This window comes from Holdemania filiformis (genome assembly GCF_003459085.1).
Taxonomy (GTDB): domain Bacteria; phylum Bacillota_I; class Bacilli_A; order Erysipelotrichales; family Erysipelotrichaceae; genus Holdemania; species Holdemania filiformis.
In genome coordinates this window covers 55,042-112,712 of the sequence record NZ_QRUP01000004.1, presented here as the reverse complement: position 1 = coordinate 112,712, position 57,671 = coordinate 55,042, and the positions used below count along the sequence as shown (strand labels likewise).

Genomic DNA, 57,671 nt, shown 5'->3' with positions numbered 1-57,671 from the left:
CGCAGGATGAAAGCTGAGAACAACGTTAGGATCCGCACGTTTCTGTTTTATGGATGCCTTGGTTCTGGGCAGTGCTTTGATCAAGGAGCGGAAGAATAACAGATAAAAGCCCCGCAGCTTTCATTTCTGAAAGTACGGGGCTTTTGATTTCCTTGATCACCGGTTTTCTTTTCAGAAAATACCGGCTGAACTTAAATTTCTGCTTATTTGTTCGCTGCCGCGTTAGCGCCTGCGATCCGGCCGAAGACCATGATATCCGCAATCGCATCGGAGCCTAAACGGTTGGTGCCGTGGATGCCGCCGGTCACTTCGCCAGCCGCATACAGATTTTCGATGACGTTGCCCTCAACGTTGACTACCTGAGCTTCCGGATTAATCTTGATGCCGCCCATCGTGTGGTGGATTGCCGGGATCGACTTCATGATATAGTAAGGACCTTCGCCGAAAGCGATCAGATCGCCGCGCTTGTTGAATTCCTCATCCTTGCCCTTTTCGCAGTATTCGTTATACTTCGCAACTGTGGCTTTCAGATTTTCCGCGTCGATGCCGAAATGCGCCGCCGCTTCTTCAATCGTGTCAGCTTTCACCAACATGCCGCGTTCAATCAGATCATCATATTCGTTCTGATGCTGCTCGCGGACGCCGGAAGCGACCATCGAAGCTTCATCCCAGAACAGATACGAGAAGCCGTCGGTGGTTTCCGTGACCGCTTTGGAGATGACGTCACGGCGTTCCAGTTCCTCAACGAACCGCTTGCCTTCCAGGTTGACTAAGATCGCACGGCCGTCCAGACGGACATCGCCGACATACAATAAGCGCCCGGTTTCCGCATCGCAGGTCGGATAGGTCTGGATCCATTCCATGTCGACCAGCTTCGCGCCGATCGCTTCCGCCATCGTGATGCCGTCGCCCGTCGATCCGACGCTGTTGGTGGACAGGATTTTTTCATCCATCATCGGGTTGTACTGCTTGCGCATTTCCAGATTGGAGCCAAAGCCGCCGGTAGCGATGATCACGCCGTTGTGAGCGGTGTAGGTCAGAGTCTGGCCGTCATGCTGCGCTTCGACGCCGATCACTTTGCCTGCTTCGTCCTGGATCAGTTTGGTTGCCGGCGTATCGGTCTGGATTTCGATGCCCAGCTCGTCGCATTTGGCCTTTAACTTCTGAATCGGTTCTACGCCGCTGGCGTTCAGCGGAACCAGACTGCGCTTGACAGAATGACCGCCGAAGAATAACATATTATCCTCGAACTGAACATGCACGTCGTCGCGCAGCCATTCCGCAGCGCTCAGAGCATTTTCAGCCAGAACCCGGACGACTTCCGGATCCGCGATATTGTCGCCGCCCTTCATGATGTCTTCATAGAACAGATCGACGGAATCCTCGATCCCTTCCTTTTCCTGCAGCCAGTTGCCCGGAGCGGCCATTTCCGCACCGGAGATCAGCGTGTTGCCGCCGACCATCGGCATTTTTTCCAGCACGAGAACGCTCGCACCGTTTTCCTTCGCGGTGATCGCCGCCGCCATGCCGGCTCCGCCGGCGCCCAAGACGATTACGTCTGCTTCGGTATTGACGTCCGCGGTTTTCGGTTCGTCGCTGGTCTTCGGCTGTTCCGCAGGCTTCTGCGAACAGGCGGTCAGGCTCAGTGCCATAACGCCCGCTAACGCCAAAAGAGTTACTTTCTTCATTTCTTTTTCCTCCCTTTGACAACATCACTTATTTGTGATTACATTAGCATTATAGCCCGGCAGGACTTGTTTGTATTTGCACAAATTTTCGGAAATTTGTACTTTATCAACCTGAGGTGATCCCCATGAAATTTAAAACCCGAATGATCGTCACGTTCAGCGCGCTGATCACCGCCGCCTTCGCGGTGCTGATGAGCCTTGTGTACCTGACCGTTTCCCACGCCAATCAGCAGCTGGTCTCCTCCACCAGCGTCCAGCTGTTCGATGCCAAAGCCCGCGAAGCCGGCGACTGGCTGGCCCAGCGTGTCAGCGAACTGGAAATCATCGCGCTCAGCCCGGCGGTGCAGTCGATGGACTTTGACAACATCCGGCCGTTTGTCGAAACGCTCAACGCCGACGTCGGACAGCGCTATGGCAATCAATGGGGCACCTTCGCCATCGGCATGCGCGATGGGATCGGCTGGGTAGCCCAGGATAAGACGATCGACGTATCCGGCCGCGATTATTTTGAACGCGCGATGACCGGCAATGAACCGTTTATTCTGAGCGAACCGGTCACCTCCAAGACCGACAACGCCCCGATCGCCCTGATCTGTTATCCGCTGCGTAAAGACGGCGTGCCGTATGGTTTTATCAACGGTGCGATCGCGCTCAACCGGCTGACGGAGCTGGCGCAGGGGATTGATTTCTATGACGGGGTATCGTGGATTATGGACAGCGAGGGACGCAACTACACCGTGCTGCCGGAAGCGCTGAGCAGCGCGAAGCTGGCGCAGTTCGCCGAGCATCTGAAAATGGATCCGCCGGTATCCACCCGTTATGTCTCGGACGGCAGTTCGTTTTTCTACTTCACGCCGATTCCGATGACGGAGGATTGGTTTTTGTGCACGCAGGTGCCGCGTTCCGTCTTAATGCAGAACACCTATTCTTTATTAGGCACGCTGGCGATGGTGTGGATCGTCTTGTTAGGTGTGACGATCTTCGCGGCGATCCTGCTTTCCCGCACGATCAGCCGGCCGCTGGCTCAGCTGTGCGCCACCATGGACCAGGCCAGAACCGGCGATCTGAGCATCCGGGCAGAAGAACGGGGCGGCGATGAAATCGCGACGCTGGCCCGCTCCTTCAACAAGCTGACGGCCCAGATCCAGCGGCTGATGAACCAGCTGATCGATCAGGAAAAAGCAAAACGGCGGGCCGAGCTGCGGATCTTGCAAGCTCAGATCAACCCGCACTTTCTCTACAACACGCTTGATATGCTGCACTGGATGGCTTACGATCACAACGACGAAGACATGCTTCAGCTGATCAGCACGTTATCCAGCTTTTACCGGATTTCCCTGAGCCGCGGCGACGAGTTCATCCCTCTGCCGCGCGAGCTGGATCACGTCCGGTATTATCTGGAAATACAGAAAATGCGGTTTGCGGATCAGTTTGATTTTACGATTGAAGCTTCGCCTGAAACGCAATCGTTGTTAATGTTGAAGCTGCTGCTGCAGCCGCTGGCGGAAAACGCGGTTGCGCATGGCATCAAGCCGTGCCCGCATCCGTGTACGCTGTCGATTCAGGCGCGCCGCCGCGGCGCGGACGTGGAAATTAAGGTCAGCGACAACGGTGTGGGAATGGACTGCGAAACGCTCGGCCAGCTGCGCCGGGCGTTCGACACGGGAAAAAGCAGTCTGGGCTTCGGCCTGGTCAACGTCCACCAGCGGATTCGTTTAACCTATGGCAAGGACTACGGACTGACGCTGAACAGCGCGAGCGGACAGGGCACGGTGGTTACGGTGCGGATTCCGGCAATTGAGGAGGATCATGATGTGGAAAATATTGATTTGCGACGATGAAGCGATGACCCGGCGGGGCCTGACCAAGATGATCGGCCACTGCCGAAAGGATATGGAAGTGGTGGGCGCCGCGGCCCAGGGAGAGGAAGCGTGTGCGATGATCGAACAGCTGCGGCCGTCGATCGTTTTCATGGATATCAACATGCCGTTAGTCAGCGGACTGGAAGTCATTGAGCGCTATCACGAGGATCCGCGGCTTCGGTTTGTGATCATCTCCGGTTACAGCGACTTTGAATACGCGCAGAAAGCGTGCCGCTACCATGTCGTCGATTACTTGCTGAAGCCGGTCACCGAGGAACAGCTCAGCGCCGTGCTGGATCGCTGCGCGGCGATGCTCCAGCAGGAGATCACAACCTCCCGGATCGTGGTCCCGCAGCATCAGGATCGCCGGATGATCACGCAGGTGCTGCAGGAAATCGATCGCCGGGCGACGGACAGCGAGTTTTCGCTCAATCAGCTCTCCGAACAATTTCACGTTTCTGCATCCTACCTGTCGCGGATCATCAAAGAAGAAGTCAACTGTACGTTCAGCGAACTGATCAACGAAAAACGACTGACGAAGGCGCGGACGATGCTGCTGAGCCCGGAGCCGTATCTGATGTGGGAAATCGCCGAACAGTGTGGCTTCACGTCGCAGCATTATTTCTGCCGGGTATTCAAAAACCGCTTTGGTCTCAGTCCCCAGCAATGCCGCCAGATGATGAAGGAAGAAAAACAAACATCGGAGGATTCCCGTCATGAATGAGCTTGAAAAAGCTCGTGTTTTCTCCACGAATCACAAAGCACAGTGACTTCAGGATCAACGCTGCGGATGTTTCTGTTGTCTTGTCATTTTTGATCCCCGGGAAATTACAGTATGGATTGATGATCCGGCAGGGACAGCCGTTTGTCCTTATTGCGGCATGGATTCCGTTATCGGCGAAGCCTCCGGTTATCCGATTACCCATAAGTTTTTACAAAGAATGCGGAAATATTATTTCTGAGATCCAGGCTTAATTCTTACGATTCGCAAAATGATAAAGGGAACGAACATTCAAGATCCTTCATCCGATCGTTGACGTCCGTTCCCTTTTTTCATTACTTCCTTGTTTCTTATTTCAATATTTTTTGTGAAATCTGACTCCGAAAACTTCATTTAAATTTATTCCTGAAATTTGATCCGCCGGACAGCCGCTCAGTCATTTTGATGCAGCGCCTGGGGGTTCAGCGTGACGTGAAAATCCTCGGCCAGCGCGATGAAATCCGGCGTTGTGATCGTCTGCTGCTTATGCGGAGTAACGGAAAGCACCTTGATCAAAATCTCGGCGGACTTCTCGATCGTGTGCATCAGGCCAAACGTTTCATCAAAATCGGTTCCTGAACAGAACAAGCCGTGGTGCGCCCAGACAACGGCGTTCACCTGCTCCATCTGCACGCTCGTGGCCTCGGCGATCGCCCGGCCGCCGGGCACCATCCACTTCACCACGCCTAACCCCTCTGGAAACACAACCGGACATTCCGTCGCCATTTCCCACAGCTCGCGCGTAAAAACCGCGGGATCCAAAGGCAGGATAAACGTCAGAGCGATCAGGTTGGCCGGATGGGCGTGATAGATCACACGGTGTTTCCCCTGCGTGACGCGTTTTTTCACCTCATGATTCATAAGATGCGTCGGCAGCTCGCTAGTCGGTCTTCCGCCTTCGGTCAACCCCCAGACAATCCGATACTGCGTGCCGTCGGCACTGATCTCAATGATCGCCAGATTGGCGGCCGGATTCAGCTCGACGTTGCGCATATATTTGCCGCTTCCCGTCACGGCGAAGAACTCGCCGGCCAACCCCGGCACCTTCGCTGTGATCGGCTGCCAGGGCTGATCAAAGCTCAGCTGACCGCGAATCGCCTCAAGCTCGGTCTGCGGAATGCGGTACGACAGATTGCCGCCGTTGCGCTCGTGCCAGCCTTGCCGGAAACCGTCGCCGCACATCCGAATCATACCCTGCATCCAGGGTGTTTCTAAACATTTCATACTTGCTCCTCTTCCTCTCGTTTTGCCAGTACACGGCATTCATAGTCCTGTACTTCCTTCAGCCATTCCGACTCGCCCGGAACGCCCTGACGTTGACAGAATACATCCCAGACTGCTCCCAGCGGCGCCATTTTCAGCTGTTCCTGCAGCGCCATCAGCTCAGTGAAACGGCGCTGTCTTTGCAGTTCGGCCAGCGTTGCCTGCGGTGTTAACAGGGCGTTGAGCAGCGCTTTCTGAACGCTGCGCACGCCGATCACCCAGGCCGCGATGCGGTTGATGCTGGCATCAAAATAATCGGTCGCAATGCGGATCCGGCGAACGTCGCTGCGGATGATTTCCTGAGCGATCTGCCGCGTTTCATCGTCATACAGCACGACGTGATCGCTGTCCCAGCGCACCGGCCGGCTGATATGCAGCGCCAGCTCGTCGCTGAACAACAACATCGATGAAATTTTATCGCTGATCGTTTCCGTAGGATGGTAATGTCCGGAATCCAACAGGCAAAGCAGCTGGTTCCGCGCGGCGTAGTTCATGTAAAATTCGTGCGAGCCGACGGTGTAGCTTTCGATCCCGATGCCGAACACCTTCGATTCCACGGCGACCTTCACCTTCGAACGGTCATAATCCAGCGTCAGGATCTGATCGAGCGAAGCTTTTAAGCGGGCGCGTGGAGACGTCCGGTCCGCCGGAATATCCTTTAATCCGTCGGGAATCCAGATGTTGACCAGACTTGTGTCTTCAAGCTGATCCGCGAAGGCTTCAGCGATTTTGATGCAGGCCTGACAATGGCGGATCCAGAACTGCCGGATCGCTTCATCTTCGCTGGAAAGGGTCGCAGCCTCCGCCAGCGGATGTCCGAACAGCGTCGGATTGAAGTCCAGCCCCAGTCCGTTTTCCTTCGCGAAATCGATCCACGGCTGAAAATGCTCCGGCTTGAGCTGATCGCGGTCCACTTTTTGACCAGGCTCAAACACGGCATAGCTGGCATGCAGATTCAGCCGGTGCTGTCCGGGGATCAAGCGCAGCGCCGTTTCAATATCCTGCTTCAGCTGCGTAAAATTCCGCGCGCGGCCGGGATAATTGCCGGTCGCCTGAATGCCGCCGGAAACCGCTCCGGCACCGTCGAAGCCGATCACATCGTCGCCTTGCCAACAATGAATCGAGATGGGAATTCCGGCAAGCGTGTTCAGCGCCGCTTCCACATCGACTCCCAGAAGCGCGTAATCCGCAGCCGCCAGCTGAAATCTTTCTGATGAAGCCATCATATTCTTTCCTCCTTATGAAAAGTATTGGGATCAGAAATCAGGACGTTCCGTCATGCTCTGATCCTCTCTTTTCCCGCTATTTCAAATAAAACACTGGGATTAAGTCCACGCTGACCGGACTGTTGTCGGGGTTCGTTTCCATCAGTTCTGCCATTGAATCCCACCATTTCCGGCAGATTTCCGTCTGGGCCGAAGCCGCCCAGCGTTCCTCGTCCTCAATCTGCAGCACTGCGAACAACGTCAATGTTTCCGGATCGAGAAAAATCGAATAGTCATGCCCGCCGTAGTCATGGATCATCTGCTTCATCTGCGGCCACAGCTCATCATGCCGCCGTTTGTACTCTGCTTCCTTGCCAGGGTATAATTTCATTTTAAACGCTTTGCGAATCATCGTGCCATCCCCTTTCCGCGCATCTTTGCACGCCTTATTTTCCAGTTTCAGTATAGCAGAAATCGGGCGGGAAAAACGAAAAGCTTCGCTGTTTTCCAGGAAAAACAACGAAGCGGTAAAAAGACAGGTTGACGGAACAGGATTTTGTTAGCCCCCAGTTCAGATTTCTTTCCCCAGCTGCACGCCGGCCTGAATGATCTGATCGATGTAGCGTTTTCTGACCTCCGCGAAGTTTACGCTGCCCCAGCTCCAGCCAGTGTTGGTTTCAGGCAGCGGATGACCATCCGACGCCAACAACATCGCCGCGGCCGGGATGCCGTAAACCGCGCAGACCTGAAGCAGGGCGGCAGCTTCCATGTCGACCCCGGCACAGCCCCGCGCGCGCCAGGCGGCTTCCTTGTTCATCGTCTGACGATACACCGCATCGGTGGTCACGGTATCCAAAGCTTTGACCGGCAGCGCTTTCGCCATCGCCTGACGCAGAAAAGCGCACAGCGCCGGATCTGTCCCCGCCCATTCGCAGTTTTCCACATAGTGTCTGGACGTACCTTCCTCGCTGTAAATCCGCGTCGGAATCAGAACGTCCCCCACCTGTGCCCGGGGATCGAAAACACCGCACAAGCCGGCGACGATCACCTTCTTTACGCCGAGTGCCAGCACAGTTTCCAGCGTATCGACCGCCGCCGGCGCGCCATAGCCGCCTTTCGTAAAGCAAACATGCGGAGCATCCCGCAATCTCAGACACGGCGGATTATCCAGAAAACAGGGCAGATGTTCGCTGATCACCTCACAGGGGTAATCCTGACGCAGCTGATCGAGCGCCCGCCCCATTTCAAACAGCACGCACACCTCCGGCAGAACCGGCGGCACTGAGGTGCCATGGCTGCTTTTCACATGCCGCTGGGCCGTGATCACCGCTTCACTGCGGTCTTCCGGATCAAACCAATGCATCCGGATCCTCTGTTTCATGTCCGGCCAGAATGACCGGAATCATCATTTCCTCCACGCCTAAACCCGCGTGCTGCCCCTTAAACGGCGGCTTCCCGTTTTCCCACAGCCCCAGGCAGCTGGAACCGATCGCGACCGCGAACACATCGCCGAGGAATTCCCGCGTCCGCGGATGGATTGGACCCGGACCGAACAGGCCTTCGTCCAGCCAGGTTTGCGAAGGTTTCAACAGGAACCGGCCAGCATATTTCCGTTCAAACTTTTCCGTGAACTCCGCCAGCCGGCCATCCTTCACAAAAAACGCCGTGCCGCGCGGTTCCACCGTCGGGCCGAAACGCAGGCAGTCCAACAGCTCAGGCTCCTCTTTCAGGTTGATGTTGTCGACGTCGACCTGTCCATGATCGGCGATGATGATCAAACCGGTCCTTGGATCCAGCTGGCTGGCCAGCCTGCGGCAGCATTCGTCGATCTGCTTCAGTTCTTCCGCACACGCTGGATCCGAGGGGCCTTTCACATGCATCAGGGAATCGAAGTGGTCCCAATAGGCGTAGATGAACTGCGCGTCCTGAGCCTGGCTGTGCGCGGCAATCTGACCGCACAATTCATCGAAGCTGTGCGCCCCGCCTTCACGGAAAGCCGGATACAGCTCCAGCGCCGTTTTCCCCATCCGGGTCAGCTCATCCTTCTGATTCAAAAACGGGATATGCGTATACGAGTAATCAGGATAGCTTCGCTCTCCGTAATAGCTGCGGTTCATGAACAGAATCAAGGAGTCGTCCAGTTCCTTAAAATATTGATGCCAGCCGATCCAGCCGTTTTCCGCCGGGGATTTCCCGCTGAGCACGCTGGTCGTCGCAGCCGAGGTGGTCGAAGGATACACCGTCGTCACTTCCTTGAGCTGATGCGTCCGCAGAAAGCTGTCCTTTTCCAGTTTGGTTTCCAACAGCCGGGAACCCATCCCGTCGATCAACAGCACAACGATCTGATTCCATTGTTGTTCGGCCAGCCAGGCGCTCACCTGCGGATCCGCCGGGTGATGAACACTTAATCCAAGCTCCTTCCGCCAGGCATTGATGACGCCTAAGATTCCTCCGCGGTAATCGGGTTTGATCAGTTCCATTTCCTTAAGCCTCCTTTTCTTCGATGTCGTCCGCCGGCTTGCGTTCAACGAGTCATCTGACGCTGAACCCAAGAAAAACCCAGCTTCTCTGTCCTTCATTTTACCCAATCCGCAGCCAAAGGACAAAGGTTTTACGCTTAAAATTACCGCTTCCCGGTAAATTTTACTTTCCGATTCCATCCCCGCGAGGTAAAATAAACCGGTGAGGGATTGAATTATGGAATTATTAAATGAGATTTTTAGTCAGTTCAACGCGGTATTATGGGGACCGCCGTTGATTCTTCTGCTTTTAGGCACGCATCTGTGGATGACGATCCGCACCCGCGGCGTGCAGCGCTGGGTTTTCAAAGGGATTAAATTGTCGGTCACGCCGGATAAAACCGAAGGGGATATCAGTCCGTTCGCGGCCCTGACAACGGCGCTGGCGTCGACGATCGGCACCGGCAACATCATCGGCGTAGCGACCGCGATTGTTTCCGGCGGTCCGGGCGCAGTGCTGTGGACATGGCTGACCGGATTGTTCGGCATCGCCACCAAATACGCGGAAAGTCTGATCGCCGTCAAATACCGCCGCAAAACGGAAGATGGCACCTACCTGGGCGGCGCGATGGTCGTCCTGGAAAAAATCGGCCATCCCAAGCTCGGCGTGGCGTTCGCGTTGTTGACGGGATTGGCGGCGTTCGGCATCGGCTGCAGCGTACAGTCCAACGCAATTGCCGACGCGCTGGTTACCAATTTTAATTTCAACGCTTCGCTGGTCGGTCTGATCCTGGCGGCGGTGACGTTCCTCGTCATCTTCGGCGGCGTTAAATCCATCGCCAACGTGTGTGAAAAGCTCGTTCCGTTCATGTCGTTATTTTATACGCTGGGCTGCTTCTATATTCTGTATTATAACCGGGCGTATCTGCTTCCGGCGATTGAGCTGATCGTGCAGGCGGCGTTCACACCCCGGGCGATGGCCGGTGGGTTTATCGGCAGCACGATCATAACAGCCTGCCGGTATGGCTGCGCACGGGGCTTGTTCTCGAATGAATCCGGGATGGGCTCGGCGCCGATTGTCGCCGCTGCCGCGCAGTCGCGCAATCCGGTTCGGCAGGCGCTGATTTCCTCGACCGGCACGTTCTGGGATACCGTTGTCGTCTGTCTGATCACCGGCCTGGTGCTCGTTTCCAGCATCATCGCCAACCCGGCGATCTCTACGATCGGCCTGGAGGGCGGTGAACTGACGACCCTGTGCTTTGCGCAGATTCCCGTTATCGGCACGCCGCTGTTGATCTTCGGCATTCTGACGTTCGCCTACTCGACGATTCTGGGCTGGAGTTATTATGGCGAGCGGTGTATGGAATATCTGTTCGGCAAGAGGATCCTGAAGCCGTACCGTGTTTTATGGATCGTTGTGCTGTATCTGGGCTGTACGATGAAGCTCGATCTGGTCTGGACGATTGCGGACACGCTGAACGGACTGATGGCGATTCCGAATCTGATCGCCGTGCTGCTTCTGACCCGCGTGATCGTCAAGGATACACGGTATTATCTGGATGAAGGACACCTGGATGAAACCGATCCGGAAATGGAATGATCAGAATAAACTACAACAATCTCCTATCGATGAGCGAAACGTTGATAATCCTGCAAGGGATTTTAGCGTTTCGCTTTTCTATTTATGCAAATCAGCTTCTAAACAACGATTAAAAAAAGTTCTTCTTCCACTTTATCCGCAGGAAAAAGAACTTTAAACTTTGAAAGGCCGGCAGCGATTCGATCGGACTGACAGTTTTATTATTCCTCACTTTTCAACCGGGCCTGGACGACGAAACGGTGCGTCGGTTCAACGGCCGAGCTGCATGTGATCAGCGTCAGCTGTCCCGTCCCGTCGCTCAGCAGCACTGAATCGTCCTGCGGCGTTACGGTCAGCGTTTGATAGACTTCATAGACAAGCGGACGGCCGCCGTGCTCGAGAATGACTTCATCGCCGATCGCGATCGAAGGCAGATCGTGAAAGAACCCGCCTACGACATTGCGGTGACCGGCGATCACGCAGTTGCCCGCACTTCCCGGATCTCCGGTGTTCTCCATGTGCCCCAGGCTGAATTTCAGCGTATCTGCCGCGGTCCCTTCACATACCGCTTCTTCTAAATTCAGCGACGGGATCCGCAGCAGCGCCGGCCCCTCCGCAAAGGAAAAACTATCCTCGGTGAATTCTGCCGCCTGGGCTTCTTCCATCCGCTGCGTTATAACAGCGCGAGTCTGGGCAATCAGCGCTTTCCGTTGGTTCAGTTCCAGAATCCGGTTGCCCAGCGTCAGGGAAACGAGGAGAATCCCCGTTCCCATCAGAATCAGTCCAAAGATTTTCCGTTTCATGAATGGCGGCGCTTTTTCAAGGTCAGCGCCAATCCCGCAGCGATCAGAACGAAACCGCCAGCCAGCGCCAGCACAAACTCCCGATCCCCGGTGTACGGCAGAACTGCAGCCGGAGTGGAGGGTGTTGAATTTTCAGGTTCCGATGGATCCGGAGCTGGCGGTGCCGGGTGTTTCTGGTTGACGACCGCGTGCATTTCCTGTCCGCTTCTCTGTTCCTTCAGCGCGCTGGAAACCCCATCGGCATCCACCGTGACTTCATACAATTCTTCGGTTTTATCATACCTCTGCGGGGCGCTCAATTCCGCGATTACATACGTCTGGTCTAAATCCAGATCCTTGAAATGAACTTGGCCCTGATCATCGCTGGCAGCCTGAGAAAGCTGAGTCGTTTCATCCATTACGCCGGCATCGTTTTTATAAATCGCAAAGAGCGCGCCGGAGACCGGCTTGCCATACTGATCTTGTTTCAGAAAAGCAACCTCCCCGCGCAGCCGCGCGTCGCTGACCTTCATCGTCTGGATTGTGCCGGCTTTCGCGGTCATCGTGACCGGATATTCCGCGGTATCAAGCACAAAGCCCTGCGGCGCACTCAGTTCCTTTACCGTGTATTCGTTTTCGCCCGCCTTTGTTTTCAAGGCGGTGAACATTACTTTTCCCGCATTATCCGTAATGGCCTTCTGCATTAAGTACTGTTCACCCGCGGTATTCTTCGCATACAGTCCATACTCGGCTCCTACAACCGGCGTATCGTCGTCAATCGCGGTTTTTGTCAATTCCAGACTGGCGCGGCCGGGAATCCGTGTCGCGGAGCCCGCCGAATACTTGGATTGGAATTGAATCGCGTCGTTGTTCGCCAGACCGCTGCTTTGATTTCCCATACTTGCCTGGTTGGACAACGCAAACTCCCCTTTGGAAGCAATGTTGACAAAGGCTGAGTAACACAGGACATAGGAACCGTTGAGATCCAATGTTGACGGCAGCGTAAACACTGCCTGATTGCCATTGACCTGAACGGCGGTTCCTTCAATCGTATTCGTTTCCTTGAAATCGCCGTTGGTTTGAATTTCAGTTTGCTTTAAAACAACGCTTTCCGGATCCAGAAGTAATTCTTCACTCATCGTATCGGTAATGACGAGACCATCCGGACAAACCGCACTGAGATCTGCCCCGGCCTGGTTAATTTTGATCGTGTAGTCTACGGTGTACTGATCGCTGTGGACGACACTTGATTTATCAAACGCTGTATTCGCGATCTCAAGCTTGGCTGTATGACTGACCGGCTGACCTTCCTGCTTTTCCAAAACGGCAGTATTGGTCAGCGCTAATAAGGCGTTAGCGTCGCTGGACGTATTGGATTGATCGAACCGGAAGCCTTCCGGCAGATTTTTCGCGTTCACGTCCAACTTTGTTCTGAAAGTCAGCGTGACCTGTTCATGAAGCGTGCCCAGCTCGATCTGAAGTTCGTTCTTCTCGATTACTGGTGTCATCGGAACGTCTTTGTTTTGTGAAGCATACCGGACAGTCAGACTGTTTTCCACATACCGCAAATACTCCGGCAGCGCATCCTTGACCCGAACATCCGTCAGCTCGGTGCCGTTTTGATTAACGACGATCTTCCAGCGGATTTCATGCGTCTGATAGTCATAGCCTTCAGCGCTCTTTTGAAGCACCGTGCTGGAAAACTGCGGCTGCGCAAAAGCGGTCAGCATCGGAATCGCATCCGAGCCGAAGGCCACCTTGTTATGGAATTTCATCTTCGCGTTATCCGCGTAGAACAGCGGATCGGTCGCTTCTGTTTCATACTGGAACACAATCATTTCGTTAAAGGTATTCGTTTCGCCGGCGGCATTGGCGATCAGGACTTCATAATCCTGCGTCGCCGCGGTTGTCTTATCGGCCAGCGGCTGGATCGTGATCGTATATCCGGTTTTCGGTGTGATCACTTCGGGGTTGCCAATATATTTCTGATTGGTTGTGGTCAGCGTATCTGTGATCGTGCCGTTTTTGACGTCCAGAAGATTCTTATTCAGCGTCACCGTCCAGGTAATCCGGCGTGTTGCGGCATTGTAGCTCGCGGATTTCTCAACGACGCTGGTCGGCAGTTTGTGGTTTTTTTCAATGACCGGTGTACCGTAAGGGCGGACAGGTTCCGGGCCTGCGCCATCGGGATCCCAGTTGATCTCCAGCCATGCCTTGTTTTTCAGATTCGTATTGACATTCTGCGCCGTCAGATCGAGATCGAAGTGCGTGAGATAGGTGATCACGTATTCAGCTTCCTGCGGATGATCGATCGTCAGCAGCTTCTGATCACCGCCGCTTCGCCCGTCAAAGGTTGGATTCAGCGTAACCCCGGAAGGAACTGAAGTCCCGTTGACCATCACATTGGCATCCGCCGGGTTAAAGCTCAAGCGATCTTCCAGTTCGTCATAAATTGTGATCGATTCCAACGGCAGCGACTGGGTGTGAACGACGAGCTTCCACGTCATGGTCTTGTTGACAAGATCGTAGTTTTCACCGGTTTTCATCAGCCAGCTTTCACCCTTGAGCAGCACCTCGCCCTGCGCCTCGGACAGTTTTGTGGAACCGTCCGGCTGCCAGAGCTGAGCTGTGTTGGTTACTTTCATCCCTTGAGAAGGGTCCGCCAGCTGCCCATCATCTCCGACAAACACCGCGGAAGAGGGCATCGTCCTGTATGTGATGAATCCTTCCTGACTTAACGGCTGATCCAGCGTGACCCGCAGCGTCTGCCCGTCAACCTGAACCGCAGGATGGGTTTCCCGGTCTCCAACCTTCAGCGTCAGCGAGTTTTCAACATAAGTTTGTTTGTCCGTCAGTTCATCGCAAAACAGAAACCCTGTCGTATACTGCAGAGCGTTCTGATCCTCGTCAAACGGCGCGATCTGCTTGCTTAACGAAACCGTCCAGGCAATCGTTCCGGTCTTCTCATAAACGCCGCTTTTCCCGGTGACCGCGGGATCCTTGATGGCATTGTCCGTGATTTTCAAACGCACTGTGTGATCTGCTACCAGGCCAATTGCCGCTTCCTGGCGGCCGTCAATTTCGTCCATAGCCAACCTGGCCCCAAACTCAAACTTCATTTCATAAATCGGCAGTTCGCCCAGCTCTTGTTCAAACGTCAGTTTGATCTGATCCTTTCGCGCTCCGGCAGTAATCCGCGCTATCGTTTGTCCGCCGATCTTGATTTCCTGATTCAGAGCCGGATGGTTATTTTCAAGATACTCCGGGATTGCGATGTCCCACTCGCTGCCCGGAAGATTCATAGATTCGTCCAAGGGTTTCAGTGTATAGCGTAAAACCAGCTCATCCGCCGCAGCGACGCTGTCCCCGTTGTTTAACGCTGAATCTCCGCGCAGGAGTTCAACATTTTCAATGAATTCCGCTCCGTCCCCCGCGGTTTCTGCGGATACAGACGCCGGAATCATTTCCAGCGGCAGCGCGCAAAGTCCAATGCAGCATAAGATTTGCAGTAACTTCCTCATTCTTTTTCTCCTCAATCGTTATTGAGCAATCGCTCAATAAAAAGTTTATCACAGAGACTTGAACAGTTAACTTTAAAATATAGTTTTTAATCGCATTTTTCAGTAAAATCATCTATACTAAAGCCATGAGAAAACAAACGATCGACGCAGGCCAGATATTAGAAATTACAATCGCCCAGACCGCCCGGGAAGGACTGGAAAATTTGTCCACACGCAGAATCGCGAAGGAATGCGGAATCAGCGAGGGCAGTATCTTTCATTACTTTCATAGTAAGCCGGAGCTGTTAGCGGCATGTTTTTATCATGTCGACAGACAGGTGGATGCGCAGCTGAAACAAGTGGACATTAAATTATTTTCATTGCGGCGGAACATCCGTGAGCTTTGGTTTTTATATTTCGGTTATTTCGCGTCCCATGGTGATCACGCTAAATTCTACTCTCAATTTCGTCATTCCTCATTCTATACCCGCGACGTCATGCGTGGTCAGACGGAGTCCTTTGCGTTTTTTAATCACTTCGTTGAACTGAACAAAAGTGCGATTTTAATCCGATCCGAGGTTTTCTGGGAGTTTGTCATCGATACCACGCTGAATTTAGCCGTCAATGTCGCCGACGGCAAATTTCCGGACAGTCCGAAAGACCGCGAGCGCTATTTCACCTTGATTGCCAAAGGCATGGGCGGTGTGCTGTCGCCGGGAAAATCATGGGCTGAAAAATAAATTCCGCATTTCTTTTCACACAAAAGATTCCCCATTGGTATAAGAAAAAACCGGTTTGCCTTCGTTCCGCCGTCTTCGCGGAGCTTGGATAAACCGGTTTTATTTCAGTTTTAAAGTCCCCTCTCGCTTACGCTTTCTTTAAGAACGCAACATAAGCGCGGTAAGCTTCATAGACGTCCGCTTTGGAAACGATTTCCCAAGGCGCATGCATGTTCTGCACGGCGATGCCGGCGTCGATGACTTCCATATTGTAATTAGCCAGAATGTAGGCGATGGTTCCGCCGCCGCCCTGATCGACGCGGCCCAGTTCAGCGGTCTGGAACATGACGTCTTCCTCATCCATGATCCGGCGCAGCTCGGCAATGAATTCCGGATTGGCGTCATTGCATCCGCTCTTGCCGCGGGATCCGGTATATTTGTTAAAGACGATTCCCTTGCCTAAAAACGCCGTATTCTTCATTTCATTGACCGACGGATAATTCGGATCGTAGCCGGCGCTGACGTCGCTGCTTAACATCTTACTGTTCTGCAGGGCGCGGCGAACTTTCAGCTCGCTGTAATCACCCATTGCATTCAGGATTTCCGCGACCGTGTTCTCAAAGAAATGCGAGTGCATGCCGCTGGCGCCATTGCTTCCGACTTCTTCTTTGTCAACTAACAGGCAGACGCTGGTGCGCTGCGGATTTTCCATGGCGAAGGTCGCCAGAGCCGAAGTATAGGCGCAGACGCGGTCGTCATGGCCATAGCCTAAAACCAAACTGCGGTCCAGACCGTAATCGCGCGCCTTCCCTGCCGGCACCACTTCGATTTCCGCGGACAGGAAATCATCTTCCTCAATGTTGTATTTTTCTTTTAACAGCGCCAGAATCGCTTTCTTGACCGGCTCTTTTTCTTCTTCGCCGCCCTCGGCCGGAATGCTTCCGACCAGCACATTCAAGTCTTCGCCTTCCACGACCTTCGCGCCGGTCTTCTGCATCTGATCGGCGGAAAGATGGACTAACAGATCGCTGATGCCGACAACCGGATCGTTTTCGTCCTCGCCGATGTTCAATTCAATCCGCGTGCCGTCCTTCTTGAAGACGACGCCGTGCAGCGCCATCGGATGAGCGACCCACTGATATTTTTTAATTCCACCGTAGTAATGCGTATCCAGCAGCGTCAGTCCCTGATCCTCATAGATCGGATGCTGCTTCAGATCGAGGCGCGGGGAATCAATGTGCGCCCCGACGATGTTCATGCCCGCTTCCAGCGGTTCGCTACCGATCACGAATAACGCGATATCCTTATCCTTATTGACGGCATACAATTTGTCGCCAGCCTGGATTTTGGCGTCGGCCGCCAGGACTTCATTCAGATCCCGGTAGCCATTTTCTTCAGCCAGCCGGACTGTTTCCCGCACGCATTCGCGTTCCGTTTTGCATACGGAAATAAAATGCTTATACGCTTCGTTGAAGGCAAACAAGGCTTCCCGCTGTTCGCCCTGCGTCTTATTCCATACAGTTTTCATAATACTTAAAACCCTCCTGTGTATTATTATAAACAAACTGCCGCAGGACACAAGCAGAAAACCTGGTTTTCTTACATTGACATTTGTCAATATTGCTGATAGGATATCGTTAGTAGAGATGAACTCAGAAAAATCACCGTTTTCTCCTTCGGAAAACTCGAAGATTCACCTCCGTTTTCATAGCTTCAAAGTTATAAAACAGCACATCAGGGAAAGGAACAGGGAAACTCAGTATGCAGCGGTTACATTTATATCAGCTTGGTCCGCGGGCTTACGCATTGTCGCGGAAAAAAGAAATTCTCAAACGAAAATTTCAAGACCAAATTCATCAGATTCACTTTGCCCAAACGCGCAGCGAAGCCTTACTGCCCATTGTTGTTAACCGGCATAATTCGCTGATCCGGCGAAAGCTGGGCGACGTCGATCAGCGGCTGCAGGAAAACAAGGCGGTCAATCTGTCCCTGGCCGCTCCCAAACTCACGCATTTACTGATCCGGCCGGGTGAAACCTTTTCGTTCTGGCATTGCGTTGGCGAATGCACAGCGGAAAAGGGATATCGGGAAGGTCTGACGATTTCCGGCAATCACCCTTCCTCCGGCATCGGCGGCGGTATGTGCCAGATGACCAATCTGATCCACTGGATGGTGCTGCACAGCTCCTTAACGATCACCGAGCATCACCACCACGGCCGGTTTGATCTGTTTCCTGATTTCGGCCGTCAGGTGCCGTTTGGAACGGGGACTTCTATCGTTTATAACTATCTGGATTACCGGGTGGAAAACCGCACGTCCGATACGTTTCAGCTTGTGATTGAAACGAATGAGCGTTATCTGTGCGGCGAGCTGCGCTGCGATCATCCGCAGCCGCTGAAATATCATATCTACGAACAGGACAGCGGCTTCACCTGGGAAAAGGACGGTGCTTACCGGCATAACATCGTGCGGCGCAAAGCGATCAACAAAGCCAGCGGGGAAGTGGCGTTTGATCAGGAACTGATTGTCAACCACGCCAGGGTGATGTACGATCCCAAACTGATTGATTCTGCTTTATTCCGCGAGTCCGGGTTTTGGAATCAAAAGCAATAAGTAAGTTAAAAGAACGAGTTTTCGAGAAATTCATTTTCTGTGGAATTTTTCTTTTTCCGCTTTCAAAAGTGAAACTTAACTTTTCAGTTGACCGTGATAAAAAACTTATAAGAAGTTTTGAAATAACTCAAGAATGGCCTATACTAAGGGTGTAGGGACGCTTGAGAAAGCGATACCCATCGTTCGCTTTCTCTTCATTGAAGGGAAGCGGTGGATAGATAAGTGCCGGTTATCCTTGCGACGGAATGCGGCACTTTTTTTGAGTTCTATAATTTTTAAGATGTAGTCCAGGCTGGTTGTCAGAAGCTGGGCAACCGCCAGAATGTCCCTTATCGTTAAAGAAGACAAAAGTTCCATGAAGAAATTCATAGAAAGCCCCTCCTTTCCAGAGCTGAGAAAACAAGCTCGAAAAACAAGTGAATCAAAAGAATGATCCATCCCGGACGGGCAGCCGCTTTGTCAAAGACCCTACTTCTTTAATATTGCGCAAAATTCAAAAAAGCCTCCTGAGAAAATGGAAAAAGTAAAATTACTTTGGAGTTTTAGTAAAACTCTGCAGAATCAGGCTCTGATTCCCGGATAATTTAAAACTGGGTATTCATTGGTAAAGTCGGTACTTTTTTGAGCCTCGGCAGACAATAAACTTAGGAAATTAGAAATTCTTAACTTGAATAATGCGCAGGTTGAATAAAAAAGAAAACCTCAGATTTTCCGGTTCTCCAGAATCTCCGAGGTCTTTTCTTTTTATTCGCTGAAGATCAGCGCTCTCATTCGTAATAACTTTCAGATCAATTAAGTTTATAGTTAAGTTTGTTTACAGATCCTCGCTCCGGCGCAGCGCTTCAGCCTTGAAGAACTGCATCTTCGCTTCCAGATCTTCCCGTAGGCAGCGCAGATCCTGACGGACCAGCTGCTTATGCTTCACCGTCTGCACGCCGTTGATCCAGACTGAATCCACATTGCCCGCATGAGCGCTGTAAACCAGAGCGGAGAATGGATCGTAGATCGGGAACATGTTGGCGGACTGCGTTTCCACCAGCACAAGATCCGCTTTTTTCCCCGGCGTTAACGAACCGATCTGATCGTCCAGATTTAATACCCGGGCTCCGTCGATCGTCGCCAGCGGCAGAATTTCCTTCGCCGGAAACAACGCTCGGTCATGATTCGCCGTCTTGTGCGCCTTGCCAATTAACGGCAGCTGCGCGAACAAATCCAGCGTGTTGCCGCTGGAAGCGCCGTCTGTTCCCAACCCAACCGGGATGTGATGGGCAACCATCTTCTTCAAGGGCGCAATCCCTTTGCCCGCTTTCATATTCGAACCGATGCAGTGCGCGATCCGACAGCCATATTTCGCCATCAGCGCCAGATCCTGATCGTTGACGTGAATGCAGTGCGCCGCAACCAGATGCGGGCTTAACAAACCGATCGACTCCAGATATTCGATCGGCGTCTGATTCCGCTCTTTGCGGAAGGTTTCCATCTCATAATCCATTTCCGCCGTATGCAGCGAAAGCAGCACGTCGCAGCGCTCCGCGATCGCCTGAGCTTGCTTTAAGACTTCAGCGCTGTTGGTATTGGTCGCATGCGGGCCGATCGCCGGCGTGATCAGCGGATGCCGGCCTTTCCATTCCTGAATAAACCGCTCACCGAGCGCCAGTCCGCCATACGAGGCGTCGCTGTCGCAGTTGGCAAAGTCGACGATCGTCTCCGCCAGCACCGCGCGCATGTTCATCTCGACCATCGCTTCCGCCAGCGCGTCCTCAAAATAATACATGTCGAACACCGTCGTCACGCCGCCCAGCATCATTTCCGCCGCCGCGTAGCGGGCCGAAGCCTGCGCCAGCTCGCGCGTCATCGCTGCGTTTTCCAACGGAAACAGAAACCGCCGCAGCCGATCCGGGCAATCATCGCCCAGAGAACGGAACGGGATCATCCCCAGATGACAATGCGTATTCACCATCCCGGGCAGAAGCAGGCCCCCCTGCCCGTCGATCACTTCATCCACATGCACGCTGAAATCATTCAGCGCCAAAATGGTATCGTCTTCCCAGACCAGACAGCCGTTTTCAAAAACACGATTGGTCTCATCTGTCGTGACCAGCGTCACATTCTCGATCCGGACTCTCATGCGTGTTCCTCTTTGATCAGCGGAATGAATTCCAGCGTTTTGCCGATCAACAATCCTTTATCCGTCAGCTTGACCTCCGGCGATACCGGCAAGGACAGCGTCGCAAACGACATCACTGCATTGTGATGAACATACCCCAGCTGATCCTCCATTGCCGCGCGCACCGCCTCGATCTGCCCGGCCAGTTCCGCCAGCGGCTGATCGGAAACAATGCCCCCGACCTGCAATGAAGCGCAGGCCGTGATCTTCTCATCGACACAGACACAGTAGCCGCCCTGGATCGCAAGCAGATGATTGGCCGCCGCAACCATGTCCGGAACATTGGAGCCCATGACAATCAGATTGTGATGATCATGCGCCCAGGAGGATGCAACCGCGCCGTTTTTCTGAATTCCCCCGGTCGTAAACGCCAGCGCGATCTGTCCGCCCTTGCCATAGCGCTCGATGCAGGCCATCAGCGCCAGCCCGCGGTTCTGCCACTGAACAACGCCGTTTTCCACCGGCAGCTCCGCAGTCGTCAGCCGCGTAAATGTTGCCCGCGGATTAATTTCGATGACCTGCGCAGTCACCGACTTCGCCGACGGGGAAACCCGGACGAGTAAATCGTCTTCCGTCAAGGGCCTATGATGCAGTGAATGGTAAAATTCCGGCGGGAAGGAAACCGGCTTTTCCGCAATCGCGTAGCCGCTTTGCGGTTCGCTGACCAGAACGCCGTTTTTATAGACCTGATGCACGGTCCAGTCTTCCAGACTGTCCAGCAGCACGAAATCCGCGATTTTCCCCGGAGCGATCACGCCGCGGTCGTCCAGATGCATCCGCCGGGCAGAGGTGAAGGTGCTGCAGTAAATGGCCTTTTCCATCGGCAGGCCACAGCGGACGGCGGAAAGCAAAACTTGGTTAAGATGGCCGTGCAGGAAATGATCCGGCATCACATCGTCGGTCACCAGACTGAAATATTCGTAGAATTGATGCTCCATCAATGTCCGGATCGTGTCTTCATGGATCGATTTGCCCTGCATTTCCAAGTACATGCCGTTGGTGATTTTCTCAACGATGCTTTCCGGAGTTTGCTGAGTATGATCGGCATTGACGCCGGATGCGATGAACTTCGCCAGATCCGCCCCGCTGATCTTCGGGCAATGCCCCTCTAACGGCAGCAGCGGCCGTTTCTTTTTGCACAGCGCAACGATCTGACGGATCAATGTGTCTTCCTCACTGACCAGCTCCTTGAAGTTCATGACTTCGCCCAGGCAGCGGATCTGCGGATTGTCCAGCAGCTTGTCCACTTCTTCTAAGCCGATCACGCCGCCGGTTGTTTCGCAATCCGGATTAGTCGACGGAACGGAAGAGGGAATTCCATAGAAAATATCCATGACCGGCTCGCTGGCCATGAACGCTTCGATGCCCGCCAGCCCGAACACGTTGGCGATCTCATGCGGATCGGCGACCACCGTCGTGACGCCGAAGGACAGCGCCTGCCGGGAAAATTCGGTCGGAATGGTCATCGAGCTTTCGACATGCATGTGGATGTCGATCAAGCCGGGAATCATCCAGCGCCCCCGGGCGTCGATTTCCTGATCCACGGGACGGCATTGTTCCTCTTCAGTTTCCTGCAGCTGCGCGAACTGTCCGTCGCGGATCAGCACGCTTTTTTCCTCAAATGTCTGCGTATAGCTGTTGAACACACGGGCGTTGCGGATTCTCATTGTACTCATGCGGTTTTCTCCTTTCACCTCTGATTTGAAACAGGGCAGGACCCGTGTTGGACCCTGCCTTGTCGTTGCTTCCTGAGCCTTCAGGAAGATTTCCAGATGTTAGTTGTTGATCGTGCGGTTCCACTGATCCGTCCACTGCGCCATCAGCGGGTTGACAAACGAATAGTCGATTGACTTCGCGCGTTCCGCTACGTCGCCGTAAGTCATGTTTGCGGACTGTTCCGGCGTCAGTTCCACGTTCTTATTAACCGGGCCTTCATTCAGCGTAACCGCGGTGACGGACTGCAGCTCCTGAGAAATCCGCCAGTTGATATACATGTAAGCCAGGTCTTTGTTTTTGGAGTTTTTGTTGATATCAATCGTATTGAAGTTGGCATAGGTGTATTCCGCCGGAACGACGAATTCCACATCCGGAGCCGCATTCTTGATGACCGGCACACCGAAGTCGCCGACGACCGCAACCGCGATTTCCCCGGCCGCAAACATATTTGCCAAATCGCTTGACTTGGAATAGGTTCTGACGATATTGGATTTCAGCTCGTTCAGCGCTTCAAACGCCGCTGCCCCGTCGTCCGTCGTGATATCGACGCCCTTGTAGTCGGAAGCCAGGTAAACCATCGCCGGGCCAAAGGTCGTCGACAGCTCTGGAATCGACAGCTTGCCTGCCAGTTCCGGCTTCCACAAATCCGCCCAGCTGGTAATTTCAAAGCCGACAGCTTCCTTATCATAAATGATGCCGATGCTGTTGAGCGTATAAGCTGGACCGTATCCCTGAGCGACCGTTGATTTCGCGCCTTCGATGATGTTGTCCAGATTCGGAATCTGGGTGGTGTCGATCTTTTCAAACAGGTCGGCAACATAGCCGTTGGCCGCCGCAGCCTGCGACAGCTCGATGACATCGACCGTGGAATCCGGGTTGGTGGACAACTTGGTATAACGGTTGGCCGTCGTATCGGTTTCCAGGATGACCTTACAGTTGCACAGTTCCTCAAACGGACCGTACACATCCTCAACGAGCACGTCTTCGCTTAACCCCCAGGTTGAAACGGTCAGCGTGCGCTGGCCTTCGGTCTGGCCTTCACCTTCCGGCTTGCTGGAACAGCCGCTCACAGCCGCAATCATGGCCAGAGCGCAGAGCGAAATCATCAGCTTTCTCATTTTCTTTCCTCCTTAAAATGTCAGCTTGTTCTTGTATGGAATCCTGAGCGGGAACCGATCACTTTCCCTTGGAGTTTCAGTGAAAAGACCGGTTTCTTCTCAGAAGCAGAGTGGTTTTTTAAACTGCGGCAAATTCCCTGCGAATCGGTTTAACCGGAATTAAACCAATACGATCTTCGCGGCCGGCAGCTGGATTGTGATCGTGTCGCCGGCTTTGTAAAGCGCGCCGGAGCCGTCGTTAACGACTAAGCGCCCGATCGGCGTGCTCAGCTCATATTGATAGCTCTTGCCTAAATAGGTACGGACTTCGATTTTAGCCGTGACAGTGTTGCCAGCGGCCTCCCCATTCGTGACGATTTGGATATCGTCCGGACGGATCGTGCCCAGGCATTCGTCCTTTCCGCAATCCATCTCGGCGGTGAAGAGGGAGCCGTCGTTAGCCCGATAGGTATTTTCTTGAGTCTTGCGCAGCTGGATGAAATTCTCAAAGCCGATGAACCGCGCGACAAACTCCGTTTTCGGCCGGGAGTAAATTTCCTCCGGCGTGCCGAACTGTTCGATCACGCCGCCGTTCATGACCGCGACTTTATCCGAGATCGAGAAGCATTCTTCCTGATCGTGAGTGACAAATACCGTCGTAATGCCCAGCTTCTTCTGCAGCCGCTTGATCTCGACGCGCATGTTCAGACGCAGCTTCGCGTCCAGGTTGGACAGCGGTTCGTCCAGCAGCAGTAAGCGCGGTTCAATGACCAGCGCCCGGGCCAGCGCGACGCGCTGACGCTGCCCGCCGGAGAGCTGCTTCGGAAAGCGCTGAGCGTACTCCGTCAGATCGCAGACCTCCAGGATCTCCTTGATCTTGCGGTCCATTTCCGCCTTTTCCATCTTTCTCAGCTTTAAGCCGAACGCAACGTTTTCATAGACGCTTAAATGTGGAAACAGCGCGTAGCTCTGGAAAACCAGACCGAAGTTGCGCTTGTGCACCGGCACTTTCGTCATTTCTTCCGTATCGACAAACAACTGACCGCTGCTGGGAATGATGAATCCGGCAATGACCCGCAGTGTCGTCGTCTTGCCGCAGCCGGAAGGTCCTAACAAGGACACCAGCTCGCCTTCGCCGATCTCTAAATTCAGGCCCTTGAGGATCTGGGTTTTGCCGTCATAGCTGACGTTGATATCGTTTAAGGTTACCTTTGACATGCTTTTCCTCCTACTTCGTCAGGGCCCCGATGCCCAGTGTCTTTTCGACCACAAACATGATCGCGATCGTCGCCGCCATCAGCAGCACGCTGACCGCCGAAACCGTCGGATCGTAGAAATATTCGATGTAATTCATCAGCGCCGTCGGCAGCGTCCGCACGCCCGGTCCGCTTAAGAACATGGAAACCGGAATGTTGTTGAAGGAATTGATGAACGCCAGCATAAACGCCGCGACAATCCCTGAAGAAATATTCGGCAGCACAACCTTGAAGAACGCCTGCGCCTTGCCGCAGCCCAGCGTCCAGGCCATTTCCTCAATCGAGAAATCAAATTGTTCCAGCGCGGAACCGACAACCCGGATGACGTAGGGCAGCACGACCAGGAAGTGACCGATCAGTAAGCCCTGCATGACCGGCAGCTTCAGCTTCAGAACGATGAACTGATATAACGAATAACCGACGACGATGCCCGGAATGATCGTCGGGGATAAGAAGAAGCTTTTCAGCAGTTTTTTGCCTTTGACGCTGTTGCGGCTGAGCGCATAAGCGGCCGGGACTCCGACCAGCAGCGCGATCAGCGTCGCCACGATCGCCAGCATGAAGCTGAGCTGGAAGCCGCTGAGGAAGGATTTCGTCGCGAAGACGTTGGCAAACCATTTGAAGGTAAAGCCGGAGATCGGGAAACTGATCGTCGGCGCCGTGTTGAACGCCGTCACCGCAATGATCGCCAGCGGCAGAAACAGAAAGCCGAACACCAGACAGGCATAGAAGGTCAGAAATTTATTTTTACGCATCAGTTTTCACCCCGCTTATCCAGCCGGCCGGCAATGGCATTGAGTCCCTTCATAACGATCAGCGTCGTCACGATCATGACTAACGCTACCACGCTCGCGCCGGTCCAGTCGTTGAGCGTCATCGCCCGCTGATAGATCAGCGTCGACAGCAGCATGTTTTTCGGACCGCCTAATAACTGCGGCGTCGTGTACGCCGTCATCGCGCCGGTAAACACCAGCACCGCCCCGGTGATGATACCCGGAATCGACATCGGCAGAATGACCTTGAAGAATGAAAGCAGCCGGCTGGCGCCCAGACTTTCCGCCGCTTCCATCATGTCGTTGTCAATGTTTTCCATGACGCCGACCAGCGTGATGATCATTAGCGGCAGAAACAGATAGATCGTACCGACGAGAACGGAGAATTCCGTATACAGCATCGACAGCGGCTGATCAACCAGATGCAGCGTGGAAAGAATCTGATTCACGATGCCGTTCTTGCCGAGAATGTTGATCCAGGCAAAGGCCCGGATAACCGAGTTTGTCAGCATCGGAAACAATGCGACGGACATCAGAATACCGCGCCATTTCTTTGAGACCCGGGAAATAAAATACGCCGTCGGAATCCCCAGAATCATGCAGACCAGCGTGCAGACTAACGCGATCCGCAGCGTCCGGACAAAGATTTTGATGTAATAAGGATCCTGGAAAAAGGCGATGTAGCGGCTTAACGTCACCGCTCCGCCTTCAAACACGGTCGGTAACAGAACCGCCAGAAGCGGAAGGATCAGCACGACCACAAGCAGGATCGTGATCGGCGCGATCAGCAGGATTGTTGACTGTTTTTTCATGAGTTCCCCTTCCTGATTTCAAATAAAAAACTTCTACCGGCACGATAGAAGTCACAGACAGAGTTGTCCCTTGAATTCTATCGTAGTCCAATATATAGCCATTGGGTAGAAACTCTTCACGCTGTTCCCTGTGAAGATATACGATAAGACTCAATGATTATAGCATAGAAATGTTTTTTGCAAAGTTGAAAATTTGCTTTCATTTGTTTTTTTTCGTTCTTTCCTTAAGAAAACGCCTTCATTGAGCGGGATTACCGTTTTTTCCCTCTTTAATAGTGTGGAATTTTCCAGGCTTCTCCATTCTCAATTTTAATTTCTTTACTTACTTATGTAAGGCAGGCATGGACCTGCCTTGTCGGCTTACGGATCGATCACCGTCGGAGTCCGCCCGATACCGACGACTTCCGCCGCGATGCGTTTCCAGGTCTGGCAGCCGGCAATGCCGTCCGCGCCTAAACCGTTATCGCGTTGATACTGAATCAGCGCCGTCCGGGTCGCGTTGCCGAATTTACCGTCCAGCCAACGCGTCGAATACCCCAGCGCGTTCAGCGCGTCCTGCAGCACCAGCGTGTAGCAGCCGACCGAGCCTTCGCGCAGCGTCGGGAATCCCGATGTGCCGCCGCAGGCGCCGCGGGCATACCGGCGGTCGAAGTGAACCCAGGTCGGCGTCATCGACAGCGGTTCGACATACCCCCAGACGCCGAGGTTATTCGCGGTCCGCCAGATCTGATTGCGCTGACTCTGCGACAGCCGCTGGCCGACGTCAAAGGAAACGCCGACATAGTGCTGCGACTGCAGGCCGTGGCCTCCCTCCCAGATTCGTTTAAACGCGTAACCGACCGGAATCGCCGCGCCGTAGGTGCGGCGGGGGGCGTTCCAGGCTTCCATCGCCGTGGTCGTCGTCCAGAAAACCGTGGACCGGCTGGAACCGCGGAACTCCCGGACTAGCAACGTCCGTCCGTAGGAATACGGCATCGGATCGTTTTCTGCCCGCCATTCTGTATAAATCTGATTGGTGTCCGGATCATAAACCATAATTTTTGCCATTGATCTCACCTCCTCATTCATGTCTATGCGGGAAAAGAAAAACGGCGTGGATAAACGCCGGTCTTCATGAAAGTTTAGGAGTATGAACAGCGCATCCGGGAGCGTCAGCCAACTCATTTATCTAAAAAGGAGAAATCGGCGTCAAACAAGGAAAGCAGCTCTTTCAGCGCGGATTCAGATAGCAGAGCTTCGCTCGTCAGCTGCACGGTGATCACACGGTTTTCCCGCTGCAGGAAAAAATAGGCGTCCTGTGTGCCAGGAATCTGCGCCTGCCGGATCTGTCGGATTGCCGCCTGCGGATCCTTGAGGATCTGGCCTTCGTCAAACGTCAGCGATGCAAGCCAAGTTTCGTCAATTTCTTCCGGCAGCCGCAGACAACCTGTTTTACAAGGCATCTGTGCATTTCGCTGTCCTTTCAGATAGCCGCGCAGATCCTGCTTCATCAAATTCATGAGCTGCGAAGGCCGTGCCGATTCGATCAGCGACACGCTTGCCGACAAAGGATTGCCGGTATCCTCACAGCGCAGCTGCACTGAGTAATTGAGTTCTCCCAGAGCATCGCGATGCGCATCCTGACCGCTGGCTGTGAAATGATCGCAGCCGAAAGGTTTCAGCGATAACAAGACCGGCGATACTCTTTCCTGGTGTTTGAAATATAGATAAGCGCCCAGGGCAACGACAAGTACACTCAGCAGACACCGGTTCCGCCATTTCCGGCGTTCCCGGCTGCGTTCCCATCCCTTTTTGAAATAATTCCTCAGCAATGTCATCGGATTTTCGTTTTTTAACATCGTCATTCATCCCCCGTGCAGAAACAATCTCAAGCTACTTTGATTATAACTGATTTCCCCTCCGAATACCGTTTTTTTATCTTGCTTATGCTATCAAAATCATACTGTTTTTGGCCTACCCGCTCATTTTGTAATTCAGCAGCGGCTCTCAACCTTATCCTTTTCGCAACCCTTCATTTAACTGGTAATTTTTTCCATCTTTTCCCCAGGCTCTCACCACAGACTCGCTTGTTATAATAGACTTGCCTTCCTTTCAAAACATCCCTCTTTTCTGTCACCGTGAGGCGTAAAAGTAGAAAATGAAGTTCCTTACCGGAATCGCTACAATGAAATCAGAAGGAGTACAGTTCATGAGTGAAATTATAAAACAAGAATATATTCATCTGCATTGCCCGGCCGCCACCAAGGCAGAAGTTCTGCAGACGGCGAGCCGCTGGGCCGCGGAAGCGGAGATCATCGCGGATGCAGCTTTGTTTCTCAAAGGCTTATGGGATCGGGAGGCGGAGTTTTCCACCGGGGTAGGCGACGGGATCGCAATTCCCCACTGCCGGCTGGAATCGATCCGCCAGCCGTCTGTTTTCTTTGCCCATCTTGAACAGCCAATCCGCTGGAGTTCAGAGGAGGAAGTCGATCTCATTTTGGTATTGGCCGTTCCGCAGTCCAATGCGGAAAACACGCATATCCGTTTATTATCCCAGCTTGCCCGCAAGCTGGTCGACGAAGTCTTTGTCAGTCAGCTCCGCGAGCTGGATCAACCCGCGGCGGTCTATGCTCTGTTCAACGATATTCAGCTGTGACGCAAGGAGGTGAGCTCCATGCTGAACGAAAAAATGTTTCAGCTGATCCAGCTGCTGAAGCGGGGACATTCCCCGCTGACCAGCGGCATGCTTGCCCAGCAGCTTAAGTTATCCGCCCGCACTTGCAAGCGTTACATTGCCGAGTTAATTCCGCTTTTGGAACAACACGGGGCCCGCATTTTATCCGATAAGACAGGTTACCGGCTGGAAATCATCGACGCCGTTTGTTTTGAAGCTTTTTTACAGGAAAAAACAAAGGTTTTTGAGTTCTCCGAAAACAATGGCGAGCTGCAATTCGAAATCTTGAAAAGTCTGCTTGTGAATCCGACAATTTCGCAGTCGGAAATGATCGATCAACTGTTCATTTCCCGTTCTACTTTGAATAAGCTGATGGTTGAAGTCAAAAAGACATTGAAAGAAAACGGGATTCTTTTAGCGAACCGGCCCTATTATGGATATTACATTGTCGGGGAAGAAGTTGATATCCGCAATTTCATGGTGAGAACTTTATTTGTGACCGCTTCCTTTCTCTCTGCCGAACCGGAATTGCTAGACCGCATGCCGTTTGTGCTCAGCCGTTCGGTCAGTCAAATCTGTCAGATTCTGAAAGCGGAAGGCATTCCGCCGGAAGAAGATCTTGTGCATTACTGTTTGAAATATCTGATGGTTAGTCTGTGTCGGATTCAGGGTGGAGCCCAATTGCGGCTTTCACTGCCCAGCTTAAGTGAAACGCTGCAGCCTGCTGTTCAACGGGCGGCGTCCGCGATCCTGGATCTCTTTTGCGGTCCGCTGACGATCAATGACGAAGAGCGATTGTATTTCGCGTCAATCATTGGTAACCGTACCCCGCTGCCGCCGGATGAAGCGCTGGCCTCCGCAGATTGGCTGCGGGAGCTGGTCGATGACATGCTCAACAACATTTTGAATCTCTGTAAGGTCGACTTCCGCAGTGATGCAAAACTGAGAAAAGCACTGATGACACACTTATATGCCTCTTTTTCGCGTTACTATCTGAAAGCCACGCTGCCCAATCCCCTGATGACGTTGATTAAATCACAATATGTCGAAGCTTACAATTATTCGTTGATCGGATGTGAAATGTTAAAGGAAAAACATCATCTGGCAATCAACGATGATGATATCGGCTACATCGCGCTGCATTTTGCGGCCGCCTTGGAAAAAGACAGAACCGCAATGTTATGCCGAACGGTGATCGTTTGCGGCAGTGGAATCGGAACTTCAGAGCTGATCCGGCTGCGCCTGAGCCGGAAGATTCCTCAGCTGATCATTCAGGACGTCCTCGCTTCCTACGAATTGCCTGACTTTTCCGCGATCGACGTCGATTTTATTATCACCACAGTCCCGCTGCCGGCAGGAAATAATCCGCTGCCGTCAATTTTAATCAGTCCGATGGTAACCAGCGAGGATATTCATAAGATTGAATTCATGATCCACAATTATTCATCGCTGCAGTATCTGCGTTCTTTGTTCCGGCGGGAGCTTTTCTTCCCGGCGGTGGACGGAAAGACCAAAGCGGAGGCGTTAGATTCTCTGACGGCTTCAATGGTAGAAACGGGCTTGATCAGCGAAGCGTTTGCGACAGCGATCAAAGAGCGGGAAGCGATGTCTTCGACAGAAATCACAGAAATGGTTGCGATCCCGCATTGTTTCCTTTCCGTTCCCATCGACACGATGCTGGCAATCGGAATTCTGAAAGAACCGATAATGTGGGGAAGATCCCGCGTACAATTATTATTTATCGGAATTATCAATCCCGCCGTCAAAAAAAATAAATGTGTATTTCCTATGATTTACCGATTGATTCAAGATCCGGAGAAAGTCCAGCGGTTAATCCGGCAGACAGAGGCCGACGCCTTCTTGCGCATCTTATTTGAAAGTATTGAAACAGAATAATCTAACCTCACGTCCTGGAAAGCGCTCAAGGAATCATACGTTTTTCCAGAACGTGTTTTTTTCCTTTATCCGCCGTTATACTCCTTTTATTTGAATCGAAACTGACGAAGTCCTGTTTTATTTTTTAACACCGATACCCGTTGATGACAGCTCGGTTGGAAATTCAAAGGCATGGGAAAAGTGCTTCCTTTCAATCCCATTCCTTTACATAATCCATTTTCTGATAAAAAAAGACTGTTGGCTGGATCCCGCTCGTCAGGCGTTTTCCCGGCTCAACCGTCTTTTCCCGTGCTTGATTCAATATTTCTGAAACCGTTCCTTCTTAATCAATGGATTGTGGTCTGGCTGGCAGGATCAGAATTCGCCATGAAGCGAGCGTTTCCTGAATTTCAATGAGCTTTTGCGTTATCAGCACAAACTAATTCCGAACTCAAGACTTAAAGCTTCTCAGTATATTGATGCGTCTGGAAGTAAGGTTTTTCATTCTGCGCGATCGGCAGCGTCAAATCGACACCTTTGGCCTGAGCCAGACACCAGCTCAGCACCTGAATTGCACAGGGAAATTCCAGCGCCGGGAAGCAGGATTGCGGTGTAAACGCCAGATCGGATTCGTCAATCGGATTCGCACCGATCAAAAAGCCGTTGCCGAACTCGCATTTCGCAAACCGGGCCAGTCCTCGGGCGCGGTCGTTTTCCCGGCCGCCGTCGTTCATGACCAGTACGCACAGTTGCGGATGAAAGCCCAGCGTCGGACCGTGCATGCCTTCCTCCAGCTCATAGCCAATTGACATGACCTTGCCGATTTCAATCAATTTTAGAGCCCCTTCCAGCGCCGCACCCCACAGACCGTCGATTCCGTACACCGCGAACATTGCCGAATTCAGCAGCTGCGTTTCATTTCGTTTATACCAGGTCATCGCCTGAGTCTCAATCTGCGGCCAGTTTGTCAGCGCGGCTTCTATCTGCGCAATCAGTTTCTGTTCTTCCTCCGCGGTGATCGTATGACGACGCAGACCGATTTCCATCGCGATCAACAGCTGGACCACCATTCCGGAAACATAGCCGACCGTGCGCATCTTGTATTCCTCATCGGCGCACATCATATCGACGTGCACGCCGCATTCCTGCGACATATACTGGTTCGGGTTCTGCGTGACAGCGACGTTTGGCAGCCCTTGCCGCTGCGCGGACTGCAGCGCCTTGCGCGTTGTGACGGAGGTTCCGGATTGGGAAGGAAAGATTGTCAGAGCGTTGGGATTGCGGACAGTCCGGTCATAAAGATATTCATTGGGAGTCATCACGGATACCTTGAGCTTTGTGATCCGTTCAATCCAGCCCTTCACACTCATAACAGAATTATAAGAACTGCCGGAACCGACATAGACCAGCTCGTTCAGATCATCCAGCCGGTCGGCCAGATATTCAGCGAGCGGCCGCAGGTTTTCTTTGCGGGTCGCGATTAACAGACGGCCTTTTTCAGGCACACGTTCGATCCATTGAATTAACGGTAGCATATTTTGCCTCCTAACGTCTGACCGACGTTGCCATCCGGCGATAGGTATGCCGGCGGCCGCGGATCGCCATGGAATAATGGAAAATGTTGAGCGGATCCGGAACTTGTTCGTTATAACCGGAATCGCCTAAGTCATGAATGTCCGCGCCGGCCATTTTGGCATACAGTGCGATCTGTTCCACCGTCTGCGGGAAAGCGCCTTCTTGGGAAGTATGCACGCCCAGCGAAGCCAATGCGCCCTGTTCGTGAATCAGGTCAACATAGTGTTTGCATTTTGCCAGATCCCAGCCCGGCAGTGAACCCGGCGCGGGAATCCCAACAATATTGACCCCAGCCTGAATGAAGGACACAATCTCCTCCTCCGTGATCAACTCTTTAAACCCAGCTTTCTGATTCAGGATGCCGGGGCCGTGCGGACGGTTGAACTGCAGGATCAGATCATCTCCCAATTCCTGACGTACCGCGGTAAACAGTTCGGTAAAGGATTCCAGACGAGCCCAGCCGGAGACGCAGATATGCTTGACACCTAAGCGCCGGGCGGCGATCATCCGCGTGGCTGTGGCGACGATTCCTTTTCCATAGACCTGTTCTGTCCGTTCAACGTCTTCCGGATTGCACGCAAACATCAGGATTGATAACGGGCGGCCCACGATCTCGCTGATTTCCTGGAATGTATACCCCTGACCAAGCGGAATCTGAACGCTCTGTTCCGTTTCCTCGTCCCGTGCCGGATCTTTACTTGCCCAGCCGGGGATGTAGGGATTGAACGGATCGTAGGTGTCGATATTCACAATATCGGCGCCAAAAGCAGCGACCAGTTCGGCATTGGTGACATGATCGACCAGATTAGCCCCGCGGATCCGGGCTGCAGCGCGGATAATCCGTCCTTCAGACATCCGGATCGCGCTTAATAATTCAGTCGGGCTCATCGCCGTTAACTCGCTTGGCGTTGCGGATAAAAATCGTTTTTGTGTCATATTAAGCCTCCTTCTGTTTCATTGCTTTTTGAGCCAGACGCATCCTCCGCAGCAGAACCAGCACCGCAACGGTCAGTGCGCCGATCAAGATTGAAAGCATATATAAGAACGGCTTTTCCATTAACGGTACCCCGAGGATGCCGCCCGGCACGGTTTTCGGCATGTGAACGCCAAACAGATAAGCGGACGCCGCGGCCAGACCGCCGCCCAGGCAGTTGATCGGAATCATGAACAGCAAGTCGGACAACAACAACGGCAGGCCGCCTTCCGCAACGCACAGCAGGCCCAGGATTAACGCCGGCGTGCCGCTGGCCTGTAAATCCTCATCAAACAAATGTTTGCGAACGACAAACTTATCCAGCAACGTTGCCAGACCGAAACCGATTGCCGGAACGACAGAACCGATCGACAGCGGTCCTTTGGAGAAGCCGGCATCTGCCAGCTGCAGCGTAATCGCCATGAACCCTTTGGAAACCGGGCCGCCGATATCAAAGGAATTCCCCGCGGCCAGGATAAAACTGACAGCCACACCGCCTAGATTTCCAATCACACCGATCAGCGATACAATGCTTTGCGTGATCCAGTTGCCAAGCGGATTGATCACAAAGTAACAGGCTAAGAAAACCGCCAGGGTGCCGATCAGCGGATAGACGACCATGTTCATCACCGGCAGATAGGTACGGCTGACCTTAATGCGTTTTTTCAAAGCGTTCATGAGATAGCCGCCCAGGAAACCCGTGATCACCGCGCCGAAGAAGCCGGCGCCGGACAGGACGGAAAGCAGACCACCGAAGAAGCCGACGATCAGGCCGGTGCGGTTGGCAATGGAATAGGAAATATAGGCTGCCAGCACCGGATACATCAAATCACGGCATTGCGGACCAGCGACTTGCTGCATCCAGGCAAGACAGCGTGTCAGAGCGTCGACACTGACCAGTGCTTCCGCCGATTTAATATCCAGTCCTAACATCGAAGCCGCAACCTGGGCTACGCCCATGACGATTCCCGGCGCGACGATCACTGGGATCATATAACCAATTCCGGTCATCAGATGTTTCTGGAATGTAGTAAAGCCTTGTTTCATTGTGGTGCTGCTCATCGATCATCCCTCCTTTTCAAAAAAACGTTCGATCACTTCATGAGCGTGGTGGAGTATTTCGTGCATACTGGAATGAACCGTTTTTGCTTCGTAGCCTTCAAAGCGTTCCTCACCGCTGATCGCGATGTCGTTCGCCAGAATAATCAGACTGGCTTCGTTGAGATCTTCCCGCGTCAGCTCGTTTTCAATCCCGGCAAACCCCTGCGTTTCGACTTTGGCTTCGTAGCCCATCCGCTTTGCTTCGCCTTCCAGCTTGTCTGCGACGATGTAGGTGTGGGCAATCCCTGCGGGACAAGCACACAGCCCGACAATTTTCTTTTTCATTGCGGTTCCCCCTTTCTTTACTTTCATTGTAAACAGGAACCACTGGGACTTCATCGCTTATCCGCGCCGCTTTCAGGACAGGATATGGACGCATATTTTTTCCCATGAGCGGGTCAGATTTAAGCTCGAGATTCACTTTCCTACTATAAGAAAAACGACCGGTGCCTTCCAGTCGTTTTGTAACCTTGTTTCTATTTTATATGGGACAGCCGACTCCCATTACCCGCACTCATGAAACGCACAGACATGATGGAAGTTCCGCTGGGCTAAGTCCTGCTTGCGGATATAGAAATACAGACTGCCGGCGTCCAGCCAATATTGTTCATAATCGGAGCTGAGCAGAAAGCCTGTCTGGAATAAGTTAATCCAATCCTGAGGCTGTGTTTCTTCCTCATCGGGACTCAGTGACTTATGCATAAAAACAGCTGAGCTCAACACCTCATTCTGAATGATATCCCCGTAGCCCAGAAATTTGAAAACGCGATCATCATAATCGGAGCGAGGCGGATACCCAGCCAGCGCCGCGTCCTCCTCATAACGTTCGTCCCATTCCTCGTATTTCTTTTCCACATCATAAAACTGTCTGTATTCTTGATTGCCCGGGTGATCGATCAGCGTGTGATAAGTCATGTTGAATTCCGGAATCCGTTCTTCCCCTGTTAATTCTTCCGGCAGCGGGCGCGGCTTAAGCAGCGTTAAATCGCCGTCATAGTAAAATACGTTACGGTCCCATTGTTCGTTTTCTTCATATTCTACTAAATCGAAAAAGAAATAGAGAATTCCGCTCGTTGGCAAAAGATGATCCAAATCATACGGAATCAGGTCCTCTAACAGAATCTGTGCGATGAATGACAGCGGGTGAGGTGTGGAAGATTCCCATCCGCGAGCATTCTCAAAATACGGCCAGACAAAATCCGGCGGCAAATCCGGGATTCCGCCGATCTTGGAATGCAGCTGCGCACAGGGGTGAGCGGCGCGGCCGGTAGCGGCGATGATCGCGTTTTTCTCCAGACTTTTCAGATGTTGAATCCAGGCTTGTTTTTCCATTGACTTTCCATCCTTTCTTTATTTCATTTCTCCGCCGCTTGTGCGGGAAAAAGAAAGTCCTATGTTTTTAATATTCTTGAATAAACGATAGATCTGCGGTGAATAAGCTAAGCAAGGCCTCGATTTCTTCTTCTGTTAATTGCATTTGTTGACTTAACTGCACAGCCATAACGCGTTCATTTTGTCTGATAAAGAAAAAGGATCTTTCTAAACCAGGAAACTGGAAAGCGTTCAATTCCGCAGCCGAGCCATTCTGCATCTGTTCCAGATTCTCCGGTGAATTTGTTATGGAATCCAATGTGGCTGTATCCACCGAATCAGGCAAGCGCAAACATCCCTGATCACAGGCACTTTGACTTTCTTTATCCCATTCCGCTGCCGTTTTGAATTCTGTTAACATCTGATTTTGGAGCCATTTTTCATCTTCGGCGACCCATAAAACAGCGTCTGCAACCAGACTTGTTTTTTCAGCTTCTTGACATGACATTCCAATCCGATAGGTCTGCCTTCCTTTGGGATCTTGATCAGCCTCTTTCCTGGATACGATGTAATTCTTACATCCAAAGACTTCCATCGAGAGCAGCTGCGGCGTGATTCTTTCCTGTTTTTGATTGTACAGGAAAAGGAAAAGAGCGGTCATCGCGAGCAGAATATACTTTCCGTTGTTACGAAGCAAACCTTCTTTCAATATGCGTTTAATTTCATCCATGTCGTCTTTAAACATAAATTATCCCTTTCAACCGGCCTCTATGCTTTCATTGTAATCTTTTTTATGGCTTTTGCCTATCAACTTCATTTATTTGTAAAAATTAAAAAACACGGAACTTCCTAGGAAATCCCGTGTCGTAAAACTTATCTTTTCAATCCCGCCTGAAACTGGAAGCAGGAAACCTGACGGCCGTTGATGATCGAAGGCTGCGGTTTGGCTTTGGCACATTCCTCGGTCGCATACGGACAGCGGGTGCGGAAAGCACAGCCTGACGGCGGATCCAGCGGACTCGGCAGCTCGCCCTGCAGGACGATCCGCTTCTTGGACTTGCCAATTTCCGGATCTGGAATTGGAACAGCCGATAACAGCGCTTTGGTGTAAGGATGCATCGGGTTGTGATACAGATCGCTGCTTTCGCCGATCTCCACCATATTGCCCAGATACATGACGCCGATCCGATCAGAAATATGTTTGACCATGCTCAGATCGTGAGCTACGAACAAATAGGAAATACCCAATTCCTTCTGGATGTTCTTCAACAGGTTAATAATCTGTGCCTGAATGGAAACGTCCAGCGCGGAAATCGGTTCGTCACAGATAATGAAATCCGGATTCAATGCCAGCGTTCTGGCAATCGAAATTCGCTGCCGCTGACCGCCGGAGAATTCATGCGGATAACGGCGGATATGATCTGGTTTCAATCCAACGATTTTCAACAATTCCACGACCCGGTCTTCGCGTTCTTTTGAACTGTTGTAAATGTTGTGGATATCCATCGGTTCCCGGATGATTTCGCCAACTGTCATCCGCGGATTCAGCGATGCGTAAGGATCCTGGAAAATCATCTGAACTGATTTCCGGAATTCTTTTAATTCTTTGCCTTTCAGTTTGGTGATGTCCTGACCTTTGTATTCGATCGTTCCGGCTGTCGGCTCGTATAATTTAACGATGGTGCGTCCGAGTGTGGATTTTCCACAGCCGGATTCGCCGACTAATCCGAAGGTTTCACCTTTATGAATTTCAAAGCTGACGCCATCGACCGCTTTTACGATCTGCTTTTTCGCAAACATGCCCTTGGTGACGTCGAAATGAGTCTTCAGGTCGGTAACTTTTAAAATGACTTCGCTGTTCATTTTTTACCCTCCCTTTTCTTCAACTCGTTAAGCCAGCAGGCACATTCATGTGTTTTGGAAAAAGCGGTAGCGGAAGGCATCTGTTCCTTACAGATCCGCATGGCCTTTTCACAGCGGTCGACAAAGGGGCAGCCCTTCGGCGGATTTAATAAATCCGGCGGTGAGCCCGGGATCGGCTGAAGGTCTTTGTCATCATCCTCCGGGTTGTTGATACAGTTCAGCAGCCCCTGAGTATAGGGATGCTTCGGTTCATAGAAAATTTCTTTGTCCGTGCCGATTTCAACAATCTTGCCGCCATACATAATCGCAATCCGGTTGCACAGACTGGCCACGACGCCCAGATCGTGGGTAATCATGATAACGGAGGAACCGAGCTTCTCCTTCATATCCTGGATCAGTTCCAGCACCTGCGCCTGGATCGTTACGTCCAATGCGGTTGTCGGTTCGTCCGCAATGATCAGCTTCGGATTGCAGGCCAGCGCCATTGCGATGATAATTCGCTGCCGCATGCCGCCGGAAAACTCGTAAGGATATTGGTTCATCCGCTTTTCCGGAGACGGAATGCCGACCTGGCGCATCAGATCGATCGCCTTTTGTTCGCATTCTTTCTTCGACATCTTCGTATGATTCTGCAGCGGTTCGATCAGCTGCGTCCCGATTTTCAGAACCGGATTCAAAAACGTCATCGGATCCTGGAAAATCATCGCCATGTCGTTGCCGCGGATATGCTGCATCGTCTTTTCATATTCCGTATGATTCTTAAACGCGGATTCATGGATTTTCTTGCCGTCAAACAAAATATCCTCCGCGGTGATCTTACCGTTATCCGCAAGTAAGCCCATGACGGAATACATCGTCTGGCTCTTGCCGGAACCGGATTCGCCGACGATACCGAGCACCTCCTGCGGATAAACGCAGAACGAGACGTCGCGGACCGCGTGAACGGTGCCCTGATCGGTGGAGAAATCCACAGTCAGATGATCAACTTTTAACAGTTCATTCATGGTGTTCTCCTCCTTATCTCTTCTTCGGATCCAGCGCTTCGCCGAAGCCGTCGCCGATGAAGTTCAGCGACAGCATCGTCAGACAGATCGCGGCGACCGGCCAGATAATCTGGACCGGATAGCTCTGAACCAATCCGCGGGCTTCCGAAGCCAAAGTGCCCCAGCTGGCCTGCGGCGCGCTGATGCCGATACCGATAAAGCTCAGAAACGATTCGGTAAAGATCGCGTTCGGCACCATCAGCGTGGCGGAAACAATGATTGGTCCCATACAGTTGATGATCAGATGTTTAAACAGAATCCGCTTCTTACTGGCGCCGATAACAAACGCCGCCATGGAAAATTCCTGCTGCTTCAGCGTCTGGATCTGCGAGCGAACCTGCCGGGCCATACCGACCCAGGAGGAAATGGAAATGCCCAGCAAAACCGAAAACATATTCGAACCGAAAATCATCATGATCAGGATGACATACAGCATTGACGGAATCGCATAGATGCAGTCGACAATCCGCATCATAATCATATCGACCTTGCCGCCGACAAAACCGCTGATCCCGCCGTAAATAACGCCGATAATCAGATTCAAAAACGCGGCGACAAAACCAATCGTGAGGGAAATCCGTGCGCCGTACATGACGCGCACCATGATATCACGGCCCAGCTTGTCCGTGCCCATCAGATGCACCATGTTCGGCAGAGCGTTGCGGTTGGCCAGATCCTGGCCGTCGTAAGTGAAGGGGGAAACCATCGGAATGATGATCGCCGCCAGCGTGATTAAGATCAAAAAGATCAATCCGAACAGAGCCAGCTTATTCTTTTTAAAACGCCGCCAGGCATCCTGAAGATAGGTTTTGCTTTCAACGGCGATAAACTCGTTGTTTTTCTCGCTGCTGTCCAGCGGCTCAAACATGCTGTCATCCAGCATCAGTTCTTTTTCTTCCATCGCTAGCTCCCTTCTAGCTGTCCAGCTTGATCCGCGGATCAACGACAGCGTTTAAAATATCGGTGATGATGTTGGCGATGATGATGAAGGCCCCGAAGAAAATCGTCAGCCCCATAATCATCGTATAGTCACGGTTGGAAATACTCGTAACATATTCCGCGCCGATACCCGGAACCGAGAACAGACTTTCAATGACGAATGAACCTGTCATCAGCGTGGCGATCAGCGGTCCGGCGTAGGTAATCACTGGAATCATCGCATTTTTCAGACCGTGCTTGATGATGACCTTCAGCTGTGAAGATCCCTTGGAGCGGGCTAAGACCATATAATCCTGACGCATAACTTCCATCATGCTGGAACGGGTCAGACGCGCGATCATCGCGATCGGTGAGAGCGCCAGGGAAACTGCCGGCAGCACATAATGCTTCCAGCTCGATAATCCCACAATCGGGAACATGTGCAGCCAGACGCCAAACACAATCATTAAGAGGAGCGCCAGCAAAAAGCCTGGAATACTGACACCGGCCGTCGCGATGGCAATGACCAGGTTATCAACCCACTTATGTTTGGTAAACGCTGCGACGGTACCCAGCGTGATTCCCACGACCATCGCAATGACAAACGAAACAAAGCCCAGCTTCGCCGTTACCGGCATGCCAATCGCGATGATCTCGTTAACACTGCGGCCTTTACGGAAGGTCGAAACGCCGAAATCTCCCTGAACCGCGCTTTTCATATAAATCACATATTGTTCCAGCACCGGTTTGTCCAGGTTGTACTTCGCCATCAGTTTTTCCTGAACAGAAGCCGGAATTTTTGTGTTTTCACCGGCAAATGGCGAACCTGGTATAATCTTCATCAAAAAAAAGGTCACGGTCGCCAGAATAAATAACGTTAGAATTCCAACGCCGATTCGTTTTAATACATACTTAAACATAAAAAAGCCCCCTTTCCTGCAAAAACTGTCGATTCAAGCATGACCGGACAGATTGAATCCAAAGTTTTTGTAATAGTTTTATTCTATCTTCTTTTAAGTCACTTGTCAATTTGTTTCATATTGTTTTCTGAAACATTTTCCATTCTTTTCTTTCCTTTGTTTTCTTCCCCCACAGGGGAAGAGGTCTGGACAGCCAGACCTCTGAAGAGTCATTACTTTTCGATCGTGCAGTAGCCGTAGAATGGCGTCGCCCCGACATGTGTCGTATTTTTAACATAGGTTTTCTTTAACATTGGATCGCCATAGTTAAACAGCGGAATGAGGTAAACCTGATCCTGAACCAGATAATGTTCAATGTTATGGAGCGCTTCCATGTATTCTGTATAATCGACAATATAGGTCGCGGCATCCATCATCTTGTCATATTCCGGATCATCGACCGCCGGCGTCTGCTGCTGGGTTGTTGTCCACAACGTTAAGAACTGAGATGGATCATCGCTGGATGTGTAACCGTAACGGGCAATTTCAAAGTCGCCGTTGAAGATCTGATTGTAATAAACGCCGGATTCGACAACTTCCAGTTCGCAGTCGACGCCGATCGCTTTCCACATTCCCTGCAGCACTGCCGCCACGTCCGCGTGCAGCGTCGTCTGAGAATACTTATACGTGATCTTTAACGGATTCGATTCATCGTAGCCTGCTTCTTTTAACAGGTTCTTCGCTTCTTCCGGATCATATTCCAGGAACTTCTCTTTTTCATCGCTTTCCGTCCGGAAATCCTTTTCTGCGCCTTTCAAGCCATTCGGCACATATCCGTTTAACGGTACATAATAAGAAGGATCGCCAACCGCGGTAACCATCGCTTCTTTATCGATCGCCAAGGCCAGCGCACGGCGAACGCGCACATCCTGCATCCACTCCGGACCTGTCGGCCCGCTGTTGATGACTAAGAAATAGTTGGACGGACTTTCAACCTTCCACAATTCTTCTTTGTTTTCATAAGTCAGCGGCAAAGAGGAATTCACACGCAGCGCAATGTCGATATCGTTATTTTTAAACGCCAGCGCCTGAGCATCCATATCCGTCATAACCTGGAAGGTAATCTTATCCAGTGTGATTTCGTCAGCGCGGTAATAGTTTTCATTCTTGGTGACGATAATCTTATCGTTTTCATTGCATTCTTCTAAAATATAAGGACCGACGCTCGGATAGCCTGGAGCGAACGACCAGGTGGAATCATGCTGCGGCGCGAAATCAGCGCGGACTGGCATGAAAGCGTAGGAATTCATCAAGGCTTTAAAGAAAGCACAGGGTTTGGTCAGCTGGAATACAAGCGTCGTGTCATCAACCGCCTGAACCCCCGGAATCTGCAGACTTTCCGCGTCCTGGGTATCGTCGCTTTCATAAGCGGCGGCGCCGTCCAGATACGTGACCAGATTGTAAATCGACCATGCGTTTTCAGCGCCATAGGTCAGCGCACGGACAATTCCATAACGGAAATGCTCCGCCGTTAACGGAACACCGTCGCTCCACTGGATTCCCTCTTTTAATTTAACGGTATAAGTCAGGCCGTCGTCGCTGATTTCACAGCTTTCCGCCAGATCCGGAATCAGATTGTTATCCTCATCCTTAGTAAACAAAGTGCCGTAAGTATGCTGCATAACATACCCGTTGATGATTTCGGAATTTAACGCCGGATCCAAGGTCGTAAACTGTGCCCCGACCGCGACGGTCAGTTCATTTGTTTTTACCGGATCCTGTGTCGACGTCTGGCCGGAACCAGCCGTTCCTTCTTCTTTTGTACTGCAGCCCGCAAATAGAAGCATACAGGAACAAACTAAGGCTATCCACTTTTTCATATAGAATCCCCCATTCTCTTTCTGGATTGTTCTTAATTTTACACCCATGAGAATAATTGTCAACACTTTCATGAAATATTATTTTATTTTTCATGAAAATATTTTCATGAGCTTCTGTATGATTTGAATATTCCTTCTATTTAATCCTCTAATTTAACACTGAGTTTTAGCACTGCCTTCCCTGCCGGAAAACTTTGCAAACCCATTGCCGATCTGAATTTGGCAGGGTCATCCGCAAGTCAGGTTTTAATTGCAACTAGACTTTGAGCCTTTGTAAAAAAGAAGAAGGATGGTGTTATCCATCCTTGCTTCGTTTCGGATTACTCAGCCGCAGCCTCGACAGTAACGCTGCCGAAGAACGGGTTCAGTCCCCACATCTGGACACCCTTGACATTGGTTTTTAACAAACATGGCGTATTGTAATTGAACAGCGGAATAACATAGACCATTTCCTGAACCAGATACCGTTCAGCCGCGTGCAGCGCGTTCATGTATTCTGTGTGATCAACCAGATATCCCGCTTCATCGACCATCTTATCATAAGCTGGATCGTCCACCGCGGCAACAACCTGCTGGCCGGTTGTCCATAAGCTCAGATACTGTGACGGATCATCGCCCGCACTGTAGCCATAGCGGCAGATTTCGAAGTCGCCGTTATCGATCTGATCATAGAAGACGCCGGATTCAACCACGGTCAGTTCGCAGTCAATGCCTACATTTTGCCACATCTGCTGCAGAATCTGCGCAACATCGGCATGCAGCTGGGTCTGCGAATATTTGTAAGTCAGCTTCAGCGGATTGCTTTCATCATATCCTGCTTTGGCCAACAGGGCTTTCGCTTCTTCCGGATCATATTCCAAATATTTTTCCTTTGCGTCTTCCTCCAAACGGAAGTCGCCTTCTGCTCCGGCTAAGCCTTCCGGGATGTAGCCGTTAAGAACCTTGTAATATTCGGAACTGCCTACCGCGGTGACCAGCGCATCCTTATCAATAGCCAGAGCTAACGCGCGGCGGACATCGACATTCTGCATTGTTTCCGGACCTGTGGAACCGGAATTGATGGCCAGGAAGTAGTTGGAAACATCCGGTTTATTCCAGATTTCACCCGGATTGGAATAAGTTTCAGCTAATGTCGGAGTGATCGACAGCGCAATATCAATTTCGTTGTTCTTAAACGCCAGAGCCTGGGCATCTGTATCGCTCATGACCAAGAATGTAATCTGCGGCATCGTAACGGAATCCGCGTCATAATATTTATCATTTTTCACAACGATTGCTTTTTCATTTTCATTGCATTCTTTCAATACATAAGCGCCCACTGACGGATAGCCCGGTTTCAGCGCCCACAAGGAATCATGCTGCGTAGCGAAATCAGCGCGCAGCGGCTTCCAGACGTTGTTGGTCAGCATCTGCGGGAACCAGGCGCAAGGTTTCTTCAAATTCAGAACCAGAGTCTGATCATCCGGTGTTTCAATTCCCTCAATCGTGTCGTTTTCCGGATCAAATGTGTCGTCAGCCAGAATTTCTTCCGCGCCTTTCAAATAAGAGCTTGGGTAGTAAACAGCCCATGAATTTTCCGCGCCGTAAGTCAAATTTCGCAGAATCGCATATTCAAAATCTTTAGACGACAGCGGCTGATCATCGCTCCAGATAACACCTTCTTTTAATTTAAAGGTGTAGGTCAGGCCGTCGTCAGAAACGGTGTAGCTTTCGCACAGATCGTTGACAATGTTGTTTTCCTCATCCTGACGGAACAGACCGGCTGTGGTATGCCGCAAAACATAGTTGTTGACGGTTTCTGTGCTTAACCCTGGATCTAAGGTTGTAATCTGTCCGCCGATCGCGACTTTCAGATTTTCCGGATCCGTTCCGGTTGTCGTTGCAGCTGAACCGCCTCCATTGCCGCTGGAGCATGCGCTGACCAGCATGAGCATTGCCGCGCAGAGAATCATTCCTAGCTTCTTCATTTTCTTTCCCTTCCTTTACTTGTTTGACCGCGGAGATGAAACTCCGCAGGCGTAGGGTATGCCGATAACAGCCGCAATAGACTAAGTCCGCAGTAATAAAAAAATCGTTTCTAACATTCTAGAAACGATTGATCGCGGTACCATTCTAGTTGCTGACAGTTAATGCCAACCCCCTCAATCCTTAACGCGGAAACACGTGAATTCCTATTTTGTTCAGAATTCCATCTCCCAGATGCGCTTCATCATGCCTTGGCCGCGAACCTTACACCCTCGTTCGCTCGCTTTCGACCGCTTTCATGATTACTCTTCTGTTCATCGATTTTGATTAATCCCAGTTTACAGCGCAGAGTGGGGGTTGTCAAGCAAAAAATAAAACTTTTTCATAAATTGTAAATTTTTCATTTTCGAGATATGAAAGCAAATAAAAAAAACATCGGATCCTTACAGACCAGTCTCGAAGTCGGATGTGCTTTGCGATAGTAAATCCGGCTGGATTCTGTTTCTAAGTTGCTTTTCAAAAATTTTTGAGGTCTTAAAACTGTTCGCGTTCCCAGTGAGCTTTCAGTTGGAAAGAAAGCCGGATAGCCGCAAACAAAAAAACAGGAAGAGCCAGCCGGCATCATGAATATCTTTTGGAAGTTGACAATGCCTGATCGCCCCTTCTTCCGGGTCGGCATGGTTTATCAGGAATGACCGCAATCCTTTTCAGTCTCCTTTGTATTGACAAAGTGATCACCGCCAACCGGCGACTCATGAATTAACGAAATCGGAACAAAGATGACTGCGCCGACGCCGCGGTGATGATCTATCAATTGGTCAGCTTTACGATAAGGTTAAAATCCTTTTCGTTAACCTGTGAAATCGGATATGCTTGCTATACGCCAACCTGAAATGCTGCGAAACTTGTTTCCGATCCATCCCCTTGCATCACTGAAATCCGCTGACCGCTTGATTCTCTTGTCCGCCCGCGTGATTATTTCGGAACGTCTTGTCGAAGCTGGAATACACTGATACTGAACAAGGGAGGATTAGCCTATGGAACAACTTAACATCAAGGTACACCAGCGAAAGGAAAGAGTACAGCCGCGAATTTTGTTTGACGACGACGGCTGGGACACGCCTGAAGACCAGATCCAGGCAGAGAATGAAGTCGTATATCATTGCTGCGAAGATGACTGCGACGACGGCTGCCGCTGCGACAATGGCAACTGCGGCGGAAATCAAGGCTGTGGTTGCGGAGGAAATAACTGCGGATGCGGATGTGATACAGGCTGTACCGGCGGTGAAACTGGCGGCGAAACCGGCGGCAGCGGATGTGACTGCGATTGCGATTGCAGCTGTGATTGTGATTGCAATTGTGACTGTGATTTAGATTGTGATTGCGATAATGACTGCGACTGCGAGTGTGACTGTGACTGCAATGAAGACAACTGCCCGGATGATTGCGATCCTGCCTGCCGTCCGCGAACCGTTATTTTTCAAAAACACAAAGAGTGTATTGAACGGACACAGCCGACCGGATGCAATGATGAAACTGGTTCCTATCGGAAATGTTCCGTAACGATTAAGATTATTAAACGCTATTAAAAGCGAGCTGGGCTCGCTTTTAATTTGTTTTGACTGCAACGAAGCTCTGTCTTACCAAAACTTTACCGCTGCGATTATTCGTCCGCCCCGCCTTCCAGATTTTTAATCGCCAGCGCAGATTTACCCGTCAGCTGCGCAAACCAGTCAAGATACGGCCGCCATAGCGGAGTATCGAAAGTCTGCGGGTCTTGCGGGTCCGCAAATTTAATCCGGTACTGATCTTTCAAACGACAATCAATGAGGGCGGCTCGCAGGATTTTAAACGAAAATTCATTTATTCCCGCTTTTTCACCCTGGAGCGTATAAAGCAATTCTCCAGGTTCTTTCAGAGGATCCGTATACCATCGATGTCCGGCTTCCAGGATTTGATCGTCTTCATCCAGCTTATCAAAAACAGGTTCATCGTTAATCAGGCCTTCATATTGGCTTGCCCACATCATCGGCAAAATCAGACTGTCGCCCTGTCTTTGCAGCGGAATTTCGTAATTCCCGCCCGCCGCGTATTTTTCCCGCACCGGCAGCGCCCCCTGATTAAAAATCGCTTTTGCCTCTACGTTGATCAGCGCTGTATCCGGTTTGCATGCCCAGTTAATAACGGCGGCGCATTCGTTAACATAATGATATTGAATACCGGCTTCAATTCCTTCTCCCGCAAAATACGTGTGATCCGTTTTTGGGCTGACCAATGTCAGCATTTCCTGATAGCTTCTCTGTTCTTCACCCTGACTGACCGCGAACATGACCGCGCCGTTAAATTCCAGCTGTTCTTCCGTTGTTTGCTGAAATTGCCGAGAGATCGTGCCAATTTCCAGACATAATTCGTTATTGTCAGGATCGTTGTCCAGTTCGTAATCAACCCTGGCGCGCAGAATGCCCGTCTGTGAATTCAGTTCAAATGGAATTCTAACTGTTTGTTCCGGCAATGCCGGCAGTGTTTGTTCAAGAATAACCTCATCCTGCAGCCAGACAGTGACCGTCTGTTGCTTTTGCGGATTGCAGCCCTCGCACACCGCGCGAAGCGATGCGTATTCTGTTTCGCCAGGATGGGCCGCGGGCGCTAACAGCTGACCGGCAGCCGCATCGCCTTCGTTGAGTTGGTAATAGCCGGAGATGGACGTTCCTTCATTGCCTGCACGGTCGAGGGTCTCAACGACAATCTGGCATTTTCCCGCCATCGTCAGTTCAATTGCCTGCGGACTGTCATGATCAAACCAGGCGGATGTTTTAATGAAGGACTGGCCTTCGTCATAGGTAACTCGATAACGCCAGCGCTTTATCCCGCTTAAATCGTCCTGCGGCGTAATCCATACAGTGATGGCCCTTTCGTCAGTTTCCCCTTCCGAGGGATCAAAGACTGCCCATGGCGGCTGCTTATCAATATTGCCGACCGGGATGTCAACCGTCGAGATATTTCCCGCATGGTCTTGTGACAAAACGGAATAATTTCCATTCTCACTGACCGTAAACTGCGCGGCAGCGCCTTCCACCTGTTTTTGCGGAGTCGTTACATTCTTAACCCCGCTCAATTCATCCTCAGCCCGGACCTGAACTAAAACCTCTGTATTCGTCCAGTCTTCCGGCGTACATGTCCAGCTGATGAGCGGGCCATGCCGATCAGCGCGCCACTCCAATGTCGCCAGAGCAGCGCAGTTTTGCGCGTGATCGCAGGCCGTCAGCGTCAACGTCTGCCGGCCTTCCTTATCGTTGATCAGGGGCGCCGACCAGACTCCATCCTGTTCATTCAAGGTCATTTCACCTTGCGGTGCATCCGCTGTTACAGAATCAACGCCGCTGTTAAATACAGCCGGCTGATCTTTAACTTGGCCTGTATGGACGCTCAGCCGAGCCTCTCCATTAACCCAATTCGTAAATACCTGCCCGTCCTCGGCCAGAATTTTTCCCGACTCGTCTTCAATCCAGCTGCGTTCGCTCTGCGGCGGCAGACGATCAATTTTGTACAGATCAGAAAGCGTTATGCCGCGGTTGCCTGCCTGGTCTTCTGTTTCCACTTTGATCCTGTTCAAGCCGTTCTGATCCAACGTCAGCACGGTTGACTGCGCCGGCAGCCACTCGCTGTAGCGGCCATAATGCAGACCGCCGTCGAGGGATAAAGCCCAGCGCCAGCGTTTTACACCGGAGTGTTCGTCAAATGCGGTAACTTTGACCGAAGCCGGCTGATTCAGCCAGTTTTCCCCGCCTTGCGGATCAAAAGAAGCAGTCGGCGGCGTATTGTCAATGAAAAAGATCTCCGAGGTCACAGCCGCCGTATTCCCCGCTTCATCTTGCAGCCGCGCTTCGATCTGCCACAGTCCGGACTGGTCCAGCGAATAAATAAACGGAGATCCGTCGGATTGCCCCAAATCATCGCGCTGACCCGTTACGGTGTTCAGCAGCGTATATCCGGTCTCCGTGATCCAATGCTCTTGCGGATCGTACAGATTTTTATAGGTGACGACAGTGACATCGTATGAATTCAAGCGCGAATTGGAGCTATGTCCTTCATACTTATAACAAGGCGTACTGCGGCTGCCTGTTGTATGCTGACACCAGCCGGCATCCTCGCTCGACCAGATCTGATTCGGCAGATTTCTCTGTTGAGACCAGTAAATTGGATTCGCTGTGTACTGCACACCCCAGCCAGGACTGGTCTCAATCCAGGGCCAGGCTTTTCCTTTCGACCCATAAGAATAATAGCGGTATCGGAAACCGCCGCCTTGTTCCTCCGTGTACCAGCCGCTGATTTGATTGGAATAGCTGTCCAGACCTTTAATCACCTCTGGATTCGCATACGCCGGGATCGATCCGCCGCGGCCGTAATCATAGAAATCAGATTGATTCTGAATTTCCGCTTCCTGCTGAACAAACAGCGAAGTCGACGGCGTGAACACGCCGGCACTTTCCTTTTTCCATACGCCCTGCGTACCGTCAGGATCGTAGGTTCCCCCATCCAGACAAACCGTAACCTGCCGGATATCCGTATCCTCAATTTTTTCCGGTGTCCAGCGCACATGCTCCTTCACTGCGTAATCCGGGATTTGAAAATAGCTTAATTCATAGTGACACTGGGGGCCGCTTTCCTCAAAAACCACATAAAGATTGCTTACTTCACGATCATCCAGTTGTAAAGTAATCCGCTTCTCTTTTGTACTCAGCACCTTTTCCCCGGCCGTCAGCTCCGCCCGGCCGTCTACCCAGTTCATTTCAGCGTTGATCCAAACCGACTTCTCAAGCACTTCCCCTGCCCCGTTCCAGCCCTGAGCCTCAAGCTGTAAGTTCCTGATTTTTATCGGTTTGCCAAAATGTGCAGAGATAAAATTAGGATCGTCCGGATTTTCATTTCCGCTGACGGTAAGTGTTTTTAAACCCGCCAGCACTTCCCAGCTTGTACGCTTCGGATAAGAAAAAGTCCCCAACGCGTTAAACTGCGCCGTGATCTGCTGGGAATTGATCATCATCTGCTGATCAGCAGTGAATTCGCTATCCCAAAAATCCTGATGACCGACCCATTCCTTGACTGAATAAAACAACATTACCGTACAATCCGCCCGGATCGCGGTCATGCTCAAAATCAGGTTGAATAGAATCAACAAAATTAAACTTCTCCGCGTTTTCAATAGATCACCCGCTTCGTTGTTTTCGAAGCCTTCAGTTCGGTTTTCAAGCCGATCAACGCAATTTCAATCTGCAGCTTTCCCGTCACCTTATAGGTACACCGCTGATCCTGAAGCTGTCTTTCTGTTTCTACCGTCACTTCCGGAGCTCGTTGTTTCCAGGCTTCAATTTCCTGTCTGGCTGGCTCCGTCAGCCCATCGTGAACTTCGATGATTTCCACCAGCGAGCTTGTCAGTTCATTGATCGTTTTATAACCGACCGCGAAGGCCAGCATCTGCGGGATCAGCAGCACACAGAAGGTAAACACAAATAAGCCGCCGAAAATTTCTACACCCTTACCCATTCTTCTCCTCCTTTTTTCAGAAAAAACGGATTGAAGCAATCATATTCAAAATTACAAAGCCAAGCCATAGAAACAAAACGTAGGGAATCATATTTTGTTTTTCAATCCGGCGCTGCAGCTCGATCCGGCGGGCGCCCTGAATCTTTTCATTCGCAATTTTAGAAAACGCTGTTAAGATCAGCTCACGGTTTTCCGAAGTGATCGACAAGCTGAACAACGTCCGCATAATCCTCCCGATATCGTCGATTTGCGAAAAACGCTGAGCAAACTTCAAATAAGGCCGCAGATCTGAGCCCTGCGTATGAATTTCATGCGCTAAAACCCGCAGGTCTTCCTGAAAAATTGCCGGTGCTTGCCGGATCGACTTCTCAATCGCATTGGGAACCGGATTGTTTTGAATCAAAATCGCAAGATGATTCAGATAGTAGGGAAATTCTTTTTTAGCCTGACTCAGCAGCTGGATATAAATCATCTTCAAACGAAGCCGATCGCCAAGATAAACTGCGGCAGACGTCAAGACCGCGCTGACCAGCGAAAACATATCCAGCGTTCCTTTCTTTATCGCCAGAATAACCAGGCCGGCGGTGAAGGCGTAGAGAATTCGTTTAAGCATGCGCTCTCGCGGTGATCCCTTCCCCGTTTTTTCACAGTAAAACGCGTAATCTGATTCCATCCAGCGGTCTAACAGCGCCGCCGTTTCTGAAACAAACGGGCCCGCCTGATAGCACCACATTCCCCATAAGCTCAATGCACTCAGCTGCATCAGCGCTAACATCAATCCCATAAATTCACCTCTATTCCAGCTTGTCGTTGCGGCTGCACCAGGATTCATACAGGAACAGCGTCGCCGCGTTCAGCAAATAAAACAGAAAGATACAGAAGCGGAATGTCTCCGTCGTCAGATTAACATACATGGAAGAATGGAACATTTTTTTCATTACGAGCGCTGCCAGCAGGTTTAAAATCATCATAAAGTAAAATACCGAACGGCCGGCAGCCTTCTTCTGCCGGTAATCGTTGATCAGCAGTTCACTCTTCTCCGTATTGTCAAACAGATAATCCACAAGCTGTTCGTTGCGTCCGCCTTCGATTTTTTTACCTTTCAATAACAAATGAAGATTACGGACCTGCGAATATTCGTATTTCTTTTCTAAATCATCCAGTGCCTGAGCAAAATCGGAATTGGCTTCAATCTGCCCCACGCAAAGCTCAAGATCTTTCTTCAGCGGAGCCTCCACCAGCGCCGCGCAGTCTTTCAAAATCCGCAGACTGTTTTTATCTTCCCGAATGTAAAGAATCGCCGTCGATACATACGTCAGCATTTCCTTTTCTTCTTTCTCCTGAGCCAAGCGTTTCAGATTCATATAGAAAAAGGAGGGCAGAAAGAAGACCGCCAGGGAGGCGATGACGGCTGAATAAAACCAATGCTCGGTCGTTGCATAACACAATAAACCGCAGAGTGTTCCCAAAATCGCCGCCTGGCTTGCATACTGACCGGCAGGATAATGTCCGCCCAGAATTTCAATTCTGCGAATCAATCCAAAATATGAGATTTCTTTCAGTTTCCGCATGGCTCGGGTTTCTAGAAACCGTTGTCCGTCACTTCGATCCAGTTTGAACACGACGGCGCTGTAACAAAAGCCCAGCACCAGAAACAAGATTTTCATTCCGCGCATGATTTCTTCTCCTTGGTTTCCGTCATGCCTAACCGGCGCTGCAGCTCTGGCGAACAGCGGTTCAGCCGTCCGGTGCGGGCCCGATACAGAACATGCTGCGTACATTGACGGCTTTTCGGATCGTAGAGATATTCGATAATTTCATCGACACTGCGGACAATACCCTGTTTCCCGGTTTCTTTTTTCAGATGTACTACCAGATCGACCAGAGAGTAAACGCGCATCTCAAGCGAGCTCATCGACTCCGCGTCGTTTTTCATCATCTGCTTAATCCGGGTCGTGACGGTATCGGCACCGCGGGTATGCATGGTCGTCAGCACGGTATGTCCGGTCGACATCGCATCCAGCAAATCATCAACTTCTTTTCCGCGGGCTTCCTGAAGCAGAATCCAGTTCACGTTCTGACGCAGCGCCATCGCGATGATCGCCGAATAATCAAATCCCGGACGCACCCGGAACGCACTGCACGAAGCTTCAGGATGAATTTCCTTAATATTGAATTCCAACGAATCTTCGATCGTCACGATTCTCTGATCGACAGGAATATAGGTCGCCAGAAATTTTAAGAATTCCGTTTTACCGCTTCCGGTTTCACCGACAAAGATCATATTGCAGCGGTATCGAATGCAGCGAATCAGAAACTGCAGCGCCGGGCGTGTGATGAATCCGCTTTCCACTAAATAATCCTCGCTTAACATACTGGCGCGGGAAACCTTACGCAGCGCCAACGTCACGCCGCTGACGGAAAGCTCCTCATGAATCGCACTGACGCGTAAATCAAGATCGGCATCATGGATATCCCCTTCCAGACAAGGACTGCCGGGGTTGAATTCCTTTTCCATCTTGTTGGCAACCTGGTTGGCGATGCGATTGATTTCCGTTTCCTGAATCGACCGGTCCGTCAGGCGATAATGTCCATGATGATTGGAAGTCACCCAGATTTCATTGTGATTCAGACAGTTGATATCGCGGATATCTTCCTGGACCAGCAAATCGCTGAGGACGCCGAAATCAATTTTGTCAAATATCCGCGTTTCACTCATCTTCCAGCGCCTCTTTAACCAGACTGACGTCGATTGTTTTCTGATAAAGCAGCTCGCGCATTTTCGCGATATCATAGAAATCTTCAGCCTGACTTTCCGGATTCAGCGAACCATAAGTTACCATCGGCAGCACCGTGCCGAAGAATTTTGCCCGCTGAACCAGATCCGCATCTTCATAGGCAAGCGCGACGACGATGACGCTGGTCGCCTTATCCGACTGTGCGTCGATGTTCTTTCCCGTGCTGTCGCGGACCGCGATCACCCGTGCCTGCGACACCAGCTGCCCGTACAACACCCGTTTTTCAGATTCATCGGCTTGGGTCGCATAGCCCTGAAAATACAAATCAATCTGATGACCCGGCAAAATGGAATTGGCATAGGACGTCTTGATATCGGCATCAATCGTCACCGCCGCTTCATTTTCCAGCAACGGAAAAGCAGAAACATCGTGAAGCTCCTCCTTGGGAATCAATAGCGCTTCATAAAACAGAGATCCTTCCGCAATGGCATTGTAGGTGTCGACCGCCTGCCCCAGAAGCAACTCCGGATCTTTTTCAACCCCTTCCAGCACAACCGGCCGCGGAACTTCGATCATTTGAATATCTTCCCGCTGAATCACCGTACCGGATTTTAAATAGCGTGCCGCAACGGGAATCAGCACGGGATCGATGGCTGCCTGCACCGTCGTTTCATACACCTTATAACCGCACAAGCCTACAACCAACGTCAGTATCAGCGTTAGAAGCAGCCGATACCGCTGAATAAAAGAACTGGAAAGCTTCAATTTCTTCATTCTGCCCCCTCGTTTCTTTCGATAATGACGACATTATCATACTGCGAATCCATTTCTGCGGTCATCGCCGCTTTTCCAGACTCACGCACGGACACGGCGATCGCCGCCGGATCCTCATGGATATCGACAAACCGCACTTCCAGCTGTGACAACGTGCTGTGATTCTCCGCGATTTTCTCATTCCACAGCCGCATCACTCTGTTTTTATTGACCGTCAGATGATGATTGACAATCAGATCTCCGCGGTTCAGCGATTCGTCCATAACCGATAACTGCGTCGTCCGCACGCTTTCAAATAACGAATCCTCCATGATCAACTTGCGGTCGAAATCCAGAAATAATAACAGACATACGCAGGCCAGAAAAATCAGCCCATAAATCTTGACGGATTGGCTCATTGTTATTCCTCCTTCTTTTTAGTGAAAAGAAAGGAAAGCACCGCGCTTTCCTTCTGTGGGTTACGATATCGACGGTGTGTAATGCTGTCCTAAATCCAGCAAGTTCCCAACGGTCTTACTGATCCCGCTGGTCAGCTGCGCCGCAAATCCAGTATCAGCCATTGTGATGTAAGCTATCAACAGGCCGACCAGAATTACCGCGATGATTAATCCTCCGTATTCTTGAAATATCTCTTTCATAAACACTCTCCTTTCGCTTACACTACTAATATTGCGGTAATTTTAAAAAAGCCTTGCGAAAAATCAAAATATTTTTACTTTTTTCCGTTTTTTTTATAAAATTTATGAAAATTTCTGTTTTTTTTTCATAAAATGACCCTTTTTTCTATTTTTCGGCCTTACTATGTGAGAAATGAATATAATCTCACATTTCAATTTTTATCCAGATTTTCCTCTTTTCACAAATTTTTTTTGATTTTTTAAAATTCAGGACTTCATTTTTTTTAAATTATGCTATAATAAGTAAGCACTTGGGAATAAGTTGAATGCGGGTGTAGTTCAATGGCAGAACACAACCTTCCCAAGGTTGCTACGGGAGTTCGATTCTCCTCACCCGCTCCAGTATTTACGCAGATGTAGTTCAATGGTAGAACGCGACCTTGCCAAGGTCGACACGGCGGTTCAATTCCGCTCATCTGCTCCATGACGATTTAAGCCCTTAGTAAAGGGCTTTTTTGTTGCGTGGCACGATTGTGGCATGATATTTCTAACCTTATTATATATAGGCATAATAAAAAGCCCCGGCCTCCTGATAGAAGTCGGGGTATTTGCTATTTAAAGGCCATGCTCCAGATCTGTGATCCGCTGCTCATGATCGTCAAGCTTGTCGTGGATCCGGCGATGACTGTCAGAGTTTTTAACAGCCAGGTCGCTGACCTCCTCATGAGCTCGCTTTTTGAGATCATCATAATCCTTTTGTAACCGATCGACGGTTACCGTTAGTTTCGTGATACTGGTATTGAGGTTGATCACCGGCTTGCCGACTGTAAAAAACAAGCCAACAACGGCGATGATAACCCCGACTACTCCCCACTCTGTCATGGGGCTTACTCCTTGCTCGACAGCTGCTTAATCGTCTGATTGAGACCGGTAGACGCCCAGCCGGAGATCGCGCCGATCATAATGATTTCCGCTGACCAATTGCCGGTGATCAGTGGAGCCAGCACCGCGCCGATGAGCAGCATAGTAGCTGGGATGTACTTATCTGGATAATGCTCCGTAGACTTGAGCGCTGCGCCGATCGCATAACAACCGGCGAGCACCAGCGGCATTAAAAACTGAGTGATGATTTCTGTGATTTCCATAATTTATTCCTCCTCTAAATACTCATAACTCTCATAATATCAGACGGTTCATGACCATCCCACTTTGGAGCTGTTGGCAGTTCTTGAACATCAAACATATCCCAATATGGATCTAAATCATAATGATACGAATATTGCCCCTCCGGTGTATCAATTCCGACGATGAACATTTTATCGAACATCGTCCCGTCGCTATGTTTTTTAGCCTTCCACGCAATCTCAGGATGGTCTTTACAGATTCTTGCAAACAAGACAGCCCGATGATGATATAGTTCGTTAAATGTGTGGTATCCATCTGATGTATTTCCATCAATGATTACGGATCCTGTTTCGGTTTTTATTTCCTGCATTGATTTAGTCCTCCTCTTTAATCCAATAACAACGCGAGTCATACTGGCAGTACCCACGGATCCCGTTATACTCCGCCTCTACCCACTGGTAGCCGTCTGGCTTGATCCCAGGTAAAAATCGGATCAGCTTTGCAGTACCACCGATCGGGATCGTTGCCAGGATCTCGCCAGACGCTCTGCCGTTGGTAAAGGACAGCGTTTTGCGTACCCTCAGGCCCACAGAGTCCACCACAACGGACAGCCCGTCAGCAGGCTCTGGCGTTGGCTCTGGTTGCGGATCGGGCTCTGCCTGTGCCTCGGTCTTGTAAAACGTCAGCACATTAGGCAATGCCCGACCCGTATAGACTTTTTTAGTACCGTCCACAATCATCTGAGAGCTGCCACCGCTGTCCAGCATTGCGCAGTAAGTCATCCCATAGGCTTTAGCAAACTGGCGGCAGGCGATGCCGTTGAGCTTACCAGAGACAACTGCAAAGACGTCAACGCCATCAGCGTCTCGCATGTGTAACGTCTGAGTATTGGCGGTGCTGTACTTGCTCTGTCCGGAGCCGCTGGAGACCCTCGTCACATCCTTACCCTCCAACATCAGGATCACTGCCGGACTATAACCTACCTTGACCTCATCTCCCGGGTATTCCCAACTAGCCAGATCGCCAGCGATCAGCTTGTTATCTTTAGTCACGACCACATCCAACCACTCGCTCTGATCCGGCCGACCATCAGCTGTAAAGCCCTGGTGCCGACCGCAGACGGTGCCACGCTCTGAGCCAGACATGACAAAGTAGCTACAGTTGACCTTGCAATGATGGATGTGATCATCGTCGATTTTGTCAATAGTCTTAAGCACCTTATCCCCGCCGGCAGACATCAAGCCGATATCTTGATCATCCCTACGCTTATAGACATGGATCGTCTGACCTTGCCAGGCAATACTCTGATACCCTGGTTTTAAATACATTTTAGATCCCTCCTCGTAAATTAAAAAAGGACACCTGAGCCAGTGTGTCCATGTGCCGCGGTACATCGCCACGGACTTGTTGATAAATTGTGACTTGACGACGCAGCCACCGATAGAACCCCAGCGTTTGGCTGTCGCCTCGATGACCTGCCCGCCGCCGATGTAGATCCCGATGTGACCCGGCTGCCAGACCAGCAGCCCTGGGATGTCTGGGATCGTGCTGATCGAGCCTTTGTCCGTCGCTCTAGCGTACATCTGATCGGCATTGATATCCGGTGCTGTCTTGCCGTAGTAGCTGGTATTGCCCGGACCGTAATCGTGCCATAAAAAGCACTTGATTAAGCCCACGCAATCAAATACCCGGCGGCCCGATGAGTCGTAGCGTCCAATCCCGCCGAGCTGGTAGATGGTCTTACGACTGAGCTGTTGCTCTGCCCATGAGCAGAGGTCAGCAGGTGAGGTGTAGTCCATGTTATCCCTCCAATCTTTATACTTCGACCCTGACACTTATCCCGCAATCAAGCTGAACAAAATTGTTATCTCCAAAATGTAATACAGCTTTGATCTGCCGAACCTTAAACGATGGATCAAGGTTTGTGAAACTTTTAGAGATGGTACAATCGCGGTTTGTGCGATATAGGCTCTGGGTAAATTGCTGCACCCATGTATCACCGATCAGAAAATAAACTGTTAGCGTCTGAGTATCACCAGCAGTCGCCCCGCCATTGTAAATCCGTGATCTAAAATCATAAGTAATCGGTATGGCCTTCGGAAACTCCGGAGATAAAAACGTACGCGTGCCTCCTCCAACAGTGCTGCCGGTTGAGCTAAAAGTAGCTGCTACACGGGTTGGCTTAATCTTGGTGATCAGCTGCTTAAAACTAGCGGTAGCAATAATGTTACGACTGAAATTAGGCATTATTTGCACCGCCCTTCGGCTCCAACCACTTAACAACCGTTATTGACCTGTTATACAACCCATACAGATTATCATCGAAGCTTACTTGGGTAATATTTAAAAAATCTTCAAACATCATCTCAAGGTCGTAAACACCGTTTACCGGACCCGAATACATTCCACTGCCAGAATATCCAACGTTATAAATTTGCACGCTGCCGAGATTGGTTGTTATCATGGGTCGTGAGGCTACCGTCCCATTTCCTGTTGTTCCTGTAACCTTTACCGAAAGAGGAATGCAACCTTTGAGCATAGCTGCTGTGATTGTAGCGGATCCAGT

At 51.1% G+C, this 57,671-nt stretch carries 55 protein-coding genes, 2 tRNA genes, 1 riboswitch and 1 other annotated feature (2 of these 59 only partly in view); of the genes, 13 read left to right on the top strand and 44 right to left on the bottom strand.

The annotated features are described in order from the left end of the window. Positions 1-17, top strand: partial view of a LysR family transcriptional regulator gene (locus DWY25_RS04935; protein ID WP_117894309.1) — the final stretch only. 868 nt of this gene lie to the left of the window's left edge; the window shows 17 of its 885 coding nt (coding positions 869-885); its start codon lies beyond the left edge, outside the window; it ends in the stop codon at positions 15-17. A 186-nt stretch (positions 18-203) separates the two neighbouring features. On the opposite strand, the gene DWY25_RS04930 is transcribed toward DWY25_RS04935, so the two are convergent. Continuing rightward, a complete protein-coding gene (locus DWY25_RS04930; protein ID WP_117894308.1) occupies positions 204-1,688 on the bottom strand; it encodes an FAD-dependent oxidoreductase in 1,485 nt (494 codons plus the stop codon). Between the two features lie 125 nt (positions 1,689-1,813). Here DWY25_RS04930 and DWY25_RS04925 point away from each other — a divergent pair, with 125 nt between their 5' ends. Next, positions 1,814-3,529, top strand: a complete 1,716-nt coding sequence (locus DWY25_RS04925; protein WP_117894307.1) for a cache domain-containing sensor histidine kinase — start codon at positions 1,814-1,816, stop codon at positions 3,527-3,529. Next, entirely contained in the window at positions 3,501-4,274 is a 774-nt protein-coding gene (locus tag DWY25_RS04920; RefSeq protein ID WP_039863696.1) for a response regulator transcription factor, read from the top strand. Before DWY25_RS04925 ends, DWY25_RS04920 begins: the two co-directional genes overlap by 29 nt. Before the next feature lie 429 nt (positions 4,275-4,703). On the opposite strand, the gene rhaD is transcribed toward DWY25_RS04920, so the two are convergent. The 5 genes from rhaD to DWY25_RS04890 all read right to left on the bottom strand — a co-directional run bounded on the left by rhaD (position 4,704) and on the right by DWY25_RS04890 (position 9,258). After that, positions 4,704-5,534: a rhamnulose-1-phosphate aldolase gene (gene rhaD / locus DWY25_RS04910; RefSeq protein WP_117894306.1), complete on the bottom strand. Its 831-nt coding sequence runs from the start codon at positions 5,532-5,534 to the stop codon at positions 4,704-4,706. Next, a complete protein-coding gene (locus DWY25_RS04905; RefSeq protein WP_220412916.1) occupies positions 5,531-6,799 on the bottom strand; it encodes an L-rhamnose isomerase in 1,269 nt (422 codons plus the stop codon). Before DWY25_RS04905 ends, rhaD begins: the two co-directional genes overlap by 4 nt. Before the next feature lie 76 nt (positions 6,800-6,875). After that, complete coding sequence (gene rhaM / locus DWY25_RS04900; RefSeq protein WP_006057691.1) at positions 6,876-7,190, bottom strand: L-rhamnose mutarotase; 315 nt, start codon at positions 7,188-7,190, stop codon at positions 6,876-6,878. A 159-nt stretch (positions 7,191-7,349) separates the two neighbouring features. Beyond that, positions 7,350-8,141 (bottom strand): nucleoside phosphorylase, encoded by a 792-nt coding sequence (locus DWY25_RS04895; RefSeq protein WP_181981700.1) that lies wholly within the window; start codon positions 8,139-8,141, stop codon positions 7,350-7,352. Next, positions 8,128-9,258 (bottom strand): alkaline phosphatase family protein, encoded by a 1,131-nt coding sequence (locus tag DWY25_RS04890; RefSeq protein WP_181981699.1) that lies wholly within the window; start codon positions 9,256-9,258, stop codon positions 8,128-8,130. Before DWY25_RS04890 ends, DWY25_RS04895 begins: the two co-directional genes overlap by 14 nt. A 217-nt stretch (positions 9,259-9,475) precedes the next feature. Between DWY25_RS04890 and DWY25_RS04885 the strand changes: the two genes are divergently transcribed. Then, positions 9,476-10,837: an alanine/glycine:cation symporter family protein gene (locus tag DWY25_RS04885; protein WP_117894303.1), complete on the top strand. Its 1,362-nt coding sequence runs from the start codon at positions 9,476-9,478 to the stop codon at positions 10,835-10,837. Then, on the top strand, positions 10,812-10,994 hold the full coding sequence (locus DWY25_RS17595; protein ID WP_147336662.1) for a hypothetical protein: 183 nt from the start codon (positions 10,812-10,814) through the stop codon (positions 10,992-10,994). Before DWY25_RS04885 ends, DWY25_RS17595 begins: the two co-directional genes overlap by 26 nt. 43 nt (positions 10,995-11,037) lie before the next feature. On the opposite strand, the gene DWY25_RS04880 is transcribed toward DWY25_RS17595, so the two are convergent. After that, positions 11,038-11,619, bottom strand: coding sequence for a class D sortase (locus tag DWY25_RS04880; RefSeq protein WP_117894302.1), 582 nt, complete (start codon positions 11,617-11,619; stop codon positions 11,038-11,040). Further along, entirely contained in the window at positions 11,616-15,119 is a 3,504-nt protein-coding gene (locus tag DWY25_RS04875; protein WP_117894301.1) for an LPXTG cell wall anchor domain-containing protein, read from the bottom strand. Before DWY25_RS04875 ends, DWY25_RS04880 begins: the two co-directional genes overlap by 4 nt. A 125-nt stretch (positions 15,120-15,244) precedes the next feature. Between DWY25_RS04875 and DWY25_RS04870 the strand changes: the two genes are divergently transcribed. Beyond that, positions 15,245-15,838, top strand: coding sequence for a TetR/AcrR family transcriptional regulator (locus tag DWY25_RS04870; protein WP_117894300.1), 594 nt, complete (start codon positions 15,245-15,247; stop codon positions 15,836-15,838). Between the two features lie 127 nt (positions 15,839-15,965). On the opposite strand, the gene DWY25_RS04865 is transcribed toward DWY25_RS04870, so the two are convergent. Continuing rightward, a complete protein-coding gene (locus tag DWY25_RS04865; RefSeq protein WP_117894299.1) occupies positions 15,966-17,345 on the bottom strand; it encodes an aminopeptidase in 1,380 nt (459 codons plus the stop codon). A gap of 233 nt (positions 17,346-17,578) precedes the next feature. On the opposite strand from DWY25_RS04865, the gene DWY25_RS04860 reads away from it, so the two are divergent. Then, the gene (locus tag DWY25_RS04860) at positions 17,579-18,430 is read left to right on the top strand and encodes a VanW family protein (protein WP_117894298.1); all 852 of its coding nucleotides are present in this window, start codon (positions 17,579-17,581) and stop codon (positions 18,428-18,430) included. Positions 18,431-18,568: 138 nt separating this feature from the next. Here the strand turns inward: DWY25_RS04860 and DWY25_RS04855 are convergent, their stop codons facing one another. The 9 genes from DWY25_RS04855 to DWY25_RS04815 all read right to left on the bottom strand — a co-directional run bounded on the left by DWY25_RS04855 (position 18,569) and on the right by DWY25_RS04815 (position 28,089). Beyond that, positions 18,569-18,799, bottom strand: a complete 231-nt coding sequence (locus DWY25_RS04855) for a hypothetical protein (protein WP_117894297.1) — start codon at positions 18,797-18,799, stop codon at positions 18,569-18,571. A gap of 445 nt (positions 18,800-19,244) precedes the next feature. After that, on the bottom strand, positions 19,245-20,558 hold the full coding sequence (locus DWY25_RS04850) for an amidohydrolase (protein WP_117894296.1): 1,314 nt from the start codon (positions 20,556-20,558) through the stop codon (positions 19,245-19,247). Continuing rightward, complete coding sequence (locus tag DWY25_RS04845; RefSeq protein ID WP_244925930.1) at positions 20,555-22,273, bottom strand: adenine deaminase C-terminal domain-containing protein; 1,719 nt, start codon at positions 22,271-22,273, stop codon at positions 20,555-20,557. Before DWY25_RS04845 ends, DWY25_RS04850 begins: the two co-directional genes overlap by 4 nt. 99 nt (positions 22,274-22,372) lie before the next feature. Next, positions 22,373-23,431: an ABC transporter substrate-binding protein gene (locus DWY25_RS04840; RefSeq protein WP_117894295.1), complete on the bottom strand. Its 1,059-nt coding sequence runs from the start codon at positions 23,429-23,431 to the stop codon at positions 22,373-22,375. A gap of 159 nt (positions 23,432-23,590) precedes the next feature. Further along, positions 23,591-24,628 carry an ABC transporter ATP-binding protein gene (locus DWY25_RS04835; protein WP_117894294.1) on the bottom strand — a complete coding sequence of 346 codons (1,038 nt, stop codon included), beginning with the start codon at positions 24,626-24,628 and terminating at the stop codon, positions 23,591-23,593. Between the two features lie 10 nt (positions 24,629-24,638). Then, positions 24,639-25,421: an ABC transporter permease gene (locus tag DWY25_RS04830; RefSeq protein WP_117894293.1), complete on the bottom strand. Its 783-nt coding sequence runs from the start codon at positions 25,419-25,421 to the stop codon at positions 24,639-24,641. After that, positions 25,421-26,251 carry an ABC transporter permease gene (locus DWY25_RS04825; protein ID WP_117894292.1) on the bottom strand — a complete coding sequence of 277 codons (831 nt, stop codon included), beginning with the start codon at positions 26,249-26,251 and terminating at the stop codon, positions 25,421-25,423. Before DWY25_RS04825 ends, DWY25_RS04830 begins: the two co-directional genes overlap by 1 nt. Before the next feature lie 63 nt (positions 26,252-26,314). Then, positions 26,315-26,415: riboswitch (purine riboswitch) on the bottom strand. A 196-nt stretch (positions 26,416-26,611) separates the two neighbouring features. Beyond that, positions 26,612-27,298: a peptidoglycan-binding domain-containing protein gene (locus DWY25_RS04820; RefSeq protein WP_117894291.1), complete on the bottom strand. Its 687-nt coding sequence runs from the start codon at positions 27,296-27,298 to the stop codon at positions 26,612-26,614. Positions 27,299-27,411: 113 nt separating this feature from the next. Continuing rightward, positions 27,412-28,089 carry a hypothetical protein gene (locus tag DWY25_RS04815; protein WP_147336661.1) on the bottom strand — a complete coding sequence of 226 codons (678 nt, stop codon included), beginning with the start codon at positions 28,087-28,089 and terminating at the stop codon, positions 27,412-27,414. Between the two features lie 350 nt (positions 28,090-28,439). Here DWY25_RS04815 and DWY25_RS04810 point away from each other — a divergent pair, with 350 nt between their 5' ends. From DWY25_RS04810 to DWY25_RS17590, 3 genes are all read left to right on the top strand, one after another. Next, entirely contained in the window at positions 28,440-28,886 is a 447-nt protein-coding gene (locus DWY25_RS04810; RefSeq protein ID WP_181981698.1) for a PTS sugar transporter subunit IIA, read from the top strand. Positions 28,887-28,904: 18 nt separating this feature from the next. Further along, a complete protein-coding gene (locus tag DWY25_RS04805; protein WP_117894288.1) occupies positions 28,905-30,800 on the top strand; it encodes a BglG family transcription antiterminator in 1,896 nt (631 codons plus the stop codon). A 171-nt stretch (positions 30,801-30,971) separates the two neighbouring features. Continuing rightward, on the top strand, positions 30,972-31,196 hold the full coding sequence (locus DWY25_RS17590; protein WP_147336660.1) for a hypothetical protein: 225 nt from the start codon (positions 30,972-30,974) through the stop codon (positions 31,194-31,196). A gap of 41 nt (positions 31,197-31,237) precedes the next feature. Here the strand turns inward: DWY25_RS17590 and DWY25_RS04800 are convergent, their stop codons facing one another. The 12 genes from DWY25_RS04800 to DWY25_RS04745 form a co-directional block, all read right to left on the bottom strand. Further along, on the bottom strand, positions 31,238-32,314 hold the full coding sequence (locus DWY25_RS04800; RefSeq protein ID WP_117894287.1) for an SIS domain-containing protein: 1,077 nt from the start codon (positions 32,312-32,314) through the stop codon (positions 31,238-31,240). A 10-nt stretch (positions 32,315-32,324) separates the two neighbouring features. Beyond that, a complete protein-coding gene (locus tag DWY25_RS04795) occupies positions 32,325-33,290 on the bottom strand; it encodes a DUF7916 family protein (protein WP_117894286.1) in 966 nt (321 codons plus the stop codon). A 1-nt stretch (position 33,291) separates the two neighbouring features. Then, entirely contained in the window at positions 33,292-34,389 is a 1,098-nt protein-coding gene (locus DWY25_RS04790; RefSeq protein ID WP_117894285.1) for a PTS transporter subunit EIIC, read from the bottom strand. Between the two features lie 3 nt (positions 34,390-34,392). Next, positions 34,393-34,713 carry a PTS fructose transporter subunit IIB gene (locus DWY25_RS04785; protein ID WP_039863684.1) on the bottom strand — a complete coding sequence of 107 codons (321 nt, stop codon included), beginning with the start codon at positions 34,711-34,713 and terminating at the stop codon, positions 34,393-34,395. A 219-nt stretch (positions 34,714-34,932) separates the two neighbouring features. Then, positions 34,933-35,760: a DUF1963 domain-containing protein gene (locus DWY25_RS04780; protein WP_117894283.1), complete on the bottom strand. Its 828-nt coding sequence runs from the start codon at positions 35,758-35,760 to the stop codon at positions 34,933-34,935. 67 nt (positions 35,761-35,827) lie between these two features. Further along, positions 35,828-36,484, bottom strand: a complete 657-nt coding sequence (locus tag DWY25_RS04775; RefSeq protein WP_117894282.1) for a hypothetical protein — start codon at positions 36,482-36,484, stop codon at positions 35,828-35,830. A 128-nt stretch (positions 36,485-36,612) separates the two neighbouring features. Further along, complete coding sequence (locus DWY25_RS04770) at positions 36,613-37,602, bottom strand: ABC transporter ATP-binding protein (RefSeq protein ID WP_006057662.1); 990 nt, start codon at positions 37,600-37,602, stop codon at positions 36,613-36,615. Continuing rightward, a complete protein-coding gene (locus DWY25_RS04765; RefSeq protein WP_117894281.1) occupies positions 37,599-38,606 on the bottom strand; it encodes an ABC transporter ATP-binding protein in 1,008 nt (335 codons plus the stop codon). The genes DWY25_RS04770 and DWY25_RS04765 overlap by 4 nt, the downstream gene beginning before the upstream one ends. Before the next feature lie 13 nt (positions 38,607-38,619). Continuing rightward, positions 38,620-39,546, bottom strand: a complete 927-nt coding sequence (locus DWY25_RS04760; RefSeq protein ID WP_006057660.1) for an ABC transporter permease — start codon at positions 39,544-39,546, stop codon at positions 38,620-38,622. A 13-nt stretch (positions 39,547-39,559) separates the two neighbouring features. Beyond that, entirely contained in the window at positions 39,560-40,483 is a 924-nt protein-coding gene (locus DWY25_RS04755) for an ABC transporter permease (protein WP_117894280.1), read from the bottom strand. 212 nt (positions 40,484-40,695) lie between these two features. After that, entirely contained in the window at positions 40,696-42,342 is a 1,647-nt protein-coding gene (locus tag DWY25_RS04750; protein WP_244925929.1) for a peptide ABC transporter substrate-binding protein, read from the bottom strand. A 320-nt stretch (positions 42,343-42,662) separates the two neighbouring features. Further along, entirely contained in the window at positions 42,663-44,309 is a 1,647-nt protein-coding gene (locus DWY25_RS04745) for a peptide ABC transporter substrate-binding protein (protein WP_117894278.1), read from the bottom strand. Positions 44,310-44,426: 117 nt separating this feature from the next. Beyond that, positions 44,427-44,634: a binding site (T-box leader), on the bottom strand. Positions 44,635-45,344: 710 nt separating this feature from the next. Between DWY25_RS04745 and DWY25_RS04740 the strand changes: the two genes are divergently transcribed. Continuing rightward, the gene (locus DWY25_RS04740) at positions 45,345-45,896 is read left to right on the top strand and encodes a hypothetical protein (protein WP_117894277.1); all 552 of its coding nucleotides are present in this window, start codon (positions 45,345-45,347) and stop codon (positions 45,894-45,896) included. A gap of 74 nt (positions 45,897-45,970) precedes the next feature. Here DWY25_RS04740 and DWY25_RS04735 read toward each other — a convergent pair whose 3' ends face one another. The 8 genes from DWY25_RS04735 to DWY25_RS04700 are packed head-to-tail and all read right to left on the bottom strand — an operon-like array spanning position 45,971 to position 54,001. After that, on the bottom strand, positions 45,971-49,486 hold the full coding sequence (locus DWY25_RS04735) for a hypothetical protein (protein ID WP_117894276.1): 3,516 nt from the start codon (positions 49,484-49,486) through the stop codon (positions 45,971-45,973). A gap of 20 nt (positions 49,487-49,506) precedes the next feature. Further along, positions 49,507-49,851, bottom strand: a complete 345-nt coding sequence (locus DWY25_RS04730; RefSeq protein ID WP_117894275.1) for a hypothetical protein — start codon at positions 49,849-49,851, stop codon at positions 49,507-49,509. A gap of 16 nt (positions 49,852-49,867) precedes the next feature. After that, positions 49,868-50,635 (bottom strand): hypothetical protein, encoded by a 768-nt coding sequence (locus DWY25_RS04725; protein WP_117894274.1) that lies wholly within the window; start codon positions 50,633-50,635, stop codon positions 49,868-49,870. Between the two features lie 10 nt (positions 50,636-50,645). Beyond that, the gene (locus DWY25_RS04720; RefSeq protein ID WP_117894273.1) at positions 50,646-51,527 is read right to left on the bottom strand and encodes a type II secretion system F family protein; all 882 of its coding nucleotides are present in this window, start codon (positions 51,525-51,527) and stop codon (positions 50,646-50,648) included. Then, entirely contained in the window at positions 51,515-52,570 is a 1,056-nt protein-coding gene (locus DWY25_RS04715) for a CpaF/VirB11 family protein (protein ID WP_181981697.1), read from the bottom strand. The genes DWY25_RS04720 and DWY25_RS04715 overlap by 13 nt, the downstream gene beginning before the upstream one ends. Next, complete coding sequence (locus tag DWY25_RS04710; protein WP_006057648.1) at positions 52,563-53,363, bottom strand: RcpC/CpaB family pilus assembly protein; 801 nt, start codon at positions 53,361-53,363, stop codon at positions 52,563-52,565. Before DWY25_RS04710 ends, DWY25_RS04715 begins: the two co-directional genes overlap by 8 nt. Then, a complete protein-coding gene (locus DWY25_RS04705) occupies positions 53,360-53,761 on the bottom strand; it encodes a DUF5411 family protein (protein ID WP_117894271.1) in 402 nt (133 codons plus the stop codon). Before DWY25_RS04705 ends, DWY25_RS04710 begins: the two co-directional genes overlap by 4 nt. 60 nt (positions 53,762-53,821) lie before the next feature. Then, entirely contained in the window at positions 53,822-54,001 is a 180-nt protein-coding gene (locus DWY25_RS04700; RefSeq protein WP_006057646.1) for a hypothetical protein, read from the bottom strand. A 307-nt stretch (positions 54,002-54,308) separates the two neighbouring features. Here DWY25_RS04700 and DWY25_RS04695 point away from each other — a divergent pair. Together DWY25_RS04695 and DWY25_RS04690 are read left to right on the top strand one after the other, a co-directional pair. Further along, positions 54,309-54,382, top strand: a tRNA-Gly gene (locus tag DWY25_RS04695). Positions 54,383-54,390: 8 nt separating this feature from the next. Continuing rightward, positions 54,391-54,464, top strand: a tRNA-Gly gene (locus DWY25_RS04690). Between the two features lie 131 nt (positions 54,465-54,595). Here the strand turns inward: DWY25_RS04690 and DWY25_RS04685 are convergent. The 6 genes in view from DWY25_RS04685 to DWY25_RS04660 are tightly spaced (at most 16 nt apart) and all read right to left on the bottom strand, a layout consistent with a single transcriptional unit that may run on beyond the window. Next, positions 54,596-54,862 (bottom strand): hypothetical protein, encoded by a 267-nt coding sequence (locus tag DWY25_RS04685; protein WP_117894270.1) that lies wholly within the window; start codon positions 54,860-54,862, stop codon positions 54,596-54,598. 5 nt (positions 54,863-54,867) lie between these two features. Beyond that, positions 54,868-55,125: a phage holin family protein gene (locus DWY25_RS04680; protein WP_117894269.1), complete on the bottom strand. Its 258-nt coding sequence runs from the start codon at positions 55,123-55,125 to the stop codon at positions 54,868-54,870. Positions 55,126-55,139: 14 nt separating this feature from the next. Then, complete coding sequence (locus tag DWY25_RS04675) at positions 55,140-55,475, bottom strand: WDGH domain-containing protein (RefSeq protein WP_117894268.1); 336 nt, start codon at positions 55,473-55,475, stop codon at positions 55,140-55,142. 4 nt (positions 55,476-55,479) lie between these two features. Next, a complete protein-coding gene (locus DWY25_RS04670; protein ID WP_117894267.1) occupies positions 55,480-56,904 on the bottom strand; it encodes a hypothetical protein in 1,425 nt (474 codons plus the stop codon). 16 nt (positions 56,905-56,920) lie between these two features. Then, on the bottom strand, positions 56,921-57,352 hold the full coding sequence (locus DWY25_RS04665) for a hypothetical protein (RefSeq protein WP_117894266.1): 432 nt from the start codon (positions 57,350-57,352) through the stop codon (positions 56,921-56,923). After that, a protein-coding gene (locus tag DWY25_RS04660) for a hypothetical protein (RefSeq protein WP_117894265.1) crosses the window boundary here: on the bottom strand, positions 57,345-57,671 show its 3' portion. It continues 84 nt past the right edge of the window; only the last 327 of its 411 coding nucleotides appear in the window; the start codon falls outside the window, past its right edge; the stop codon is at positions 57,345-57,347. The genes DWY25_RS04665 and DWY25_RS04660 overlap by 8 nt, the downstream gene beginning before the upstream one ends.

Coding starts and splice junctions, on each gene's coding strand:
- DWY25_RS04930 (WP_117894308.1), bottom strand. CDS start 1,688: ATGAAGAAAGTAACTCTTTTGGCGTTAGCGGGCGTTATGGCACTGAGC.
- DWY25_RS04925 (WP_117894307.1), top strand. CDS start 1,814: ATGAAATTTAAAACCCGAATGATCGTCACGTTCAGCGCGCTGATCACC.
- DWY25_RS04920 (WP_039863696.1), top strand. CDS start 3,501: ATGTGGAAAATATTGATTTGCGACGATGAAGCGATGACCCGGCGGGGC.
- rhaD (WP_117894306.1), bottom strand. CDS start 5,534: ATGAAATGTTTAGAAACACCCTGGATGCAGGGTATGATTCGGATGTGC.
- DWY25_RS04905 (WP_220412916.1), bottom strand. CDS start 6,799: ATGATGGCTTCATCAGAAAGATTTCAGCTGGCGGCTGCGGATTACGCG.
- rhaM (WP_006057691.1), bottom strand. CDS start 7,190: ATGATTCGCAAAGCGTTTAAAATGAAATTATACCCTGGCAAGGAAGCA.
- DWY25_RS04895 (WP_181981700.1), bottom strand. CDS start 8,141: ATGCATTGGTTTGATCCGGAAGACCGCAGTGAAGCGGTGATCACGGCC.
- DWY25_RS04890 (WP_181981699.1), bottom strand. CDS start 9,258: ATGGAACTGATCAAACCCGATTACCGCGGAGGAATCTTAGGCGTCATC.
- DWY25_RS04885 (WP_117894303.1), top strand. CDS start 9,476: ATGGAATTATTAAATGAGATTTTTAGTCAGTTCAACGCGGTATTATGG.
- DWY25_RS17595 (WP_147336662.1), top strand. CDS start 10,812: ATGAAACCGATCCGGAAATGGAATGATCAGAATAAACTACAACAATCT.
- DWY25_RS04880 (WP_117894302.1), bottom strand. CDS start 11,619: ATGAAACGGAAAATCTTTGGACTGATTCTGATGGGAACGGGGATTCTC.
- DWY25_RS04875 (WP_117894301.1), bottom strand. CDS start 15,119: ATGAGGAAGTTACTGCAAATCTTATGCTGCATTGGACTTTGCGCGCTG.
- DWY25_RS04870 (WP_117894300.1), top strand. CDS start 15,245: ATGAGAAAACAAACGATCGACGCAGGCCAGATATTAGAAATTACAATC.
- DWY25_RS04865 (WP_117894299.1), bottom strand. CDS start 17,345: ATGAAAACTGTATGGAATAAGACGCAGGGCGAACAGCGGGAAGCCTTG.
- DWY25_RS04860 (WP_117894298.1), top strand. CDS start 17,579: ATGCAGCGGTTACATTTATATCAGCTTGGTCCGCGGGCTTACGCATTG.
- DWY25_RS04855 (WP_117894297.1), bottom strand. CDS start 18,799: ATGAATTTCTTCATGGAACTTTTGTCTTCTTTAACGATAAGGGACATT.
- DWY25_RS04850 (WP_117894296.1), bottom strand. CDS start 20,558: ATGAGAGTCCGGATCGAGAATGTGACGCTGGTCACGACAGATGAGACC.
- DWY25_RS04845 (WP_244925930.1), bottom strand. CDS start 22,273: ATGAGTACAATGAGAATCCGCAACGCCCGTGTGTTCAACAGCTATACG.
- DWY25_RS04840 (WP_117894295.1), bottom strand. CDS start 23,431: ATGAGAAAGCTGATGATTTCGCTCTGCGCTCTGGCCATGATTGCGGCT.
- DWY25_RS04835 (WP_117894294.1), bottom strand. CDS start 24,628: ATGTCAAAGGTAACCTTAAACGATATCAACGTCAGCTATGACGGCAAA.
- DWY25_RS04830 (WP_117894293.1), bottom strand. CDS start 25,421: ATGCGTAAAAATAAATTTCTGACCTTCTATGCCTGTCTGGTGTTCGGC.
- DWY25_RS04825 (WP_117894292.1), bottom strand. CDS start 26,251: ATGAAAAAACAGTCAACAATCCTGCTGATCGCGCCGATCACGATCCTG.
- DWY25_RS04820 (WP_117894291.1), bottom strand. CDS start 27,298: ATGGCAAAAATTATGGTTTATGATCCGGACACCAATCAGATTTATACA.
- DWY25_RS04815 (WP_147336661.1), bottom strand. CDS start 28,089: ATGTTAAAAAACGAAAATCCGATGACATTGCTGAGGAATTATTTCAAA.
- DWY25_RS04810 (WP_181981698.1), top strand. CDS start 28,440: ATGAGTGAAATTATAAAACAAGAATATATTCATCTGCATTGCCCGGCC.
- DWY25_RS04805 (WP_117894288.1), top strand. CDS start 28,905: ATGCTGAACGAAAAAATGTTTCAGCTGATCCAGCTGCTGAAGCGGGGA.
- DWY25_RS17590 (WP_147336660.1), top strand. CDS start 30,972: ATGGGAAAAGTGCTTCCTTTCAATCCCATTCCTTTACATAATCCATTT.
- DWY25_RS04800 (WP_117894287.1), bottom strand. CDS start 32,314: ATGCTACCGTTAATTCAATGGATCGAACGTGTGCCTGAAAAAGGCCGT.
- DWY25_RS04795 (WP_117894286.1), bottom strand. CDS start 33,290: ATGACACAAAAACGATTTTTATCCGCAACGCCAAGCGAGTTAACGGCG.
- DWY25_RS04790 (WP_117894285.1), bottom strand. CDS start 34,389: ATGAGCAGCACCACAATGAAACAAGGCTTTACTACATTCCAGAAACAT.
- DWY25_RS04785 (WP_039863684.1), bottom strand. CDS start 34,713: ATGAAAAAGAAAATTGTCGGGCTGTGTGCTTGTCCCGCAGGGATTGCC.
- DWY25_RS04780 (WP_117894283.1), bottom strand. CDS start 35,760: ATGGAAAAACAAGCCTGGATTCAACATCTGAAAAGTCTGGAGAAAAAC.
- DWY25_RS04775 (WP_117894282.1), bottom strand. CDS start 36,484: ATGTTTAAAGACGACATGGATGAAATTAAACGCATATTGAAAGAAGGT.
- DWY25_RS04770 (WP_006057662.1), bottom strand. CDS start 37,602: ATGAACAGCGAAGTCATTTTAAAAGTTACCGACCTGAAGACTCATTTC.
- DWY25_RS04765 (WP_117894281.1), bottom strand. CDS start 38,606: ATGAATGAACTGTTAAAAGTTGATCATCTGACTGTGGATTTCTCCACC.
- DWY25_RS04760 (WP_006057660.1), bottom strand. CDS start 39,546: ATGGAAGAAAAAGAACTGATGCTGGATGACAGCATGTTTGAGCCGCTG.
- DWY25_RS04755 (WP_117894280.1), bottom strand. CDS start 40,483: ATGTTTAAGTATGTATTAAAACGAATCGGCGTTGGAATTCTAACGTTA.
- DWY25_RS04750 (WP_244925929.1), bottom strand. CDS start 42,342: ATGAAAAAGTGGATAGCCTTAGTTTGTTCCTGTATGCTTCTATTTGCG.
- DWY25_RS04745 (WP_117894278.1), bottom strand. CDS start 44,309: ATGAAGAAGCTAGGAATGATTCTCTGCGCGGCAATGCTCATGCTGGTC.
- DWY25_RS04740 (WP_117894277.1), top strand. CDS start 45,345: ATGGAACAACTTAACATCAAGGTACACCAGCGAAAGGAAAGAGTACAG.
- DWY25_RS04730 (WP_117894275.1), bottom strand. CDS start 49,851: ATGGGTAAGGGTGTAGAAATTTTCGGCGGCTTATTTGTGTTTACCTTC.
- DWY25_RS04725 (WP_117894274.1), bottom strand. CDS start 50,635: ATGGGATTGATGTTAGCGCTGATGCAGCTGAGTGCATTGAGCTTATGG.
- DWY25_RS04720 (WP_117894273.1), bottom strand. CDS start 51,527: ATGCGCGGAATGAAAATCTTGTTTCTGGTGCTGGGCTTTTGTTACAGC.
- DWY25_RS04715 (WP_181981697.1), bottom strand. CDS start 52,570: ATGAGTGAAACGCGGATATTTGACAAAATTGATTTCGGCGTCCTCAGC.
- DWY25_RS04710 (WP_006057648.1), bottom strand. CDS start 53,363: ATGAAGAAATTGAAGCTTTCCAGTTCTTTTATTCAGCGGTATCGGCTG.
- DWY25_RS04705 (WP_117894271.1), bottom strand. CDS start 53,761: ATGAGCCAATCCGTCAAGATTTATGGGCTGATTTTTCTGGCCTGCGTA.
- DWY25_RS04700 (WP_006057646.1), bottom strand. CDS start 54,001: ATGAAAGAGATATTTCAAGAATACGGAGGATTAATCATCGCGGTAATT.
- DWY25_RS04685 (WP_117894270.1), bottom strand. CDS start 54,862: ATGACAGAGTGGGGAGTAGTCGGGGTTATCATCGCCGTTGTTGGCTTG.
- DWY25_RS04680 (WP_117894269.1), bottom strand. CDS start 55,125: ATGGAAATCACAGAAATCATCACTCAGTTTTTAATGCCGCTGGTGCTC.
- DWY25_RS04675 (WP_117894268.1), bottom strand. CDS start 55,475: ATGCAGGAAATAAAAACCGAAACAGGATCCGTAATCATTGATGGAAAT.
- DWY25_RS04670 (WP_117894267.1), bottom strand. CDS start 56,904: ATGGACTACACCTCACCTGCTGACCTCTGCTCATGGGCAGAGCAACAG.
- DWY25_RS04665 (WP_117894266.1), bottom strand. CDS start 57,352: ATGCCTAATTTCAGTCGTAACATTATTGCTACCGCTAGTTTTAAGCAG.